This window comes from bacterium (Candidatus Blackallbacteria) CG13_big_fil_rev_8_21_14_2_50_49_14 (assembly GCA_002783405.1).
Classification (GTDB): domain Bacteria; phylum Cyanobacteriota; class Sericytochromatia; order UBA7694; family UBA7694.
In genome coordinates, this window is the sequence record PFGG01000035.1 from 74,183 (window position 1) to 131,568 (window position 57,386).

At 51.0% G+C, this 57,386-nt stretch carries 55 protein-coding genes and 1 tRNA gene (1 of these 56 cut by a window edge); 32 read left to right on the forward strand and 24 right to left on the reverse strand.

Translation table 11 applies throughout. From position 1 onward, the window contains the following. The 3 genes from COW20_07055 to COW20_07065 form a co-directional block, all read left to right on the forward strand. The coding region (locus COW20_07055; GenBank protein PIW48873.1) for an aldehyde dehydrogenase at nucleotides 1–1,412 on the forward strand (1,412 nt) is incomplete at its 5' end. Next, complete coding sequence (locus tag COW20_07060) at nucleotides 1,413–2,795, forward strand: GMC family oxidoreductase (protein ID PIW48874.1); 1,383 nt, start codon at nucleotides 1,413–1,415, stop codon at nucleotides 2,793–2,795. Between the two features lie 2 nt (nucleotides 2,796–2,797). Next, the gene (locus tag COW20_07065; GenBank protein ID PIW48875.1) at nucleotides 2,798–3,196 is read left to right on the forward strand and encodes a hypothetical protein; all 399 of its coding nucleotides are present in this window, start codon (nucleotides 2,798–2,800) and stop codon (nucleotides 3,194–3,196) included. Nucleotides 3,197–3,231: 35 nt separating this feature from the next. Here COW20_07065 and COW20_07070 read toward each other — a convergent pair whose 3' ends face one another. Continuing rightward, complete coding sequence (locus COW20_07070) at nucleotides 3,232–3,771, reverse strand: hypothetical protein (protein ID PIW48876.1); 540 nt, start codon at nucleotides 3,769–3,771, stop codon at nucleotides 3,232–3,234. Nucleotides 3,772–3,886: 115 nt separating this feature from the next. On the opposite strand from COW20_07070, the gene rlmN reads away from it, so the two are divergent. Further along, nucleotides 3,887–4,972: a 23S rRNA (adenine(2503)-C(2))-methyltransferase RlmN gene (rlmN, locus tag COW20_07075; GenBank protein ID PIW48877.1), complete on the forward strand. Its 1,086-nt coding sequence runs from the start codon at nucleotides 3,887–3,889 to the stop codon at nucleotides 4,970–4,972. Continuing rightward, nucleotides 4,969–6,051 (forward strand): ribosome small subunit-dependent GTPase A, encoded by a 1,083-nt coding sequence (gene rsgA, locus COW20_07080; GenBank protein PIW48878.1) that lies wholly within the window; start codon nucleotides 4,969–4,971, stop codon nucleotides 6,049–6,051. Before rlmN ends, rsgA begins: the two co-directional genes overlap by 4 nt. Here rsgA and COW20_07085 read toward each other — a convergent pair. Continuing rightward, nucleotides 6,048–7,106: an undecaprenyl-phosphate alpha-N-acetylglucosaminyl 1-phosphate transferase gene (locus COW20_07085; protein PIW48879.1), complete on the reverse strand. Its 1,059-nt coding sequence runs from the start codon at nucleotides 7,104–7,106 to the stop codon at nucleotides 6,048–6,050. The genes rsgA and COW20_07085 overlap by 4 nt on opposite strands. Before the next feature lie 157 nt (nucleotides 7,107–7,263). Here COW20_07085 and COW20_07090 point away from each other — a divergent pair, with 157 nt between their 5' ends. Genes COW20_07090 through COW20_07100 form a run of 3 tightly spaced genes read left to right on the forward strand, consistent with a single transcriptional unit; the run spans nucleotide 7,264 to nucleotide 10,919 of the window. Further along, nucleotides 7,264–8,088 (forward strand): purine-nucleoside phosphorylase, encoded by an 825-nt coding sequence (locus COW20_07090; protein PIW48880.1) that lies wholly within the window; start codon nucleotides 7,264–7,266, stop codon nucleotides 8,086–8,088. 3 nt (nucleotides 8,089–8,091) lie between these two features. Continuing rightward, nucleotides 8,092–8,973 carry a peptide ABC transporter permease gene (locus tag COW20_07095; protein ID PIW48881.1) on the forward strand — a complete coding sequence of 294 codons (882 nt, stop codon included), beginning with the start codon at nucleotides 8,092–8,094 and terminating at the stop codon, nucleotides 8,971–8,973. Between the two features lie 23 nt (nucleotides 8,974–8,996). Next, nucleotides 8,997–10,919, forward strand: coding sequence for a hypothetical protein (locus tag COW20_07100; GenBank protein PIW48882.1), 1,923 nt, complete (start codon nucleotides 8,997–8,999; stop codon nucleotides 10,917–10,919). 6 nt (nucleotides 10,920–10,925) lie between these two features. On the opposite strand, the gene COW20_07105 is transcribed toward COW20_07100, so the two are convergent. The 7 genes from COW20_07105 to COW20_07135 form a co-directional block, all read right to left on the reverse strand. After that, nucleotides 10,926–11,552, reverse strand: coding sequence for a cupin (locus COW20_07105; protein PIW48883.1), 627 nt, complete (start codon nucleotides 11,550–11,552; stop codon nucleotides 10,926–10,928). 2 nt (nucleotides 11,553–11,554) lie between these two features. Beyond that, nucleotides 11,555–12,394 (reverse strand): 16S rRNA (cytidine(1402)-2'-O)-methyltransferase, encoded by an 840-nt coding sequence (gene rsmI, locus COW20_07110; protein PIW48884.1) that lies wholly within the window; start codon nucleotides 12,392–12,394, stop codon nucleotides 11,555–11,557. Between the two features lie 4 nt (nucleotides 12,395–12,398). Then, complete coding sequence (gene map, locus COW20_07115; GenBank protein ID PIW48885.1) at nucleotides 12,399–13,151, reverse strand: type I methionyl aminopeptidase; 753 nt, start codon at nucleotides 13,149–13,151, stop codon at nucleotides 12,399–12,401. Nucleotides 13,152–13,302: 151 nt separating this feature from the next. Then, nucleotides 13,303–14,337, reverse strand: a complete 1,035-nt coding sequence (locus COW20_07120; protein PIW48886.1) for a hypothetical protein — start codon at nucleotides 14,335–14,337, stop codon at nucleotides 13,303–13,305. 19 nt (nucleotides 14,338–14,356) lie between these two features. Next, nucleotides 14,357–16,384: a hypothetical protein gene (locus tag COW20_07125; GenBank protein ID PIW48887.1), complete on the reverse strand. Its 2,028-nt coding sequence runs from the start codon at nucleotides 16,382–16,384 to the stop codon at nucleotides 14,357–14,359. Continuing rightward, on the reverse strand, nucleotides 16,381–16,824 hold the full coding sequence (locus tag COW20_07130) for an acyl-CoA thioesterase (protein ID PIW48888.1): 444 nt from the start codon (nucleotides 16,822–16,824) through the stop codon (nucleotides 16,381–16,383). The genes COW20_07125 and COW20_07130 overlap by 4 nt, the downstream gene beginning before the upstream one ends. Beyond that, nucleotides 16,817–17,368, reverse strand: a complete 552-nt coding sequence (locus COW20_07135; protein PIW48889.1) for a hypothetical protein — start codon at nucleotides 17,366–17,368, stop codon at nucleotides 16,817–16,819. The genes COW20_07130 and COW20_07135 overlap by 8 nt, the downstream gene beginning before the upstream one ends. A gap of 89 nt (nucleotides 17,369–17,457) precedes the next feature. On the opposite strand from COW20_07135, the gene COW20_07140 reads away from it, so the two are divergent. The 7 genes from COW20_07140 to COW20_07170 all read left to right on the forward strand — a co-directional run bounded on the left by COW20_07140 (nucleotide 17,458) and on the right by COW20_07170 (nucleotide 23,243). Then, nucleotides 17,458–18,024 carry a hypothetical protein gene (locus COW20_07140; protein PIW48890.1) on the forward strand — a complete coding sequence of 189 codons (567 nt, stop codon included), beginning with the start codon at nucleotides 17,458–17,460 and terminating at the stop codon, nucleotides 18,022–18,024. Between the two features lie 11 nt (nucleotides 18,025–18,035). Then, entirely contained in the window at nucleotides 18,036–18,602 is a 567-nt protein-coding gene (locus tag COW20_07145) for a hypothetical protein (GenBank protein PIW48891.1), read from the forward strand. A 141-nt stretch (nucleotides 18,603–18,743) separates the two neighbouring features. Further along, complete coding sequence (locus COW20_07150; GenBank protein PIW48892.1) at nucleotides 18,744–20,183, forward strand: hypothetical protein; 1,440 nt, start codon at nucleotides 18,744–18,746, stop codon at nucleotides 20,181–20,183. 104 nt (nucleotides 20,184–20,287) lie between these two features. Beyond that, nucleotides 20,288–21,196: a hypothetical protein gene (locus COW20_07155; GenBank protein PIW48893.1), complete on the forward strand. Its 909-nt coding sequence runs from the start codon at nucleotides 20,288–20,290 to the stop codon at nucleotides 21,194–21,196. A 12-nt stretch (nucleotides 21,197–21,208) separates the two neighbouring features. After that, entirely contained in the window at nucleotides 21,209–22,027 is an 819-nt protein-coding gene (locus COW20_07160) for a hypothetical protein (GenBank protein ID PIW48894.1), read from the forward strand. A 2-nt stretch (nucleotides 22,028–22,029) separates the two neighbouring features. Beyond that, nucleotides 22,030–22,518: a hypothetical protein gene (locus COW20_07165; GenBank protein ID PIW48895.1), complete on the forward strand. Its 489-nt coding sequence runs from the start codon at nucleotides 22,030–22,032 to the stop codon at nucleotides 22,516–22,518. Next, nucleotides 22,518–23,243, forward strand: a complete 726-nt coding sequence (locus tag COW20_07170) for an alpha/beta hydrolase (GenBank protein ID PIW48896.1) — start codon at nucleotides 22,518–22,520, stop codon at nucleotides 23,241–23,243. Before COW20_07165 ends, COW20_07170 begins: the two co-directional genes overlap by 1 nt. Here COW20_07170 and COW20_07175 read toward each other — a convergent pair. The 3 genes from COW20_07175 to COW20_07185 all read right to left on the reverse strand — a co-directional run bounded on the left by COW20_07175 (nucleotide 23,240) and on the right by COW20_07185 (nucleotide 25,446). Further along, a complete protein-coding gene (locus COW20_07175) occupies nucleotides 23,240–24,607 on the reverse strand; it encodes a hypothetical protein (GenBank protein ID PIW48897.1) in 1,368 nt (455 codons plus the stop codon). The genes COW20_07170 and COW20_07175 overlap by 4 nt on opposite strands. 152 nt (nucleotides 24,608–24,759) lie before the next feature. Continuing rightward, complete coding sequence (locus tag COW20_07180; protein ID PIW48898.1) at nucleotides 24,760–25,347, reverse strand: hypothetical protein; 588 nt, start codon at nucleotides 25,345–25,347, stop codon at nucleotides 24,760–24,762. 25 nt (nucleotides 25,348–25,372) lie between these two features. Beyond that, nucleotides 25,373–25,446 (reverse strand) — tRNA-Met (locus COW20_07185). A gap of 137 nt (nucleotides 25,447–25,583) precedes the next feature. On the opposite strand from COW20_07185, the gene COW20_07190 reads away from it, so the two are divergent. From COW20_07190 to COW20_07200, 3 genes are all read left to right on the forward strand, one after another. Further along, on the forward strand, nucleotides 25,584–26,168 hold the full coding sequence (locus COW20_07190) for a hypothetical protein (GenBank protein ID PIW48899.1): 585 nt from the start codon (nucleotides 25,584–25,586) through the stop codon (nucleotides 26,166–26,168). Between the two features lie 122 nt (nucleotides 26,169–26,290). Further along, complete coding sequence (gene msrA, locus COW20_07195) at nucleotides 26,291–26,854, forward strand: peptide-methionine (S)-S-oxide reductase (protein PIW49096.1); 564 nt, start codon at nucleotides 26,291–26,293, stop codon at nucleotides 26,852–26,854. 64 nt (nucleotides 26,855–26,918) lie between these two features. Beyond that, nucleotides 26,919–27,638, forward strand: coding sequence for a hypothetical protein (locus tag COW20_07200; protein PIW48900.1), 720 nt, complete (start codon nucleotides 26,919–26,921; stop codon nucleotides 27,636–27,638). On the opposite strand, the gene COW20_07205 is transcribed toward COW20_07200, so the two are convergent. The 4 genes from COW20_07205 to COW20_07220 all read right to left on the reverse strand — a co-directional run bounded on the left by COW20_07205 (nucleotide 27,628) and on the right by COW20_07220 (nucleotide 31,218). Continuing rightward, nucleotides 27,628–27,861, reverse strand: a complete 234-nt coding sequence (locus COW20_07205) for a hypothetical protein (protein ID PIW48901.1) — start codon at nucleotides 27,859–27,861, stop codon at nucleotides 27,628–27,630. The genes COW20_07200 and COW20_07205 overlap by 11 nt on opposite strands. Further along, a complete protein-coding gene (locus tag COW20_07210; protein ID PIW48902.1) occupies nucleotides 27,852–28,865 on the reverse strand; it encodes an aspartate-semialdehyde dehydrogenase in 1,014 nt (337 codons plus the stop codon). Before COW20_07210 ends, COW20_07205 begins: the two co-directional genes overlap by 10 nt. A gap of 105 nt (nucleotides 28,866–28,970) precedes the next feature. Then, entirely contained in the window at nucleotides 28,971–29,894 is a 924-nt protein-coding gene (locus tag COW20_07215; GenBank protein ID PIW48903.1) for a hydroxymethylbilane synthase, read from the reverse strand. Then, nucleotides 29,887–31,218, reverse strand: coding sequence for a glutamyl-tRNA reductase (locus tag COW20_07220; GenBank protein PIW48904.1), 1,332 nt, complete (start codon nucleotides 31,216–31,218; stop codon nucleotides 29,887–29,889). Before COW20_07220 ends, COW20_07215 begins: the two co-directional genes overlap by 8 nt. Before the next feature lie 275 nt (nucleotides 31,219–31,493). Between COW20_07220 and COW20_07225 the strand changes: the two genes are divergently transcribed. Continuing rightward, nucleotides 31,494–32,429 carry a hypothetical protein gene (locus tag COW20_07225; protein PIW48905.1) on the forward strand — a complete coding sequence of 312 codons (936 nt, stop codon included), beginning with the start codon at nucleotides 31,494–31,496 and terminating at the stop codon, nucleotides 32,427–32,429. A gap of 193 nt (nucleotides 32,430–32,622) precedes the next feature. Continuing rightward, complete coding sequence (locus COW20_07230) at nucleotides 32,623–33,684, forward strand: fructose-bisphosphate aldolase (GenBank protein PIW48906.1); 1,062 nt, start codon at nucleotides 32,623–32,625, stop codon at nucleotides 33,682–33,684. Between the two features lie 98 nt (nucleotides 33,685–33,782). Here COW20_07230 and COW20_07235 read toward each other — a convergent pair whose 3' ends face one another. Continuing rightward, the gene (locus tag COW20_07235; protein PIW48907.1) at nucleotides 33,783–35,222 is read right to left on the reverse strand and encodes a glutamine synthetase; all 1,440 of its coding nucleotides are present in this window, start codon (nucleotides 35,220–35,222) and stop codon (nucleotides 33,783–33,785) included. A 42-nt stretch (nucleotides 35,223–35,264) separates the two neighbouring features. After that, the gene (locus COW20_07240) at nucleotides 35,265–35,462 is read right to left on the reverse strand and encodes a hypothetical protein (GenBank protein ID PIW48908.1); all 198 of its coding nucleotides are present in this window, start codon (nucleotides 35,460–35,462) and stop codon (nucleotides 35,265–35,267) included. A gap of 9 nt (nucleotides 35,463–35,471) precedes the next feature. Between COW20_07240 and COW20_07245 the strand changes: the two genes are divergently transcribed. The 8 genes from COW20_07245 to COW20_07280 all read left to right on the forward strand — a co-directional run bounded on the left by COW20_07245 (nucleotide 35,472) and on the right by COW20_07280 (nucleotide 44,346). Next, a complete protein-coding gene (locus COW20_07245; GenBank protein ID PIW48909.1) occupies nucleotides 35,472–37,067 on the forward strand; it encodes a hypothetical protein in 1,596 nt (531 codons plus the stop codon). 118 nt (nucleotides 37,068–37,185) lie between these two features. Further along, entirely contained in the window at nucleotides 37,186–37,980 is a 795-nt protein-coding gene (locus COW20_07250; GenBank protein PIW48910.1) for a hypothetical protein, read from the forward strand. Beyond that, nucleotides 37,980–38,717: an ABC transporter ATP-binding protein gene (locus tag COW20_07255; GenBank protein PIW48911.1), complete on the forward strand. Its 738-nt coding sequence runs from the start codon at nucleotides 37,980–37,982 to the stop codon at nucleotides 38,715–38,717. The genes COW20_07250 and COW20_07255 overlap by 1 nt, the downstream gene beginning before the upstream one ends. Beyond that, nucleotides 38,714–40,171, forward strand: a complete 1,458-nt coding sequence (locus COW20_07260) for a hypothetical protein (protein ID PIW48912.1) — start codon at nucleotides 38,714–38,716, stop codon at nucleotides 40,169–40,171. The genes COW20_07255 and COW20_07260 overlap by 4 nt, the downstream gene beginning before the upstream one ends. A gap of 10 nt (nucleotides 40,172–40,181) precedes the next feature. Further along, nucleotides 40,182–40,733: a hypothetical protein gene (locus COW20_07265; protein PIW48913.1), complete on the forward strand. Its 552-nt coding sequence runs from the start codon at nucleotides 40,182–40,184 to the stop codon at nucleotides 40,731–40,733. An 8-nt stretch (nucleotides 40,734–40,741) separates the two neighbouring features. Next, nucleotides 40,742–43,048 (forward strand): carbamoyltransferase HypF, encoded by a 2,307-nt coding sequence (gene hypF / locus COW20_07270; GenBank protein PIW48914.1) that lies wholly within the window; start codon nucleotides 40,742–40,744, stop codon nucleotides 43,046–43,048. Then, complete coding sequence (hypC, locus tag COW20_07275) at nucleotides 43,026–43,277, forward strand: HypC/HybG/HupF family hydrogenase formation chaperone (protein PIW48915.1); 252 nt, start codon at nucleotides 43,026–43,028, stop codon at nucleotides 43,275–43,277. Before hypF ends, hypC begins: the two co-directional genes overlap by 23 nt. Beyond that, nucleotides 43,261–44,346, forward strand: a complete 1,086-nt coding sequence (locus COW20_07280; protein PIW48916.1) for a hydrogenase formation protein HypD — start codon at nucleotides 43,261–43,263, stop codon at nucleotides 44,344–44,346. Before hypC ends, COW20_07280 begins: the two co-directional genes overlap by 17 nt. Here COW20_07280 and COW20_07285 read toward each other — a convergent pair. The 6 genes from COW20_07285 to COW20_07310 are packed head-to-tail and all read right to left on the reverse strand — an operon-like array spanning nucleotide 44,331 to nucleotide 50,769. Beyond that, on the reverse strand, nucleotides 44,331–46,514 hold the full coding sequence (locus COW20_07285) for a hypothetical protein (GenBank protein ID PIW48917.1): 2,184 nt from the start codon (nucleotides 46,512–46,514) through the stop codon (nucleotides 44,331–44,333). The genes COW20_07280 and COW20_07285 overlap by 16 nt on opposite strands. Nucleotides 46,515–46,517: 3 nt before the next feature. Further along, on the reverse strand, nucleotides 46,518–47,810 hold the full coding sequence (locus COW20_07290; protein ID PIW48918.1) for a DegT/DnrJ/EryC1/StrS family aminotransferase: 1,293 nt from the start codon (nucleotides 47,808–47,810) through the stop codon (nucleotides 46,518–46,520). Then, nucleotides 47,807–48,505, reverse strand: coding sequence for a hypothetical protein (locus COW20_07295; GenBank protein PIW48919.1), 699 nt, complete (start codon nucleotides 48,503–48,505; stop codon nucleotides 47,807–47,809). Before COW20_07295 ends, COW20_07290 begins: the two co-directional genes overlap by 4 nt. Then, the gene (locus COW20_07300; GenBank protein PIW48920.1) at nucleotides 48,502–49,494 is read right to left on the reverse strand and encodes a GDP-fucose synthetase; all 993 of its coding nucleotides are present in this window, start codon (nucleotides 49,492–49,494) and stop codon (nucleotides 48,502–48,504) included. The genes COW20_07295 and COW20_07300 overlap by 4 nt, the downstream gene beginning before the upstream one ends. Further along, nucleotides 49,478–50,557: a GDP-mannose 4,6-dehydratase gene (gene gmd, locus COW20_07305; protein PIW48921.1), complete on the reverse strand. Its 1,080-nt coding sequence runs from the start codon at nucleotides 50,555–50,557 to the stop codon at nucleotides 49,478–49,480. Before gmd ends, COW20_07300 begins: the two co-directional genes overlap by 17 nt. Before the next feature lie 11 nt (nucleotides 50,558–50,568). Then, nucleotides 50,569–50,769 (reverse strand): hypothetical protein, encoded by a 201-nt coding sequence (locus tag COW20_07310; protein PIW48922.1) that lies wholly within the window; start codon nucleotides 50,767–50,769, stop codon nucleotides 50,569–50,571. Between COW20_07310 and COW20_07315 the strand changes: the two genes are divergently transcribed. The 4 genes from COW20_07315 to cdd all read left to right on the forward strand — a co-directional run. After that, nucleotides 50,768–52,900 carry a hypothetical protein gene (locus tag COW20_07315; GenBank protein ID PIW48923.1) on the forward strand — a complete coding sequence of 711 codons (2,133 nt, stop codon included), beginning with the start codon at nucleotides 50,768–50,770 and terminating at the stop codon, nucleotides 52,898–52,900. The two genes, COW20_07310 and COW20_07315, sit on opposite strands and share 2 nt — an antisense overlap. Next, entirely contained in the window at nucleotides 52,897–55,122 is a 2,226-nt protein-coding gene (locus COW20_07320; GenBank protein PIW48924.1) for a hypothetical protein, read from the forward strand. The genes COW20_07315 and COW20_07320 overlap by 4 nt, the downstream gene beginning before the upstream one ends. 270 nt (nucleotides 55,123–55,392) lie before the next feature. Further along, nucleotides 55,393–57,018 (forward strand): CTP synthase, encoded by a 1,626-nt coding sequence (locus tag COW20_07325; GenBank protein PIW48925.1) that lies wholly within the window; start codon nucleotides 55,393–55,395, stop codon nucleotides 57,016–57,018. Between the two features lie 5 nt (nucleotides 57,019–57,023). After that, nucleotides 57,024–57,386 carry the 5' portion of a cytidine deaminase gene (gene cdd, locus COW20_07330; protein ID PIW48926.1) on the forward strand. It continues 87 nt past the right edge of the window, so 363 of the gene's 450 nt are visible here — the first part of the coding sequence; the start codon lies at nucleotides 57,024–57,026; its stop codon lies off the right edge, out of view.

Below are 57,386 nucleotides of genomic sequence, written 5' to 3' on the forward strand. Positions count from 1 at the left end.
GTGTCGGCCAGCGGGCGGCAGCAGTCACCCGCCTGCAATACCTGATTCAGGAACAACAGGAAGCCATTCTCGACAGAATTGTCGCCGAGACGGGCAAAAGCCGGTTTGATGCCCTCAGCTCAGAATTCTTTGGCGTACTCGATGCCTGCGAACACCTGGCCCGAATCGCCCCCACGGCTCTCGAAGACCAACAGGCCCATACCCCCCTGGTGCTGATGGGTAAAAAATCGCGGATTTGGTTTGAACCCCTGGGAACCGTCCTGGTGATCGCCCCCTGGAATTATCCTTTTTACCAGTTGTTGGTACCTGCCTTGAGCGCGTTTTTGGCGGGCAATGCCGTCTTGCTCAAACCCTCTGAACTCACTCCCCTGCAGGGCTTGCTGGAAGATCTGTTCAAAGCAGCAGCGTTTCCTGAACACGCCCTGCAAATAGTCTATGGCGACAAAAGCACAGGCCAGGCCCTGGTAGAGGCTCACCCCGATCTGATCTTCTTCACGGGCAGTGTGGCCAGCGGCCGCAAAATTATGGCCAGCGCAGCGCAGAATCTGACTCCCGTGGTTTTGGAACTGGGCGGCAAAGATCCCATGCTGGTCTTTGAAGATGTCAACCTGGAGCGGACCGTCAATGGCGCCCTGTGGGGGGGCCTGACCACGGCAGGCCAATCCTGCACCTCTGTCGAACGTCTCTATGTGCAGAAAAGTATCTATCCCCGCTTTTTGGCTGTGCTTGAGAGCAAAATGAAAAAACTGCGGGCTGTCAGCCAAACCCAGGAACCCGCCGATATTGGCAATATGACAGCCCCATTTCAAATCGAACGGATTGAAAGCCAATTGCAAGAAGCCGTGGCTGAAGGCGCCAAAATTCTCTCGGGAGGCACATGCGAAAAGGATTCCCGCTATTTCCCCCCCACCCTGGTGACAGACGTTCACCACGGCATGAAACTGATGCACGAGGAAACTTTTGGCCCCATACTGGCAATCATGCCCTTTGAAACTGAAGAAGAGGCCATTGCCCTGGCCAATGACTCCCCCTATGGCCTGAGTGCCAGTGTCTGGTCAGCCGATCTCAGCCGGGCCGAGCGTGTGGCCCGCCAATTAAAGGTTGGCAATGTCTCGATCAACAATGTCATGCTCACCGAGGCCAACCCTGCCTTGCCTTTTGGTGGCGTCAAAGCCAGTGGTTTCGGGCGCTACAAAGGGGTGTGGGGGTTGGAAACCTTCTGCAATCTGAAATCGGTGCTAATGGACAGCCAGAACGGCAAGATTGAAGCCAATTGGTATCCCTATACCCAGCCCCGCTACCAACTCTTTACCCAATTGATAGGCGCGCTGTTTTCACGCCAGAAATCTTTGCTCAAAACCGTTTTGACCGGGCTCAAGCTTGAAAGCCTGGCCCAGAAGGAGAAACTCTGAATGTACGATTTCGCGATCATTGGTTCCGGCGCCGGGGGTGGGGTTTTGGCCCATCAGCTGCACACAGCGGGCGCAAAATGTGTTTTACTCGAAGCTGGTAAATTTTTTCGCAAGGAAACCTTTCCCCGCACAGAACTGGAATACAGTCCCCAACTCTTTTGGGGCGGGGGGCTTGAGTTTGACACCAGCAGCAAAATGGCCTTTTTAAGGGGCCGTTGCGTGGGGGGCACCACCAATCTCAACCAATGCCTGCTCGACCGTTTCGACAGCGTGGCCTTTGACGATTGGAAACGCGAATCAGGCGTGGATTTCTTTTCAGAAACAGGCCTGGATCCCCACTACAGCGAAATTGAAAATCAGCTCCATTTAGAAAAAATTGAGGCCCGCCATTTCAACCGCAATACCCAACTCTTTATCAAAGGCTGTGAAAAACATGGCTTTGGTTGGGCCCCCCTGCGTCGGGGCCAATCAGATTGCGCCCTGGATCAGGGCAATGACTGTATCGGTTGCCTGGGGGGCTGTCACCGCGATTCCAAGCAAAGCACCCTGGTGGGCTTTATTCAGAAAGCCGAAGCCACGGGTCTGGAGATTCGTGCCGAATTTGAAGTTGGCAGAATCGACCCTACGGGTGAAGGAGTACGGATTGAAGGACTTGAAAAAGGCCAAAAAACGACTCTGCAAGCCAAGCAGGTTATTCTGGCAGCCGGCGCCTTTGGCTCCAGCAAGATTCTGCTGCAATCCGGCTTTGGCAACCAACTTCCCACTTTGGGCAAAAATTTCAGCTCTCACCCCCAATTTATGTCCTTTGGCCTGTTTAAAGAAGAAATCAACGCGCACAAGGGGGCTTTTCAAGGGGTGAAATCTCAAGATCAGCATTTTCGCAAAAGTGGTTTTAAACTTGAGAATGTCTTTGGGCCCCCCATTTCAATCGCCATGCTCTACCCCCGCTTGGGAGCTGCCCACCAAAAATTCATGAAAAATTACCGTAAAATGGCTTGTATTGAAGTTGCTGTGCGTGATGAAGCCATTGGTGAAATTCGCCTGGGAGCCAAGGGCAAACTCGCCATTCACAAACCCCTGACCCAACAGGATCTGCTGCGCCGGGATCAGGGCCTGGGCGTGGTTAACCAGATCTTTACCAGCTTGGGCGCAGAAGAAGTCATGCCTTCGCCCTATTATTTTGGCCTGCATTTAATGGGCGGTTGCAAAATGGGGGTGGAAGCCCGCGAATCCGTGGTCGCTCCCGATTTTCGTGTGCATGGCCAGCAAAATATCTTTGTCGCAGATTCCAGCCTGTTTCCCAATGCACCGGGTATCAACCCCGCCCTGACGATCATGGCCCTGGCAGAACGGCTGGCCAGCCAGCTCAAGAAGGGAGTTTAAGCATGTCACAATACCTCAACAAAACCCAACTCAAAGGCCTGGTCAGACTGGGCCGCCTGATGCTGCCCCACTCAGGTGAATTTCCCTCTTTTCAAGAACTGGGCTGTATCGAGCATATCGACGAAATTGCCGCCTATATCCCCGAAACGGATCTGGCCGATCTGAAAATGCTGCTGACCCTGCTGGCACTGATGCCCACTCCCGGCTTGAAAGGCTTGATTCGCATGATGCAAAGCCCGGATGCCTGGCCTGAAAGTGTGGCCAGCACCCTGCGTCAGATGGATACCGGTCTGCGTGGCATTATCATGAGCCTCTATTACTCAGGCCGCAAGGGCAGTCGCTATTCAGGGCAAACCCCACTGGAACTGATGGGGGTGGAGATTGTCAGAGTGCCGCTTTAATGGGGTTTAAATCAGGCAAGCGCTTAAAAAACCGTTCAGCGCTGAATCCGCTGCCGATCGTTCTTGCTCAGCCAAAGTCCCCCCACCAGGGTACCCAAGGAAGCTTTTAAAGCCTGAGAGCCTGGCTTGAGCAGGGGATTCCAAAGCAGGGTCTCTTTTTCAAGCATTTGACGAATCGCAGGATAATGGTTCAATTTGGGCACGCTCTCGATCGCGACAAGCGGCAAACAGAGAATCAGCCAAGAGACCAAAGCCCCCAGCAACATGCCCCCCAAACGGTTGGGCAGTTTAAGCGGCCCACTTTCAATCCCCTGCACAATCACATAGACGCCAATACTAAACGCCAAGTAAAGGATCAGCCAGGTAGCCGTCATGCCCAGGGGAATGGCCAGGGCAGGGCGTAATTGAAACATAATCCCAAAGAGAGAAACCAAAAGTTCTTTGAACAGGGGCGTAAAAATAAAGGCGCCCACAAGCGCCCCCAGGCTGCCTGCGCTTTTGGCAAAGCCATAACTGTAACCTGCCGCCAGATGATACACAATCAAGATAATCGCAATTAAATCAATCCAATTCATGCACTTATGCTAGCACAAATCTCAGCCAAAACGCGATAATCCGGAGAATCCTCTCTGATCCAAGCGCCAAACTGCGCTAGAATAGGGGAAAGTATATTGAATTTGGAAATACCCCATGTCTTCATCCCCCGAAAAACTCCCTGTCCTGGTTGGCATGACCAGTGCCGAAATTACCGAATGGGTCACCGCCCAGGGTGAAAAGCCCTTCAGAGGCCGTCAGATTGCCCAATGGCTGTATCAAAAACATGTTACCAACGCTGAAAATATGAGCGATCTGAGCAAAGCGTTTCGCCAGACCCTGCAAGAAAAAGCCCTGGTCAGCCCAGGTAAAATTGTCGAAACCGTCAAATCTGCCGATGGCACCACCAAGTTTCTGATTGAGCTGCAAGATGGCGAAATCGTCGAATGCGTCACGATTGTGCAGAAGCAACACCTGACCGCCTGCGTTTCTTCTCAGGTCGGCTGCAATGTAGGCTGCCCTTTCTGTGCGACAGGTCTGAGCGGCTTTCGTCGCAATCTGACAGCCGGTGAAATCGTGATTCAATACCTGCTGATGCAGCAGGCTGCTGAAGCGGGTCTTTTGGCAGATCATACCCCCCATACCCGCATTGGCAGCATGGTTTTTATGGGCATGGGAGAACCCCTGCTCAATTACGATGCTGTGCTCAGCAGCATGCAGATCTTCAACAAAGAAATTGGCTTGGGCATGCGCCATATGACCATCTCTACCTCGGGTATTATTCCCGGCATTGAGCGCTTGATGAAAGAACCCGTCGATTATAATCTGGCGATCTCGCTGCACAGTGTCAAAACAGAAGTGCGCAACCGCCTGGTACCCATCAACCGCAAATACGGCGTCAATGAACTGCTGCAGGCTGCCAAGCTCTACGCCAACCGTACCGGCCGCAGAATCACCTTTGAATACACCCTGCTGCAAGGCATCAATGACTCCGCTGAAGATGCAAAAGCTTTGATCAAAGCCTTGCGGGGCATTCACTGCCATATCAACCTGATCGCCTATAACCCCGTCAAAAGTGCCTTTCAGGCACCCCCGCGCAAAGAAATTCTGAGCTTTCAGTTTCTCTTGACGGAAGCGGGTTTCCCCGCCACCATTCGCCACAACCACGGGCAGGCCGATATGGCTGCCTGCGGTCAACTGCGGGTACACCAACGTGAAAAAGATCTTCAGGTTCTGAATTGAGTCCGCAGGATTCTCTCTCTGGGCTGGTGATCAAGGTCGAGGCCAATTTTTATTCGGTGGCCTGGGGTGATCAGGTTTTTCTCTGCACCCTGCGCGCCAATTTAAAAAAAGCGGGTGAAACGATCAAAGTCGGAGACCGCGTTCAACTCGAAAATATCCATGAAGAACGCCCTGTGGTGGTCAGTTTTGAACCCCGGCGCAATGAATTACAACGCCCTGCGATTGCCAATATTGACCAGGTGCTGCTGGTTATGTCCTGCCTGCAACCCGATTTTAACGCCAATTTGATCGATCGCCTGATTCTAGCGGTGAGTTGGGAGCGTTTGAACCCTGTGATTTGTGTCAGCAAAGCCGATTTACTCGACGAAGACTTAGAGGCATGGTTGCGTGAAGAATATGCAGCCTTTCCCCTCTATTTTGTTTCTTCCGCCACGGGCCAGGGCTTGGATCCTCTGCGCAAGGCACTGATGGGAAAGATCTCTGTCCTGGCAGGCCCTTCAGGAGCCGGCAAGTCTTCGTTGATCAACCGCATCAACCCCGAATGCCAATTGGTGACAGGCGAAGTCAATCAAAAACTGGGAACCGGCAAACACACCACGCGCCACGTCTCTTTGCATGCCGTGCATTGGCAAAACGAAACAGGCTGGATCGCGGATAGTCCAGGCTTCAGTGCCTGCGATTTGCCCCCCCTGGAACCTGCTGAACTGGCTTCTTTTTACCCTGAATTCAAAGCCTGGCTGGGCAAATGCGGCTTCAGCGACTGTCTGCACCGTGAGGAATTGGACTGTGCGATCAAAGACCATCTGGACACCGATTCAGAGCGCTACTATAACTACCTGCGTCTGCTGCTGGAGGTTGAAGAGCGCTTCAAAGCCCGCATGGCAACCTCTACAAAAAACGAAAAACTCACCAAAAAAGCCGTGGGCAAAAACAATCAGAACCTGGTGCTTAAATTGGGAACTGTTGGCAGGGCCCGCAGTCGGCGCACCCAGAGACAGGCCTTGGAACAGGTCGGCAATTGGGCGGAGCTGGATCCCCAGGCCGTTGAGGATATCAGCCCGGAAGAATGGCGCCTTTAACGGCTTTCACTTGAGCGTTTGGGCCAAAATGAGCGCAGATCAACCACCCCCCAAAGCATCAGCATCAGCGAAACCATGATCAAGACCTTGGCCTGGGAATATTTCACAAGATAAAGCGCAATTCCCCCCAAAAAGGTGCTGAAACCATAAATCAAAAGCACGGCCCGCCGCTGTGAGAGCCCAAAATTGAGCAGGCGATGGTGTAAATGGCCCTTATCGGCCTGAAAGATCGGTTTGCGGGTCAACAAACGGCGCACAATCGCAAAGGTGGTATCAAAAATGGGGATACCCAGAATCAAAATCGGCAAAAAGACAGCCACTGTAGCCGCCACTTTCATGGCCCCTGTCAGCGAAAGACTGCCCAGCATAAAGCCCAAAAAGAGACTGCCACAATCCCCCATAAAAATCTTGGCGGGGTTGAAATTATAACGCAGAAATCCCATGGTACTGCCCACCAGGGCAATCGCAACCAGAGCACTTAAACCCTGATTGCGCTCCAGGGCCAGCATAAACAGGGTAATGCCTGCAATCGTCGAAACCCCTCCGGCCAGGCCATCGAGCCCATCAATCAGATTGATGGTATTGGTAATGCCCACCAACCAGAAAACCGTCAACACAAAGCTCAACCATTCTGGAAAAAGAAAAAGCCCACCCATGGGATTGGATATAAACGAAAGCTTGACCCCAAACCAAAAGGCCACGCTGGCAGCCGCAATCTGCCCCAATAATTTGACCTTGGCCGGCAGATCGTAAAGATCATCGATCAAGCCCACCACAAAGATCAGGGCGCCCCCCAACATCATGCCCTTCCACTCCGAAGGCAGAAGTGAAAAATAACCTGGGTGAAGGTATTCAATCCCCAAAAGGGAAAGGAAAAAACCCACAGCAATCGCAATACCCCCCATCCGGGGGATCGGTGCGGTGTGGATTTTACGTGTACCCGGCTTATCAACCTTGCCCACTTTATAGGCAAAGCTGCGCACCAGCGGTACGAAAAGGTCGGCACTGAGCCAAGCCATTAAGAATGTTACTACGTAGGGCCAATTTTCACGCATAAGGGTTTATTGCCAAGGTTTTCTTCTGCCATTGTAGCATGGGGCCGATCCGAGGGATTCATATCGGGGTCACAATCTCATAAAAGCTGAGAAGAGAATATGTTAAAATGCCTTAGATCATCTCAGAGCGCTAATAGCTTGAAAGGCTCCTTTCTCAATGAACAATCAACAAGAACAGCTGGCAAAAATTGCCGCTCAGATTCTGGAACAAGCTTCCGTAAAACCCGATTACGGTATTATCCTGGGTTCTGGTCTGGGTATTCTGGCAGAGTCTGCCGAAAACGCCACTGTGATCCCCTATTCTGAAATTCCTCATTTCCCCACCTCCACAGCTCCTGGCCATGCCGGTAATTTGGTCGTTGGCAAACTCGGTGGCAAAAATGTCGTGATGATGCAAGGCCGTTTTCATACCTATGAAGGCTATACCCAGCAGGAAGTCACCCTGCCCATCGCCGTGATGAAAGAAATGGGCGTACACAGCCTGATCGTGACCTGCGCAACCGGGGGTCTGAATTATAATTTTGTGCCCGGCGATATCATGCTGATTCGCGATCATATCAACTTTACAGGCAGCAATCCTTTGATTGGCCCCAATGATGAGGAACTCGGCCCCCGTTTTCCCGTCATGTTTGATGCCTATACCCCCGCTCTGCGTGCGATTGCGCATGAAGCAGCCCTGAAACAGGGCATTCGTCTGCATGAAGGTGTGTATTGCGGAATTACAGGCCCAGCCTTCTTTACCGCTGCCGAATTGCGCATGCTGATGCAATGGGGCTGTGATTCGATTGGCATGTCAACCGTGCCCGAGGTAATCATGGCTGTTCACCGTGGTTTAAAAGTCATGGGCCTGGCCTTGATCAGCGATATGGCGATTCCCGATACCGGCCATCATGCCACTGGCGAAGAAGTTCTGCGTGTCGTCAACGAAAGCAGCCCCAAATTCGCAAAACTCCTGGTATCTATTCTTCAGGATCTCGCATAAGGCATGATCACGGCAGATCTGGTCACACCTCTGGGCGAACAGGCCTCCTGGGTCGTTGTCGGCAAACGCCTGCTGCGCAACAAAGCGTTTCTCTTTGGCGGCAGCGTGGTCTTGGTATTTTTGTTGTTGGCTTTTTTCCCACAACTTTTTACCCACTACAATCCGATTGAAAAAGATCTGGCCAGCCGCCTGCTGCCCCCCTCTGCCGCACATTGGTTCGGCACCGATGATCTGGGCCGCGATGTCTGTGCCCGGATTATCTACGGTGCCCAGGTCTCGCTCAGGGTGGGTCTGCTTTCAGTGGGCATTGCCCTGATCGTGGGCTCCTTGATTGGCGTCGTGGCGGGCTATTTTGGGGGCATGGTCGGTGAAATTCTGATGCGCACCATCGATATTATTCTGGCTTTTCCCAGCATTCTGCTCGCGATTTTAATCGTGGCCATTCTGGGGCCGGGCCTGAACAATGCCATGATCGCGATTGGAATCGTCAATATGCCCCTCTATGCCCGCTTGCTGCGTTCTACCACCTTGCAGGTGCGCAACCAGGAATTTATTGAAGCCTCCCATGCCATGGGAGCCAGCCATACGCGCATTATTGCTTTTCATATTTTGCCCAATTGCCTCTCTCCCCTGATCGTTCAGGCCACGCTGGGCATTGGTGCCGCCATTCTCGAAACCGCAGGCTTGAGCTTTTTGGGCTTGGGTGCGCAGCCCCCCACCCCCGAATGGGGAACCATGTTGAGCAATGCCAAAGACTTTATCCGCATGGCCCCCTGGACCCTGACCTTCCCTGGCTTGGCAATCACCGCCGTGGTCGTGGCCTTCAATCTGATGGGCGATGGCCTGCGCGATCTGTTCGACCCCCGTACCGCAAAGAAGATGTAAGTATAAGGTTTTAAGAAATACACTTGGCCTTATATTGGCATGAAAAGCCTGAAGGAGATTGTTTTCTGAAGCAAATTTCTGAATTATTGACAAACCATGCCTTTAGAAAAGGACATTGTCCTGGTAGTATTTTTCAATTGGGTTCAGAAGCCCTCGAACATGAGCAGCTGTTTTGCTGTCTGACTCCCCCGGCCGATGCCAGAGTTTTTCCGCTGATCGAGGCCTACAGTCAGATCTTTATGGGCCATTCAGAAACAGGTCTTTACTTTTTCTTTTTCTCTCAAGAAAATTTGGATCTATTCGCTTCTTTACTTGAAACAAGCGAACTTGACGTATTGAACCAACCTCAGGCCCCCAGCATTTCACTGATCTTTCTTGAGGATCCTCTCTTATTACACGATTATTTTAAACAACCGAATGGACTGTTTCTCTATGCCGAAACACACCCACCCCTTCCCTCAGAAATAGGTCTCATTTCAAATCAGGTAATTGTTTTGCAAGAATCACCCTCCCCCATTCAAAACGGGCAGACAGAGATCATCCAACTGAAAAATGAAAAAGCTATTCTTTCGGAATATTTTTTAAAGCTCACACCCCAACTCCATTCGCTGCAAAATAAAATTACATGCATGCATCGGCTTGAAAACCAAACCAGTACCACCTATCCCTTCCAAGAATTCAAGCAACACGCCATCATTGGTCTTGGAATCAAAGAAACAAATCTGGCTTCAGAGCAGGCCCTCGTTCAGGTCATGCAAGCATTGGCGCAATTACCCGCAACTCATCGTTTCTGTTTAATCGGCCATCAGGGAAGCGCCCAAGAACTTTATCAGAGAATTCAAAACAGTGAGCTTTCAGAAAATCTTTTGGTGTATTTCGACGAATTTCATCCGAATTACAATGAAAAGCAGCGCATTCCAGCATCTTTACTTTATCACCGTTCACACCTATCACAGGAACCTAAACCAGATTGGCTTCTGTTTTACCTACCCAAAGAAGAAGAAACAGACCATATGCGTTTCTATCTTCGCAATCTGGAAGGCCCTTTTCGTTTTATCTTGCCCTTTTTAAATCAAGGCTATTGGCCCCAGGAAACCGTTGAGAATCCCGCCCCTGTTTTACTCTATTTATTCCCTGGCGCAGGTTCCAGCCGACTGGGAAGCCCGATGACCATTCTATTTAAACATTTTGAATGGACCCAACGCACTTTTCACCCCTTAAATTCCAATCTACTTTTTAACCAATCCATCCCCCAAAACCAAGTTATCAGTCTCGAACAAGCAAATCAGTATGTGAACAACCAAATCGACAGCCTCGATTTCTATCAATATATGATTGTTCACGATCCCTTTGAATTGAAAAGTATTTCACATCATCGCTATCTCAGAAAAATTATCTTGATTCGAGATCCCAGAGATGTACTGACCAGCTTCTATTTTCGAGAATTTGTGCCCCAATTTGGAAATAAAAAACTGAATCTAGCAGAAAAAGAGGCCGACTTTTTAGCGCTAATGGAAACAGGCTATCTCAACCGTAAAAAGAATTACTATTTAACCTGGCCGAACCTTCAAACCATGAGTGATATATTTGTTCAAGCCACAGAAGCTCCCCATACCCTGGTGATCAAGTTTGAAGATCTTCACCATCAAGAAGACGAAACCTATCAAAAAATTCTTGATTGGCTAGGTTTTGCCCAACACCCCCTGATTCAGTTGAGCCCAGAGAAACTAAAACAATACCAATATACAGGCAGCATCGCTTTCCAAACCCAGGGGGCTGAAAAAAAACAAAACGAAGATGAGGTCGTTGAGTTTCAGGGATTTCTAACATCCTGCCGCAAAGGCGGAACAGGGGACTGGAGAAACCACTTTACGCCAGCGCTTCAAAAGCGTTGCCTTGAATTGATTGGCCCTCAACTGGACAGATTGGGCTATTCAAGAACTTAACCGTATTCAGCAACGCAAGCAGGCTCCCAAATCAGCACGCCATTTCAACCAGATCCAACTGGCTTCCTGGGCTTGCAGTTCAAAAGGGGTGTGCTGGGGGCTGCGTACCCAGCTCCAGGGGGTTAAAGCTTGAGACCCACACCCCAGGCGGCCGCTTAAGAGCAAGGCCTCAGCACCTGCCAGAGACAGGCTTTCACCCTGCTGAAGTACACGCACTTCAACCCTTTCTGCCGCACTTGCCCACAGTTTTTGCACAGGCGCATCCGTCAAATGCAAAACGGTACGGGGTTCTGGCTCCTGCATCTGCCAAAGTTTGACCAAAATGACACAGCCTTGACGGCTGAAGGGCGCATGGTGTGAACCAATCGGATTGCGCACATAAGTCCCCACGGGATAGTCTCCGGCCTGATCTGAAAAAACACCCTCCAGCACCAGAAACTCTTCGCCTCCGCCATGGGTATGGGCTGGAAATTCAGAACCACTCGGATAACGTACCAGTGAGGTAACAAGCCCCTGCTCAGCCCCCTCACGCTCCAGCCGCCAGCGCAAAACTTCTCCCCCCGGTGAAGGAACCCATTCTGCCTGTTCAGAGGGCAGACAGACCGGTTCTGAAAAATTGAGCCGGATCTGCATTCCTAACCCTTGTTCAAAAGCAAAGCATAGAGTTCATTGCGGGTCAGACCAAAGCGCTCCTGAAGGCTTTCTTGCACACTGCGCTTGTCCAGCCCCAATTCCTGCAATTCACGCCAGGCAGCCTGAACGGTTTCGGCATCTGCCACTTCAAGCATTTCGGTTTGTTCAGGAGCCGGGGCAATCACCAGGGTCAGTTCCCCCCGAGGCGGATGATGGGCAAAATAGGCCCGCAGCTCGGGCAACGCGAAGCGAATGACCTCTTCGTGCAGTTTGGTCAATTCACGGCAGACCGCCACTTCACGCGTGCCCAGAACGGCCTCGAAATCTTCAAGTGAGGATTGCAGCCGATGGGGAGATTCAAAGCAAATCACAGGGTGCTGAAAAGCTGCGTAAGTGCGCAGTAAATCCTGGCGTTGTTTGCTGGTTCGGGGCAAAAATCCAATAAAGCTGAAGCCCTGTCCACTGGACAAACCGGATAGCAAAAGCGCCGTGGTGACCGCCGATGCCCCTGGCAAAACCGTGACAGGATAGCCCTGCTCCCGTGCTGCTTGAATCAAAAGCGCACCGGGATCTGAAACAGCTGGCAGCCCGGCATCACTGACCAAGGCCAGCGAGGCCCCTCCGGCCAATTCGGCCAGCAGTGCAGGAATCTGCTCGTATTCATTGTGCTCATGCAAAGAGCGCAAAGGGGTATTTATTTCAAAATGATTGAGTAACTTGCGGGTATGGCGGGTATCCTCAGCCAGAATCAGATCGACCTGCTTGAGCACCTCAAGCACACGCAGGGTAATATCCTGCAGATTGCCAATCGGTGTTGCGCAGATATAAAGGCCACCCGCCATATTGCTAATGCGAAAGCGTCAGAATTTCACAACCTGAATCGGTGACGGCCAGGGTATGTTCAAACTGAGCTGAAATTTTGCCATCATTGGTCACCGCCGTCCAACCATCAGACAGCACATGCAGATCGGCACGGCCCAGGTTGATCATGGGTTCAATCGTAAAGGTCATGCCTTTGCGCAGCTTGGGGCCTTTGCCGGGCTGACCATAGTGAGGCACAGAAGGAGCTTCATGAAACTGGCGGCCAATGCCATGGCCTGTAAATTCACGTACCACACCATAGCCTGCAGCTTCGGCACGGGTTTGAATCAAATGGCCGATATCGCCAATCCGAATCCCGGGTTTGACAATCCCAATTGCCTCATGCAGTACCTTTTCAGTGAACTCTACCAGTTTGCGCGCTTCTTCTGAGGGTGTGCCCACATAGTAAGTACGGTTGGTATCGCCATGGAACCCATCCAAGAGAGCCGTGACATCGACATTGACGATATCTCCGTCTTTGAGAATATGCTTTTTGTTTGGAATACCATGACAGACCACCTCATTGACCGAGGTGCAGATACTCTTGGGAAAGCCCTTATAGTTCAGAGGAGCTGGGTATGCGCCATGTTTGACAATAAAATCATGGCAGAGGGTATTCAGTTCTTCAGTTGAAACGCCAGGCTTGATATGGGTGCCTATCATATCGAGGGTTTGAGCTGCCAGAATGCAGCTTTTGCGCATAATTTCTATTTCGCGCTCGCTTTTAATCGTGATCATATGCAGATGATTCCTTGTGGATTTCGCTGGTTTCACTATACCACGGGGCAGGGTTCTGCAAGCGTTCTAGAATCTTTCAGCGAGAAGCGGATAGGCAAGCGCTCCCCTCACGTAGACAGCGAGCCCTTGTAAAGGCTCACTGTCAAAGCATTTAGCGCATGCTCATATCTTGCAACTGCAGGGCCTGCTGCAGGTAGAGGGAGGCCGATTCCAATTCCCCCAGATCGCGCAGAAGCGAGCCCAAGTTATAGCAAATATCTGGGTTGTGGGGTTCAATTTCATAGGCTTTTTTAAAGTGGCCAAGCGCCTCCTGCTTATCGCCTTTTTCAAGGGCCAGCAGGGCCAAGGCATTTTCAGCTTCAGACACCTGGGGATTAACTTCCAGCAAGCGCTCAAAAACGCCCTTTGCGTCTTCATGTTGGCCCTGGTATTGATAAATCCGGGCAATATTCAGATGGGCATCCACCAAACCGGGATCACGTTTCAAAGCCTTTTGATAGAGGTCGATGGCCTCAGCGAAAAAGCCCTGCTCACGCTTGAGATGCGCCAGGTTAAACAGGGCAGGCATAAATTCAGGGTTGATCTCAATCGCCTTTTCATAATGCTGAGCCGCCAATTCGCCCTGTCCCTGGTGGTGGTAGAGACTGCCCAGGTTATTGTGGGCCTGAAGCATATTGGGGTTCAGTTCCAAAGCTTTTTTATAATTCTCTGTGGATTTTTCAAAACGGTTCAGGTCAAAAAACAGATTGCCCAAATTGACATAGGTATCCGGCTGACGGGGATCGGCCCGCAGGGCCTTCTGGTAATTGAAAACGGCTTCTTCAAGTTTGCCCTGCGCCCGACAGAGATTGCCCAAATTGTTATAGCTGCCTGAAAAATTGGGATTGATACGAATCGCACCCTGGTACATTTCACGGGCTTTGTCCAATTGCCCCTGGTCACTGAAAACATTGCCAAGATTATTGTAAAAGTGGGGCTGGGGGCTGAGATCAATCGCTTTGCGAATTTTTTCTTCAGCGGCGCTAAAATCCTGGGTCTGATAAGCGAGCAGCCCCAGCAGATGCCAAGCCTCGGCATTGTCGGGATCGTCTTTTAAAACCGTATCGCAGATACGCTGTGTTTCATCTGCTTTGCCCTGATGCAAAGCCTCCAATGCCTGTTTGAGAGGACCTTCCAATTGAGTCATATCCGTATTCCTTGTTTGTTCAGATAGCCAACGCCTGAGCCACGCCGGCAGGATTCCAAAGGGTGTCAAAACGCTGTGAGAGCGCTTCTTTCAGAATAGCACGCCAGGCCCCGGAACTGGCGGTTTCACTGGCCAGCGGCGCCAATTTCTGCAAGTCAGAAACCACAAATTGCGCCAGCCCCAAATGACGATTCCAGGCAGCCGCCCAACGCCCCCGCATCTGGGGGCCTTCCCAAGTCACCACAGGCACTCCCAAAGCCAAGGCCCACGCCACTGAAGCACGGCCCCCACAATAGGGCGTATCCACCACCAGATCCGCCGCATGCAGAATCTGCAAGAGATCTTCGGGGCCGGCACAGGGTAGAAAGCGGATTTTATCTGCCTTCTCACCCACGGTTTCTTGAAAACGTTGTTGCAGATAGGTATGGGTAACACTGTGGGCCGGATGCAGGAAATAAATCACAGCGCGGCGATCACGGGCCAAAATCTCTTTCAGCACGGCGTCAAAATCGGGGTGAACCTTCGCCAAGTGCATCGGGCAAAGGTAAACATGGCCCAATTCTGCCATACGCAATTCACGGCGGGTTTTCCAAGTTTCGGGCAAGGCCGTCGGCAAAGGAAAAAGCGGCAGCTGGTTCAGGCAAACCAATTTTTCAGAATAGTCTGCTTGGGCCAAGTCAGACTCAAGGGCCTGGGCCGAAAAGAAAAGATCAAGAGAGTTCAAACCACTGGTTTCTGGCTGCAAGGCAAAAACAGCCTGGGTGGGCGCAAAACGTTCAAGCGCCAAACTATAGGCCAAGGGGTCACGCAAATCAGCATAAAAAATCTGAGCCGGTTCAAGGTTCTGCAAAGCCCTGGCAAAGAGTTCCCGACGGGGAGGAATCAATTGAACACTGAGACCCGCCTGAAAAAGCTTTTCGGCCTGGACAGGGTCGGGGGTCAGGATTTCGAGCGGCTTGAGCGCAGAAATTTCTTGGGCCAAGGCCAGCAAAGCCCCCTGCCAAAGCGGGCTGATACCGCTCCAAATCAAAGTCTGAGGCCCCTTTGCATCTGCCCCACTTACCGCAGCGGGTAAAAACTGTTGATAAAAATGACCGCAGCGTTCCAGGAGCTCGCGATCGGCCAGCCCTTGATAGGCCAGGGCATAGGGCGTCTGAGCTGAGTTCTGAAGGGGTGAATCCATTTCTGTGGCAGTGGATTCAAGTGTTTCCAAACCGACCAGGAATTGAGCCCGCCAAGTCGCAAGCGCCTCGTGATCCAGATAGATTTCAGGCAATTGCAAAGCCAGCCCGGTACAGGCCCGACCTTCGGGCCAAAGTTTGAGAGCGGCCTGCCAGGCTTCTGCAGCAGGCCCCAATTGCCCCTGTTCTTGCCAGGTCAGCCCCAAAAGGCTCCAAACACGGGCCAACCAGACTGGCCGCGTTTTTTGGCCAATGGCCAGGCTCAAAGTCACTTCAAGGGTCTGACCAGCTTCGCCCCAGCGCTTTTGCTCACAAAAGAGCAATCCCAATTGAAAAGCGGCCTCCAAATGCATCGGTTCCAATAAAAGCGCCTGACGCAAAGCGGCTTCAGCGTCTTCAAAACGGCCATAGAGTTGAAAAGCAGCCCCCAGCAAATAATAGCCTTCAGGCTCCTGATCATTCTGTTGCAAAATCTCACGCACATAGATCATCAGGTCTTCACGCTGTCCCAAAGCCAGATGGGAACGGGCCAGACTGCGGGTATACCCAAAATTTTCTGGAGCAAAGGCACGGGCTGCTTGAAAATGATTCAGAGCCTGGGCCTCTTGCGCTTGGGCCTGAAGTAAAACCCCCAATTGAAAATGACAAGCCGCATGCTCAGGTTGCAACTCCAAAGCCGATTTCCAAGCGGCTTCAGCCTCGGTCAACTGCCCTTGCTGTTCTGCAATCAAGCCCAAGACATACCAACCCTCTATGCTTTCGGGAGCGGCATCCAGATGAGCCAGACAAGCCTGATGGGCCTCTTCCCATTGGCTTTGCGCTATCAGCGCTTGAATTTCATGCAAACTGTCTGAAGCTAAACTCATTCCTCCCCCCTCAAACTGGGAGGAAGAGGCTTGTCCCACTCCACGGCAACGGGTTTGCGCTCAGCATCGATGGCCACAAAGGTAAAACCGCCACTGATCGCTTTTTCGCGAAAATCCCGATCCATGGCTTCTAAAAAAACATCGACTTGAATTTTCATGCTGGTACGCCCCACATCGACGACTTCAGCCACCAATTCAACAAAGTGTCCTGAAGGAATCGCCTTTTTGAAAGTAATCGCATCCAGGGAAATGGTCACGGTCTGCTGACGGGAAAAGCGAATCGCTGCAATTGAGGCAATTTCATCCATCCATTGCAAAGCCGTTCCGCCAAAAAGAGTATCGTAATGGTTGGTATTTTTGGGAAAGACAATCTTCACCATTCGACTGCGAGAATGCTCAACCCGTGCCAGGAAATGGGGATTGCTGAGATGATCAGACATTTTCAACTTCTACAGTCACCCGTTCTTCCAACTGACGTGGGTTCTGAGCGGCACCCAAGGCCATCATCTGCTGAAGATCCCAGACCGGCCCCGCGATAAAAGACAGGGGATCTTCAGTAAAGGCTGGCGCATTTTTTTCATAGAGCGAATGACCGACAATATTCAAAGCCCAGCCCCCAGCAAAGGCGGTAGCTGAAACAAACCAGGGCAAGCGATAGGGCTTGGCAGCCAGCAAGCCAATCGCGCCGCCCACAATCGCGGGAATCCCCATGCGGTGAAGACTGCGATTGGTTTCATCCTGGTGGGTGGCCTCATAAAACTCAATCGCTTTTTCCCAGCGGGCAGATAGGCCCGGCGCAAGCTCAGGATGGGCCTCTCGATAAGCTTCTTCAAGCGCAGCAAAACCATGGCCAAACATCGCCAGCCCTTTGAGTTTATGGCCCAGCGCCAAAAGGCCCATTCCCCCAATCACCTCTGCGGCTCCCATTGCCTTTTTATCCATGATTGCCATGACTGCGCACCTCGTTATCCTGTTTAGCTTCATTTTAGCTGATTCTGGAGCTGGGCTCCAGGCCTGCCGAAGTCAAGCCTTGTTCTGTTATCATAGAGGCATCTGCGCGTGCAGGAGGAACCATGGAACTCGAAAGCAATGAAAATCTGCTCAGGGTACGATTCATTCCGCAGGTTTTCACCCCTGAAGAATGCCGTAAAATCAGCGCCCTTGAAGGCCATAGTGGCCCCTCCCTGATCTCTGGTTTTGGTTTGGCTGAACAGCGAATTCGCAATTCTGAAAGTACAGTCGTCCCCCCTGACGAAACCACCCAGTGGATTGCCGATCGCTTGATCAGTAAACTGCATGAAATCAACAATCAATACTATCATTTCCGACTCAGCATGCTTTCCCCTGTGCAAATTATTACCTACAACGAAAATGGCTTCTATGATTGGCATATCGACATGGGGGGTGATCAGGACCTCTCAAGCCGCAAACTGAGTGTGGTGACCTTTCTCTCCGATCCCTCAGAATATCAGGGGGGAGCCTTGAAAATTATCGGCGGCACCAATGCCCATGCAGTTCCAAGTCAGGAACAGGGCACCACCGTATTTTTCCCCTCTTACCTTTTGCACAAGGTCGAGCCTGTCCGCCGGGGCAAGCGCCAAACCTTGGTGATGTGGGCCCACGGCCCCTGTTTCAGCTAAGGTTTTTCTTTATGAAAGCAGAGTGGCAGAACAATTACCTCTTCAATACCTGTTTTTATCCCCAGGTCTTTCAAGCTGAAGAATGTACCCAAATCATTGAATTGCAAGGTAAAACCAAAAAGTCAGGGCTGTGTGGAAAAGCTGAACCGCTCGACAGTATCCGCAACTCAATTTCGACTTACTTACCGATCGATGAAACCACCCAATGGATTTATAACCGGCTTTATCCCCTGGTTCAGTATCTGAACGACAATTTTTACCATTTTAAAATTGAAGGACTGGCTTCCGGTCAGGTGATTGAATATGGGCAAGGGGGACACTATGACTGGCATGTGGATATGGGTCTGGGAGAAAGTTCAGCTCGCAAACTCAGCATCGTGGTCTTTCTCAGCGATCGCAGCAGCTACCAGGGCGGTACGCTGAAACTGATCACCGGCCTGCGCATGGAGGAAGACGTGCCCCAGGAACAGGGAACCGTGATCTTTTTCCCTTCCTATATGCTGCACCGGGTGGAGCCCGTTACCCAAGGGGTGCGCCATACCCTGGTGATCTGGGCCTATGGGCCCTGCTTCAGCTGAGCTTTCCTCTCTCATCAGTTTAGCGAAAGAGAGACTCACCCGCCACCATTCTGTCAGTTTATAAACAGCAAGAGCAGGGAATATAGGGATAGCAAATCATTACACCGCTAGAAATAAACAACAAAGGGAACCCTCTCTTAAATGTTACAACTTCGCAAAAAAAACAATTTTCGCAAAACGCTCTTATTCGGACTTTGCTGCTTCGTCAGCAGTTTCACACCTTTTACAGATTTTATGCCCGTACAAATGAGCGAGGTCCAGGCCGCTGTTCCCGATCATCCTCAACTGAACATTAACTGGAACGTCAATATTGAAACCGTTTATATCATCGCCCATCTGTCCCATTTTTACCCCGCCCGCGAAGATGCGCATCCTCTGTTCAAAGAAGTAGAAAAGGATTTTTCTGCCTTTGCTCAACATCCAGCCGTTTTACATGCCGCTCAGCTCATGGAAAGTGGGTTGACCTATGATAGATTTGCTATTTTTCCACTTTACTTTTCACCCTTGCCAGAAGGCAGGCAACTCAATACATTCAAAGAATCGCTCCTCAAGATTGCCCCGCAAGCAGAATTTCTACAATGGTGGCATGAGATCAAAGATTTTCACAGAGAAGCAGGCGTTGATACTTGGTTAAAAAGACATCAAGCCTTTTATCAGCGCTCAAATCAAGAATTGCATCAAGCCCTGCCCAAACAGGATATTATCGCCATGCACGAAAGCTATCATCGCAAGAAGTTTAAAGCTTACCAGCTGTATTTTTCGCCCCTGCTGTTGCCCGTCGGAGGAAATTACGGCCCTTCTATTACAAATTCAAAAGGTGAAAGCACAGTCTATCAATTGCTGGGTCCAAGCTTTGATGAAACAAAAAATCAATGGTTCTTTGGTCACTCAGAAGATATTCTGTATTTGATGTTGCATGAATTTGGCCACAGTTTTTGTAATCCTGTTCTCGATTCGAATGAGAGCACTCTTTATCGTTATTACTACCTTTTTTTACCCCTTCAAGCACAAATGCGCAGACAAGGTTATAGCAATTGGGCATCGGTCAATTATGAACTGCTGAATCGTTCAGTACATGCCCGTTTGCTGCTTAAATACTATGGCAAAGAGGCCTATGAAAAACACCTTCAAGAAGAAGAGAACAACGGTTTTGTCTTTATTCGACATTTTGCCAAACGCTTAGCAGAATTTGAAAAGAATACGCAGAAATATCCCCATTTGGAATCTTTTTATCCTGAACTTATTCAAGAATTTAAACATTTTACGGTGGGTATCACAGAAATACCTCAAGCCTCACTGGGATTGTGGGCCAGAGAAGAGAAAGGACACATTAAAATCGATGGTATGGATAAGATCGGGGCCGGTTTTCTCTCAGGTATACAGGACGGAGATATCCTGCTTTCAATTGATGGCCAAGCTATTCAGAAAACAAAACAGCTCGAAGCCCTAATGGAAGCCTGGTCCACTTATCCTGTGGGGAAGCAATTGCGTTTTAAAATCTTGCGCGAAAATCAGGAAAAAGAAATAATGGTCACTAAAGAGTTAGCCAAAGAGATTGCTGTTTTAGAAATAAAGCAATAGCTTATCAAGTGCGCTTCTGAACCCTTATTTTGCCGTTCTTTATGCACTAAGATGACAAAATAAGGGCTCTTGAATTTCTGAGCAGCCCGATTATAATAAAGGATATGCCAGAAACCAGCCAAGCCCCTGCAGCATCCGCTTCGCGTCGTCGCCATGAAGAGAGCCTCGAGCTCTATGCGCGTGGCATGGAATGCCTCTTACAGGCCGAAGAAGAGGGGTTTAAAAACAAACGCCTGATGCAGGAAGCGGCAGATTGTTTAATTGACTCCATCCGTAAAAATCGCCGCTTTGTTGAACCGCATATCGCCATGGGGTATCTGCTCTGGCTCTACAATGACCCAGCCTATGCCATGCAATATCTTGAAGAAGCCCTGCGCCTGGAACCCACCCATGAAGATATTCATGTCATGATCGCCAAGATCAAAGGCCGCCCTCTCAAAACAGAAGAACTGGAACTGATCGCCTTCGCCGATGCGCCCGAACCCGCCACGGTTGCAGAAAATATTGAAGAAGCCCTGGGAGAACTGGCTGAAGAAAAAACCAGCGCAATTGTCCCCTCTATCAATCCCCATCTCGTAGCCCGCCTTGAAGAAAAACAGGTTTACTGGTTTCACCGTTTTGAAGAACTACAGGTTCAGGCCAACCGCAGCCGCGATCTGGCCACCAAAAACCACCTGCGCGAGCAGATTCAACCGCTGCGGGAACGCACCCAACAATACCGGGATGCCCTGCGCGTTTCCCAAGAAATGATCGCCCTCAGTGATCAGATTTTAGAAAACGACAAAACGGTGCAAACCTATCTTGAGGTTTCCAGCAAACCCATGTCTTCGGCTCAGTGGCAGGAAATGCAGGGCTATATCGATATTCTGCTCGATAATTGCGATCAATTCGCCGATACCCTTGATGAAATGGATGGCCGAGGCATTCCCCTTCGCGCCCTCTCGACCCAGTATGAACAGTTGAGCGAACGGATTGAAGATCTGCAAAGCCAACTGGCACGTCAAACCGGATAAAGGAGCACCCGCATGCCATCCATTCAGGGCGGAGGCCCTCAATTCCACAATCTGCGTCCCACACAGTCGCAACAGGCAGTTCCAGCTCAAAAAGTAGCAACTGAAGCCCAAGGCCCCAAAGATACCGTGCGCATGTCGCAAACCCCAACCCAAACCACACAGAATGTGCAACGTCAGCAGAACCTGACCTCTGAAGCCACCCAAAACCGCATTCAGCAATTGCTGCAAAACTCCATGCCCAATGCGGGTTTGGAACGTCCGCAACTGAGTATTCTGCAAAAAGGCTCCATGGCCTCGGCCCTCGCCAATTTACTGGCAGATCAGCACGTGCCCGAACAGGCCCAGCCTCAGAATCTGCAGGCCCAACTGGCAGCCGGCCAGCAACAAACAGTTTCCACCTTTCGCCCCCAAGGCCCCGGTGAAGGCCAGGATACCGCCTGGCAGCGTTCCGCTCAATCCGGTCGCAAACTCAAAAAAGACGAAGATAAAGACAGCGAATTCTCAATGATGGATGATTCCGCTGGCGAAGGCATGTCACAGCAGGACACCAACGACGATCAGCGTTCCGGCGCCCAAAAACAAAAGCTACTGCTCGAAGAAAAACGTCGCCGGGAAAAAGAAGCGGCAGAACATGCCGCCTTTACCAATAAGCCCAAGCTCAAACTGCCCCCTGTGCCCCAAACCCCGCTCGACAGTGGCTATAAACCCATTCCCCCCAAAGCAGAACTTAAAAAGCCCGAAATCAAAAAGCCGGAGATCAAGCGCATGAACACCTTGCAAGCCAAACCAACTCCGTCGAAAAAAGCCAAAGCAGATGAATGGGATTTTTAAACATGGAACGCCCGCATCTGCGCCCCCGCTTTAAACAAGAATTTCCCTGCCCACCTGAAACCGTGATTGGCCGTCTGCGTAAAAAACTTGAAGAGTCTGATCAGGTAGGTCTCTGGAGTGCACTTCACCCCCATCTGGTACTCTGTATCGCAGAAAAGGATCGCCATTATTGGTCCCCGATTCTGGATCTGCATGTGGATGAAACCCCCGATGCTGGCACTTTGATTTGGGGACATTATGGCCCGCACCCCAATGTCTGGACCATGTTTACCGCCATTTACGCTTCGATTGGATTTTTGGGTTTTTTGGGCTTGATGTATGGGCTTTCGCAATTGATGGTCAAAGAGCCCCCCTATGGTTTGCTGGCGGTTCCCCTCTCAATCGCCCTGATGGGAGGCGTTTATCTTGTCGCTTTCATTGGACAGCGCATGGCCCACGCGCAAATGCACGAACTCAAGCAGTTTTTTGACGAAACCCTGTGTGATATGTAATGACGAGCTTTGTCCTCGTTCCTGGCGCGTGGCACGGGGGTTGGTGCTGGCAAAGAGTCCTGCCCCATTTACACAATGCTGGCCATAAAGCTTTCGCCCTGACCCTGACAGGAACCGGTGAGCGAGCGCATTTGCTTTCTGCACAAATTGATCTCAGCACCCATATTGAAGATCTCTGTGCTTTGATTGAAAACGAAGAATTGCAGGATCTGATCCTGGTCGGTCACAGCTATGCCGGCATGGTGATTACCGGCGCGGCTGCCCGTCTGCAGAAAAAGAAACCGGGATTGCTCAAAGCACTGATTTATCTGGATGCCGTGGTGCCCTATCCAGGCGAAAGCTGGAGCAGTCAACAAAGTCCTGAAGTGATTCAAAAACGGCTTGAAAAAGCACAAACCGAGGGATTGGGATTGGCTATTCCCCCTCCAGATGCCGCAGTATTTGGATTAAAAGGTGCGGATTATGACTGGGCTGAACGCAGACTGACCCCTCAGCCCTTGAACAGCTATTTAGAACCCCTTGTTTTTGACCCCGAATTACTGAAAGAGTTGCCTCGACGTTATATTCTCTGCAAAGCCCCAATTCTGCATACCCTGCACTCCATGCATGAGCGGGTCAGACAGGAGCCTGATTGGGAAATCGAGGAACTGGCCAGTGGTCATGATCCCATGATCAGCGCGCCAGAAGCTTTAACAGCCTTGCTCTTGAAAGGTTTTACAAGCTAAAACCGAAAACCCACCGTCAGATTTTGAGCCTGATAATTGCTTGACCATTCCTGGCCCAGTTCAACTGTCCAGTTTTGATACTGAACCCCCAGCCCAGCTTTGACACCTACACCTGCCGAAAAGCCCCCGTGAAGATAGCCAGCATTGGCCGTGCCTGCCCCACTGAGATAGACGCCCTTATTATAATCGCCATAAACCGCATGTTTATAGCCTACTGAAGTCTGCAAACCCACATCCCAATTATCGCCTGTGCCTGCGGAAACCCCCAGACTCGCGAAAACTGCGCCTTTGCCTTTTTCACCCATCAAACGCTCAGCCTGAACGCCTGCGGTAGCAGCAATGCTATCGCCTTTACCTGTCACCACACGGCGAAACCCTGCCTGATAGCCCACATTGGCAGAGGGGTAAAAATCTTTCCAGCCCAGTTCCTGGTGGTTAAAATTATTCAGATCGCGATAAAAATCCAAGCTTTCAGCGGCATAGCCAAAGAAACCCTTGCCCTCATCCAGGGTCACACGTTTCACATCAAGTTTGCCATCGCTCACGTGAATATCCAGAAACTCTTTGTCAATGCCTGGTTTGGGGCTTAAGCCCCCCGAAGAAGCCACCGTCAGATAACGCACCCCATCTTCCACCACCTCATCGGGATAGTGGGTATGTCCCGCTAAAACAGCAGCGACATCATAGTGATCCATCAGGCGATGAAAACGTTCGACCTGGGCTTTATCACGCATGACTGGCGAAGCGAAATTCAAAGGCAAAACCTTGCCAAGCTTCACCGTCAAAGGCTCTTTGCTCAATTTGGCGGGCACATGCATTGAAATGATTGTCGTCTGGCCCTGGTGGGCTTTGAGATCGGCTTCCAGCTTTTCAAACTGAGCATCGCTTAAGCTTTCATTTTCGTTGTCTAAAAGAACAAAGTGCACGCCTTTGGCATCAAAACTTTGAAAATCGGGGATCTGAGGCGGCGCCTCTTTGAAAGGCCCCCGCAAATGGGCATCGTGATTGCCCGTGACGATATGCACAGGCACAGCAAAGGCTTCACGAGTCTTCAGCGCACGTTGAATTTCTGGCTCGGTGCCATCATGCACCCAATCGCCCCCATCAATCACAAGATCGGGCCGCTGCATCTGGGTTTTCCAACGCAAATCATCAAGCAAATCAGGGCGGGAATGGTTGTCTGAGAAAAAGAAAAAATGCAAATCCTGGGCAGGCACTTCTCCCTTGCGCAATTGGGTCAGGTTCTGATCCTGAGGAGGGACCGCAACAGGGGAAAGAGGAGGGGGTACGAGAACAGAACTGCGTGTCGGAACAGGCTGAACAGGAGGCAGCGTCTGCTGAGAAGCGGTTATTTTAATACCCATTCAAAATCCTCCTGCACCAGATTAAAGTTATTATCTGGTAAAGGTTTAGTAAACTTTCGTGGATTTTGAAATTTTAGTGAAGAATCGTTCCCGCTCACCCTGAAAAGAGCAAAATGGGGCAGGGTTCATCCGCTTAAGGTCTGGCCGCTGTCTCAGGCCTGGAAAGGGTTCCCTTTATAATAGGCAGCCAGGGCTTCGGCTTTTTCTGGGGATAAAACGCCACAGCGCTGCGCCATTCGGGTTGCGAATTCAATCTGGGCCTGGGGTTGTGCCGTCAGGAAAGGCCCATCTTCTACCCAAGGCGCATCCTGCCAGAAGCCGTCGGCAAACCAGGCCCGGATCAAATCGGGTTCAGGAGTGGCATAGCCATGGGTAAAACGGCGTCCCTTCAGCAAGCCCTGCCGCGCCAATAAAAGCGGCCCGGCGCAAATCGCCCCCCACTGTATTTCACTGCGCTCAGCCAAGGCCTGAATCGCCTGCTGTAGGGGAGCATGTTCAATCACCGAGCCAGGATCTCCTCCGGGGATTAAAACCACAGCGATTTCTTGGGGATCAATCTGCTGATAACTGAGTTGGCTTTGAAAAATTAAACCCGTACTGCCAGCGTGGGCATGCCCGCCGGGGGTGGCCACACGCACTGGAAAAACAGGGTGCAGCAATTGAGCTGCCAAAAGCACTTCATATTCAATACAACCAGGGTAAAGGAGAAGAAGGGTATGTTGAGAAGGGGGACGGGTCATCAAAAGAACCCCAAAAAAGAAAAAGTTGCGGAGGCCGGATTTGAACCGACGACCTTCGGGTTATGAGCCCGACGAGCTACCAGGCTGCTCCACTCCGCGGCGAACGTGTTAACGAGTGCTTCGTCTAACGTACCTTCTTTATAACAGACTCCTTAAAACACTGACAAGTAGATAGCCCAAGTTGCTGCACAAAAACAAACAGGGTGGTACAATCATGGCAGAAATGCGAGGCCCCCGTGAACAAGCACTCTTCACCCGAATTCAAAGCCCTGATTCTGCTGCTGCAAAGAGCCCATGCCGGTGAACTGGCAGCAGCCCATGCTTACCGTGGCCATGCAGCTTCCTGGTGGGCCCGCAAAGAAAAGGCCCCGATTCAAGCCATCGAAGCCGACGAATGGAAACACCGGGCCTGTGTGGCCCAGATGCTGCAGAATCTGGGGGCCGAACCCCAAGCCCTGCGGGAAGGGGTGATGTTTCTCATCGGCACAACGATCGGTTCTTTGTGCCATATCGGGGGCTGGCTGATTCCCATGTATGGCGCAGGTCACTTGGAAGCCACCAATGTGGGTGAATACGAACAGGCCGCACGCCTGGCTTTTTTAGCGGGACACACCGAACTGATCTCCGCACTGCTTGAAATGGCAGAAGTTGAGTGGGATCACGAGCAAACTTTCAGGCACTATGTCAAAAGCCATGCCTTGGGACAAAAACTCCCACTTTGGCCCGCCCCTGTGCCCCGCGCCATGATCCGTGAGAATTTTGAATTGTTTAAGCAAACAGCTGCCCCCCTGCGGGCAAATCAATCGGTTTTAAAGACCTGAAAGAGGAATCTATGCCTGATTGGACACGTTCTTCACTTCTGCGTGGTGGGCTTCTGCTGGCCACCCTGCTCTTGTTCCTGTTGGGCTGGGGCTGGATCAAGGGGGAGTCGGCACGCCAACCCATGCCGCCAGTCGAAGCTGCTGTCCCTCCCGGCTTGCAGGCCGCCACTTTTGCAGGCGGCTGTTTCTGGTGTATGGAACCGCCCTTTGATCATCTTGAGGGGGTTATTTCCACCACCTCAGGCTATACCGGAGGAAAAACCAAAAACCCCAGCTACGAAGAGGTGTCTCGGGGTTGGACAGGCCATGCTGAAGCGGTACAAGTGCTCTTTGACCCGAAAAAAGTAAGCTACGAAAAACTACTCTTTGTTTTCTGGCGCCAAATCGACCCCACGGCCATCAATCGTCAGTTTGTCGACAATGGCAGCCAATACCGCACCGCCATTTTTTATCACAGCGAAGCCCAAAAAAAAGCAGCTCTCAAATCCAAGGCTGAGTTAGAAAAGCTGGGAAAATTCAAACAGCCGATCGTGACCGAAATCGTACCCGCAGGAGAATTTTATCCTGCCGAAGACTACCATCAAAATTACTATCAAAAGCACCCCTACAAATACAAATACTACCGCTTCAATTCAGGCCGGGATCAGTTTCTTGAAAATATCTGGGGCAAAGATCGGCCCCATTGAAGCAGACTCAGTTCAAAGGCTAAAATGATTGCTGATTGATTCGCATATTAAAAAGGAAAAAAGCATGTTGAACCCTCTGAGTTCTCCCCTCTGCGTTTTGGATCTTCTCGATCAGGGCACGATCTCCTTTGCTGAGCGCTTTCAAAGCTTTCTCGATGCTGAAGATCTGCAGATTGAATATGAGGTCATCGATGGCATCCGGCACCAGCATGAATTGCCAGAACTGCTCAATCGCCCCTGGTCAGGACTGCTGATCTCCGGGTCTGTCCATGGGGCCTATGAAGCCAGTGATTGGATTCAGGCTGTTGAAGCCTTGATTCGCCAAGCCCATGCCCGAAATTTTCCTGTTTTTGGCATCTGTTTTGGGCACCAGTTGATCGCCACGGCCTTGGGGGGAAAGGTTGAAAAAGCGCCGCGTTGGGAGTTTGGCACCCATCCGGTTTATTTCACAGGGCAACACCCTTTTTTAGCAGGGGTGGAAAGCGGGATTTGGACCTCTCAAACCCACCAGGATCAAGTCACAGAACTGCCTCCTGACGCGCAATGGCTTGGTTTTTCTTACCAGACCGCACATCAGATCATGGCCTGTGGCAGTTGTTTTGGCGTTCAGTTTCATCCTGAATATACACCCGATACCCTGCGTTATCTGGGTGAACAACGGGTTCAACGCTTTCTCGAGGCCCGGGCTTTTCACAGTGCCGAGCATCTTCAGCAGTTTCTGCAGGTGCTGAAACCAATCGCTTCCTCACGCAAGATTTTGCGTAATTTTTTGCTCAGTCTTTAGGTTTTGCTTGTGATTCAGGCCGCCGGGGTTTTTCCAGCCAGGGTTTGAGGCAGTCTAAAAGACGCGGGTATTTATGGGGGGGAATCTTCTGACCCCCCTCCAATTTTTGCACTTCATAGACAAAGAGATGGGCTTGGGCCGCCAGTTCAACGCGGCTCCAACCTGCGGCCTCACGTGCACGCCGGAACTGCGCCCCTGTCCAGGGATAACGGCTCAGACCAATTCCATTTCGATCATTTTTTCAGCAATCTGCACAGCATTCAAGGCCGCACCCTTACGCAGATTATCTGCCACAATCCAAAGATTCAGACCATTGGGATGTGAAACATCGCAGCGAATCCGACCCACATAGACAGGATCGGTTCCTGCGACATCCAACGGATAGGGAAAATGGCGCAATTGGCAATCATCACGTACGGTCACCAGGGGAGCCTCCTGAAGCACCAGACGGGCCTCCTGGGGGGTCACCGGGCGTGCAAACTCCAGATTGACCGACTCACTGTGGCCATTCGCCACTGGCACCCGGATACAGGTCGCGGTGGTGGGAATCGGTGAGCCCATGATTTTCGCAACCTCCTGGGTCATTTTCATCTCTTCATTGGTATAGCCATTGGCCTCAAAATCGCCAATAAAGGGAATCACGTTAAAAGCAATCGGATAAGGCAAAACCTGGGGAACAGCGGGTTGCCCGATCAGAACCTGTTCAGACTGGGTATACAATTCTTCAACGGCCTTATTCCCAGCGCCAGAAACCGCCTGGTAGGTCGAACAGACAATCCGTTTGATCGTAAAGGCGTCGTGCAGTGGCTTCAGCACCACCACCAACTGAGCAGTGGAACAATTGGGATTGGCAATCAGCCCTTTGTGATCGCGTAAAGCTTCAGGATTGACCTCAGGCACCACCAGGGGCACATGGTCCTGCATGCGAAAGGCGCTGGTATTATCAATCACGATACAACCCGCCTCAACAGCCGCTGGCACCAGGGCTTTGCTGACACTGCCACCGGCAGAAGAAAAGAGAAAGTCAATGCCCTTAAAAATCTCAGGCTCGGCAATTTGAACAGGCAAATGCTGAGAGCCCACACTGATCACGGTTCCTGCGGAACGGGCAGAAGCCAAAGGAACCCATTCACCCACTGGGAAATTGCGCTCCAGCAAGGTTTTGATCATTTCACGGCCCACCAGGCCCGTGGCCCCCAAAATGCCAACAGTGTATTGTTTTTTCATGCTTCAAAAACTTTCTCTTTTATCAGACTGTCTTTGTATTGTACAAAATTCAGGGGAAGAGCGGTCATTTTTCAATCCACTTCGCAAAGTGCGCAATGCTCAAGGTCAGTCCAATAAATCTCCGGCAGTAGTCAACATCTTTTCTGCCAACTGCTGTCCCAATTGCTCAGCCTGATCTACTGGGCCCTGCAATTTGTCGCGCCAGAAACTTTGGCCATCTTCACGGGAGACATAGCCATAGATCGTGAGTTGATCGGGCCGCTCAGGCAGCAGATTCGCATAGGCACCCAAAGGGGTCTGGCACCCCCCCCCCAAAGCCCGCAGGAAAGCCCGTTCGGCACCACAACAGCGCCCTGTTTCGGGGTCGTGCAAAGCGGCCAAAACCGCTTGAAGATCCTGACGTTCAGCCGAAATTTCAATGCCAATCGCACCCTGGCCTACCGCTGGCAACATGATTGCCATGGGCAAAACCTGAGAAATGCGATGATGAAGCTGCATGCGATCAAGCGCCGCCTGGGCCATCACAATTGCGGCATAATCCCCCCGATCCAGTTTGCTCAAGCGGGTTTGAATATTGCCACGTAAATCCTGAAAAACCAAATCCGGACGGGCCTGCATCAATTGCGTACGACGCCGCTGACTGCCCGTTCCCACCACAGCTCCAGTGGGCAAATCCTGAAGGGTTATATTTTGGGATGAAACCAACACATCATGGGGATCATGGCGTTCTAGAATAGCTCCCAGGGCCAAACCCTCCGGCAATTCCGTGGGAAGATCCTTGAGACTGTGAACTGCGAGATCAATTTCCCGGTTCAAAAGCGCCTGTTCCAGTTCTTTGGTAAAGAGCCCCTTGTCCCCGATTTGTGCCAGGGGCAGATCGAGAATCTTGTCGCCCTGGGTTTTAATAATGCAGATTTCAGGCTCACAACCAGGCAGTTGAGCACGCAATCTGGCAGCAACCTGTTCAGTTTGCCAAAGTGCGAGCGGGCTACCACGGGTGCCCAATTTCAGACGCAGCGTCTCAGTCATGCGCAAGGCGTGCTTTTTGGGCCTGGGGCTCATTGTGAACGAAACGATCAATCCCATCCTGCGCATCGAGCTTGAAGAGTGCTGTCAGGGCGTCCATATACTGCTGCTTCAACTCTGGGTTGCGCTCCATTTTAAGTTGCACCACGGGGTAGTGCAGAATCTTTTGGGTAATCGCACGGGTGACCCGCTCAAGTAAATCCTGAACTTCATCGGAAACTTCACCCTGGTACTTTTTCAGACCCCGTTCAATTTCATGTTCACGAATCTCATGAAACACCTCATAGAGTGATTGAATCGTGGGCAGAACTTCACGGGTATTGAACCATTCCAAAAAGCGCGACATTTCATCGGCCAGGATGGTTTCTGCAGTGTCCTGCCAAAGCTTGCGGTTTTCATGGGATTGCTCCACTACTTGCTCAAGGCGATCCATATCGTAATAGGTCACTCCCTGCAATTCAGCCAGACGGGGGTTCATATTGCGGGGAACCGAGAGGTCAATCAGCAGAACAGGGCGTTCACGCCCTTCCAAATAGGAAGCATGTTCAAAATCCACAAGAAAATTTTCAGCGGCCGTACAGGTAATAATCACGTCCGATTGGGCAAGAGAGGCCTGCATTTCAGTCAATTCAATCACGCTTCCACGGCCAAACTCAGCGGCCAAAACCTCGGCCTTGGCGCGCGAGCGGTTGGCAAGCAGCAAAGGATAGTTGGTATTTTCAAGATTTTTAAGCGTCACGGCACCAATTTTACCTGTGCCAATCAAAAGAATCTGGGGAATCACCGCCTGTTGCTCGGCATATTCCCGAATCAGACGGGCAGCCAAGGAGCCAACCGAAGCCACGCCTTGATTGATCGCCGTTTCAGAGCGAACCCGTTTACCCGCACGGATTGCGGAAGTAAACAATTGGTTCAGAACAGCCCCAGAGGCCTCATGGACCTGGGCCTCAAACAGCGCTTCTTTAACCTGTTTGAGAATTTCATTTTCACCAAAGACCATTGAATCGAGACCTGCAGCCACGCGAAAGAGATGCTGGGCTGCAAATTTATTATAGGCCGTATAGGCCACCTCTTCGAAATGCTCGCTGTCGAGATCAGCCTGCTGGCAAAAATAATCTTTGAGCAGTTCTCGGGCCGCCTTTAAATCGGCGGTCAGGGCATAGACCTCTGTGCGGTTGCAGGTTGAGAGCAAAACCAGTTCGCTCACCAGTGGAGAAGCAGAAAGTTCGCTTAAAGCCAGAGACAGGGAATCTCCCGCAAAAGAAAAGCGCTCTCTGATATCCAGAGCCGCAGTGCGGTGATTAATGCCTAATAAAATGAATTGCACGCTTGTGTCCTTTAATCAATCGTGCTGAAAAATCATATCAGCAGCTAATTCTAAATCTTAATCTATCATATTTTATACGTTAAAACAGCCCGATACATCTTTGATCCATATCAAATATGAAAAAGGATCTTGATCAAGTTTTAGCAAAAACTGCGCCAGAAGTAGATTTTTTTGAGGTCTTGATCTTAATTTAATAATTTTTTAAGCAAGTTTTATTCACGTGATAACGATAAAGATCAAGACAGACCCATACTGTTATGAAAAGGTAACGCACCATGAGTTTAACAATTAACGGAGTGAACATCGCTGTTCAGGGTGTTCGCGCTCTGAAACCCGGCATCACCATTGAGCAGGCCAGCCAAAAGACCAAGAACAATGGCCTGGATGAAGTCTTTTTTACTTCCAATGGCAAAGCCTATGTCGCCTATGGCGACTCCCTCAATCTCAGCGGTCTTAAAAAGAACAGTATTCCCACCGTTACCTTTGAAGGTCAAAAAGCAGACGTGATCGTCTATGAAGACGAAGCCAACAGCATGTTGGAAGGCGCAAAATTGGGTTCTGTCAAAGCACTGAAAGACACCAGCGACGCTGTTTTCGGCGCTGTTAAAAATATTATCACCACCATTGGCCCCACCGCAGGGATCGCCGGTGGCGTCGGCATTGCCGGATACGGCATTTATCAAATGTTGAAAACCACAGGCCAAGGCGCTGCCACCGGCGCTGTGGGTGCCACACTTGCCGGTGCTACGGCAGGAGGTTTGCCCCCTGGCATGGCTGGTGGCATCTGGGACGCACTGAAATCAGGTGTTGTCGGTGGCTTGAAGCTGATTGCTGTAGCAGGTGCAGTCGGAGCAGGTATTTCAATGGGTTATGGCGCCATCAAGGGAGCCATGGAAGCCAAGAGTACCGTTAAAGACATTTCTTCGATCGCCAGCATCACCGAAGACGGCAGCTCCCCCACCAATGGTGGGCCTGCCATCGCCAATCATACCTTGGGTCTGCCCCTTCCCGGTCAAACCGTCAATGGCCAACCCAGCTATGGAACCAACCAACCCGGCTATGGTATCAATATCCAAATCAATCCCCAAGGTGCCTATGGCTATACGCCCCAGGTCAACTATAACCCAGCCTATGCTGCTCCTCCCGCTCCCATGGGCAGTGTCAGTGGCATGATGAGCCCCCAACAGTTGATGGGCATGCAACGCCACTAAGGCTTTATTTAAGTAAAAATTCATAACAGTTTTTCAGGGCCCCCCGGCCCTGTTTTTGTTTTTTGCAGCGAAAATCGCAAGGTCTTGCTCCGTGGTATAATGCCTGCGCACGCTCCGGCCTGCCTTTTCCTGATCTGCCCCTTCCTGATTCAGGCCGGCGTCGATTATTTTATCTACAGAGGTAAACCTAGCTATGAGCAGTTTTGGCAAAATCCAGGAACTCCTGGGTAAAGACGCCGTATATCTCCTGGACCACGAATGCCGGACCATCTCCAAAGATGTTCTGCACCTGCCCGGCCCCGATTTCGTGGATCGGGTCATGACCCCCACCGACCGCTCCAATTCGGTTCTGCGTAATCTGCAAACCATTTACAATACCGGCCGTTTGGCTGGCAGCGGCTATCTCTCGATTTTGCCTGTAGACCAAGGCATCGAGCATACCGCTGGCGCATCTTTCGCTCCCAACCCGATTTATTTTGATCCCGCCAATATTGTTGAACTGGCGATTGAAGGCGGCTGTAACGCCGTGGCCTCTACCCTGGGGGTTTTGGGCTCTGTTTCACGCAAATACGCCCACCGGATTCCCTTTATCGTCAAACTGAACCACAATGAACTGCTAACCTACCCCAATATCTTTGATCAAACCCTCTTCGCAGACGTCGATCAAGCCTTCAATATGGGTGCCGTCGCCGTAGGCGCTACCATTTACTTCGGTTCAGACGAATCCCGCCGTCAGATCTGGGAAATCAGCCAGGCCTTCAAATATGCACATGAGCTGGGCCTGGTCACCATTCTCTGGTGCTATCTGCGTAACCCGGCCTTCAGCCAGGGCGATACCGATTATCACGTGGCAGCCGATCTCAGCAGTCAGGCCAACCACCTGGGTGTCACCATCGAAGCGGATATTATCAAACAAAAAATGCCTGAAAACAACGGCGGCTTTACCGCTCTGAAATTTGCCAAGACCCATAAAAAAGTCTATGAGCAACTGACCACCGATCATCCCATCGATCTGACCCGCTATCAGGTCGCCAACTGCTATATGGGACGTGCTGGCCTGATCAATTCCGGCGGGGCATCCTCGGGTGAATCCGATCTGGCAGAAGCCGTGCGTACAGCTGTCATCAACAAGCGTGCCGGTGGCATGGGCTTGATTTCTGGCCGCAAAGCTTTCCAACGCGATATGCAGACGGGTGCTGCCCTGCTGCATGCAATTCAGGACGTTTACCTCTGTGATGAAGTAACCATCGCCTAATACAGCCAAGCATTAAAGCCACCTGAGAATAACTCAGGTGGCTTTTTTCATAAGAAAAAGCCCCCCGAAGGGGGCCGACTGGAGGTTTCAAACGCAGTCTAGAATTTGCTCCAGAGGTACTGATTGGTAACCTCATGGTGGAAGATAATCTCAGGCTGTTTGATCAAAGAACCCAAAAGTTTGGGGCAGCGATCCGCTGCAGATTGCTTCAGTTCCAAAAATTTCTGGTGATTCTGTTCGCCCAACATGCTGCGAACAAACTCACTGCCCTTAAAATGCCGCATGGCATCATAGATATTGTCGGGCAGGAAACGGGTACGGGTACGGCGGGTTTCGCTATCGAGCGCTTCGCTCATGGGCCCTTCCAACCCTGTTTTGAGCAAGCTATAGAGCAGGAGATAGGGGCTGGCATCAGGCCCGACGCTGCGCACCTCAATCCGGGCAGAGCGCTCATTGGCCAAGGGAATCCGAATCATCGAGGTGCGATCAATCGCTGAAGATTTGATCTGGTTGGGAGCTTCATAAGCAGGATCCAAACGGCGGTATGAATTCACGCTGGGGTTCAGTACCAAACAGATATCATTGGCATTGTTGAGAATTCGATCCACGAAATTCCAACCGATCTGAGACAGTCCATCCTGGCCTTGGGCATCGTAGAAAACATTCTTGCCCTTTTCAGAGATCGACATATTGGTATGCATGCCATTGCCGTTGATATCCGCTATGGGTTTGGGCAGGAAAGAAGCCGTCATGCCCATGCTATTGGCAATCTGGCGGGCCATCAGCTTATAGAGTTGAATCTGGTCTGCGGCAATCACAGCATCGCTATAGGAAAAATTCAATTCAAACTGAGAAGGCGCCACTTCAGGGTGATCCTTCTCGTTTTCAAAACCCATGGCGCGCTGAGCGCCTGCAAAACGGTCAATGAACTGACGCAGAGGATCTTGTGGCAGAGAGTGGTAATAACCACCCCCAGACACAAATTCAAAACCACGGGAAGCATCAAAATGTTGCTCTGCATCTCTGCCATGGAAAAGAAAACCTTCAAGTTCAACAGCCACATTGGCTACGCCCTGGTTCTTGGCCCAAAGATCTTCGCGCAATTGCAGCAAATGTCCCCGCAGGTCTGAATCATACATACTGCCGTCATTGGCTTTGATCAAACCAAAGACCAACATTTTGCCTGGGCCAAATACATCGACCGGCAACCAGCGGAAAGAACCCCAATCAATATGCAAGCGCAGATCAGATTCACGTACCGCGCTGAAACCCCGTACAGAAGAGCCATCAAAGGTCAGATTTTCATAGGACTTCAGCAAAAACTTCTTGTCATAATCAATCATATGGAAACGGCCTTCGAGATCGGTAAAGGCCACGGTCACCGCTTTGATATCACGACGTTCGCTGAGATAACGCAGATAGTGTTCCTGAAGCTGGTCTTCCTTCACGCGGTTAAGAACTTTTTCTTTGGCTTCGAGATTCAGTTCTTCAAGTTCAGCATAGGAGTATTCAGAGAGATTTTTAAAACTGTCGGACATGGGTCACCTTCAAATTATGAGTGAATTATTAAAGCAAAATATTTATTTATTTAAAATAAAAATTAAAACATTTAGCTTAATTTTTATTATAGCAAATATAATTTTATAAACAAATAATATAAATATCAAAAGAATTATATTTATAAAGAAATAAGCAAGATAAAAACCCTTTAAACAAATCGCCCCTAAAAATCCAGCAGCCCCCCCTTCAAGGCATGTTAAAATAGCTAGAAAAATCAAGAGTTAAATATGCTCAAGCCTCTGTTTCTCCTCCTGTTTAGCTTCTTTCTGTTTATTTTCCCCGCCCATGCAGAAATTAAAACCTTCGTGGTTTCTGCCACCTCCTGGATTGGGGATAATCAAAGCAAAAATGACGCCCGCAATCTGGCAACGCTTGAAGCCAAACGCATGGCTCTTGAGCAGGCAGGCACCTATATTGAATCGGTCACCCTCGTCAAAAACAGCGTGCTGGCAAAGGACGAAATTCTCGCACTCACAGGAGGCATCACCCAAACTCAAATTGTTTCAGAAAAAACCACTTCCAATGGTGAAAGTTTTGGTCTGATCATCACGGCAAAAATTACGCTGGACACTCAAAATGTTGAAGATTCCATTCGCAAAATGCTCAACAACAAAGCTGCTCTAGAAAGAGAAAAAGAGCTGCTCAAACGCAACCAGCAATTGGAAAAAGAACTGATCCGCTATAAAAAAGAGCTGGAAAGTGTCAAGGCACGCCAAGCCATCGAAACCCTTCAAAAAACGGAAGGCAAACGGCTGGCCGACCAACTCAGTGCAAATCAATGGTTTGAAAAAGGGGCTGAGCATTACAGACTCAAAAACTATGCGGAAACGATCCGGGCCTATACCCAGGTACTCAAACTTTCTCCTCACGACGCCAATGCCTATAATAACCGGGGCGTGGCCTATTACGACTTAAAACAGTATCAAAACGCGCTTCAGGATTATAACAAAGCGATCCAGCTGGCTCCCGGTTTTGCGCTGGCCTATATCAACCGGGGCGTGGTCTATTTTGATTTAAACCAATACCAGAAATCGCTTGAGAACTATGCACAAGCCATCAGCCTCGATCCCAAGACCCCCATTGCCTATAACAACCGGGGCAATACCTATCGCCAACTCAAGCAATACTCCCAGGCACAGGCAGACTATAATGCCGCCCTGCGCATCGATCCCTTTTACGCACTGGCCTATAATAACCGGGGACTGAATCATTACTTTTTAAAACAGTATTCCCAGGCACTTCAGGACTATCACCAAGCTCTCACACTCAATCCTGCCTATGCTGAAGCCTATATCAACCGGGGCGTGATCTATTTTGATTTGAATCAATACCAAAACTCTCTCGAAGACTATAACAAGGCTCTCAATCTCGATCCCAATTCCGCCCTGGCCTATAATAACCGCAGCAATACCTACCGCCTGCTGCAAGCCTATCCTCAAGCGCTTAATGATATTCAACAGGCCATTCGTCTCAATCCCCTCAATGCCTTTGCTTATATCAGCCGCGGCATTCTCTATTACGATACCCATGAATTTCAGAATGCCCTCAAAGACTATAACAAGGCGATCAGTCTCGACCCAAACTCTGCCCTGGCCTATAATAACCGGGGCAATACCTATCACAAGCTCAAGCAATACCCCCAAGCAATCGAAGACTATAATACGGCCCTGCGCATCGATCCGAATTATGCACAGGCCTATCTGAACCGAGGCGTGGTCTATTCAGATTTAAACCTGCGCCCGCAAGCGATCGACGACTGGAAAAAGGCCTGTCAGCTGGGTTCAAGATCCACCTGCGACTGGTTGAAAAACAATGGTTATTGAGCGTTGCAGGGCAATCCCTTACTGAGTCACGAAAATTCAGCAACGAAGAGACGCGGCACACAGGCGTACTTCCGGCTTTCGTGGTAAAATCCAGTAATTCTTTCCCCTGGGCAAAGGCATGATTCTCAACCATATCCAACGCGACCCGGTTTTGGCCCGTTTAACCCGCGCGATTGAATCGACCGGCGAATACACCCTGTTTGTGCGCGATGCGCTGGTCTTTCTTTTACGTGGCCGGATTCACTGGGCCAATACCCTTCAACAGATGGCCTTTATTGGAACCGACTCACTGCCGATTGTGCTGATTACCGGACTGGCCGTGGGTATGGTCTTTTGCCTGCAGATTTCAGGGGTCATGATCAAATACGGCAGCTCCGGGGTGATTGGGGGAGTGACAGCCATGTCGTTGGCCCGCGAACTCTCCCCTTCGTTTACCTCTGTCGTCGTGGCTGGGCGTGTGGGTGCGGCAATTGCCGCTGAAATTGGCTCCATGAAGGTCACCGAACAACTCGATGCTCTGACCGCCATGGGCGTACCGCCCATGTATTATTTGCTTTTGCCCCGCATGATCTCAGCAGTGGTCATGCTGCCTCTGCTCACGGTTCTGGCCCTGGGGATTGGTCTGATCGGTGGAACGGTAGTGGGTGTCATGGCCAAGGGCCTGATTCTGACCTCGTATATCGACTCGATCAAAAGCCTGCTGTATATCGATGATGTTGCCAAATCACTGGTAAAATCTGGCTTTTTCGGCATGTTAATCGCCACCATCGCTTCGTTTCAAGGCATTAAAACCGGTCAAGGCGCTCAAGGCGTAGGCGAAGCAACCACCAAAGCCGTGGTCTATTCACTGATTGCCATTTTTATCAGCAATTATTTTCTGACCTTTATTCTCTTTACCGTCATGGCCCGCTGATGATTGAAGTCAAAAACCTGCACAAAAGCTTTGGCCGCAAACAGGTTTTGCGTGGGATTGATTTTGTTTTCAAAGACAACCAGACCACCGTTGTGATTGGCCCCTCGGGCTGTGGCAAAAGCACAATCCTGCGCCTGATTCTGCACCTGCTCAGCCCAGACCAGGGCGAAATCTGGGTCGATGGCACCAATGTCTCTACCCTGCGCCGCCAGGACGACCTCGACCGCTACCGTTCGAAAATCGGCATGGTTTTTCAATCCGCAGCCCTGTTTGACTCTCTCAAGGTCTGGGAAAATGTCGGCTTTATGTTTTTAGAAAATACGCGCATGCCCCGTGACAAGGTCAAAGCCATTGCCGAAGAAAAACTGCGTCTGGTCGGCCTGGAAGGCAGTGGGGATCTCTACCCCGCTGAGCTCAGCGGCGGCATGCAAAAACGGGCTGGGATTGCCCGTGCGATGGCCCAAGATCCCAAGATTATTCTCTATGATGAACCTACCACAGGCTTAGACCCTGTGACCTCAACCGTGATTGAAGACCTGATCTCCGATCTACAGGAGCGCACCCAGGGCATTTCAATTGTGGTCACCCACCAATTGAGCACAATTTTTCGCACAGCAGACCTGATCACCATGTTTTATGAGGGTAAAATACTGGATACCGGCACCGTAGATGAAATGAAAAACTCAGAAAATGAGATCGTAAGAAACTTTTTGGAAGGCAAAGTGGTTGCGCCATGAATTCAGCATTTAAAGTTGGGCTGATTACCATCTTGACAGTGGTCACCCTTTTGGTTGGCGTGATTTATATCTGGCAAATCAACCCCTATGCCTATTACCAAATTACCGGTTACTTTCCCCATGTGGGCGGAATCAAAGTCGGCTCCAAAGTCACGCTGATGGGCGTAGAAATTGGCGAAACCTTTGCAATTGAAGCAGAACCAGCCCAACGACGCGTAAAAATCAGCATGAATATCAAACGGGACATCAAACTCCCGGTCAATTCCAAATTTACAATTATCACCACCGGTCTGGTCGGAGATAAAAATATTGAAGTCTTTCCGCCCGAAAAAGTGAGCAAAAACTATCTGGAAGCAGGCGCAGAAATCACGGGCAACCCGCCGGCCAGCCTGGATACCATTTTTACCGAAGCCCAAGCCATGATGAAATCCGCACGGCAATTGGTAGACAATCCCGAACTGCGTGAAAATATTCTGCAAACTGCCGGCACCATCAACAAAACAGCCTCGCAGCTTTCTGGCCTTTTCAAGGATATCAAAGGGGTGACCTCAGGCTTTGGCAAACTCACCACCCAAACCGAAATTTTACTCAAGCAGATCAACGGAGCCACAACTGCCACTATTCCTGAAGTACAGGCCATTATCGCCAGTACCCGTCGGATTGCAGGCAATGTCGAAGCCCTCAGTGGTCAAGTCAATGAACTCGCCAATGACCCCCAAATGCTGAACAATACCCGCCAGAGCATCAGCAATATCAACGGGCTGACCCGCCAATGGCAGGATTTTACCAAAGACCTGCAAGGCCTGACCCGTAAATTTGAAGGCATTACCGACGATGTCAAAACCATCACAGGCGATGTGCTGGAGATCAGTCATGATCCTGAGATCAAAAAGAATATCCGCACCGTAGCCAAAAATGCGACCCGCCTGACCAATGCCATCTTTGATCTGACCGACCCCCAAACACAAACCAACCAACTGGATCTGAATTTCAGGGCCGAAGCCCTGGGCGCCATGCGTTTAACCCAAGATTTTAAAGCCGTCCCCGGAGCTGTCGGCAACTTCAATGTCTTTGGGGATCTGGGACTGGGGGGACCGGTTTCATACTTCCGTGTCGGTCTGGATGAAATTGGTGATGGCAACCTGATCAACCTGCAGGCCGGGAGCAAAATCGATGACAAAAGCCTGGTCCGCTTTGGTCTGGTGCGTGGCAAAATTGGTGCAGGCGCAGATTTTAATATGAAGCTCCTCGACCAACCCTTAACCCTGAGTGGTGAATTGTATGATATCAACTCACCGCGAATGCGCTTGGGCCTTTTACAGAATATCTGGCAGGATTATGGTCTTTCGCTCTATTGGGATAACCAATTCGTGCGTGGCATCAATGAATTCAATCTGGGCTTCCGCTGGCAACCCCGCACCACCAAACAAGAACCTGCTCATCCCCCCCGTTAGAGGTAAGGCCATGCCCAAGAAAAAGAAAACACATACCCCCTTGGAGGCCCTGCAAGCCCCCTTGAATTTGGTGGGCTTTGAAACTTTTCTTTTGCCCAAAAGCTCTGAAACCCCCTATAGTCAGTTGCTGGTGGCCCTGACCCCTGAACCCAGTGAAACTGAGTCTTCTGCTTGCTCTATTCTGCAAATTTTTTATACCAAAGATGTGATTGAAAGCCAGGAATCTCAAGTTGAAAGCGGGCTTTCGGTTTTGCAGTTCCTCTGTACCCTGCCCGACCCGCTCAGTGAGGCCTTGCTGCCTGAGGCATGGCGACTCTGCACCTTTTTCTCACAGCTGATGCCCATGGGCGGATTTCAGATCACCCCAGAGAACAGAATCTACTATCGCTATTGCCATATGCACACCGATCCTCAACTCAAGCCCGAACTTCTGGTCGAAATTGTTGAGCTGATCAGTCTCTTCCTTACCTGTTTTGAGCACACGCAGCAGCAACTGGGCAAAATCCCTCTTTCGGAGCTTCAGCTGAAGGCCCAGACCGAACTGCTTTCCAGTGCGGTTTAGCCTCGCAAATGCCGCTACAAAGACAGCGGATCGAACTCCGGGGTCTGGTCCAGGGCTTGGGCTTTCGCCCTTTTGTTTACCGTTTGGCGCAAGAGCATGGATTGGCAGGCTGGGTGCTCAACCGCAGCGAAGGCGTTTTGATTGAAGCCGAAGGCCCAAGTTCTGTTTTGGCGAGTTTTATTGAGGCCTTAAACAGCCAGCGCCCTCCGCTGTCTGTCTTGACAGAAATCAGCACAGAGCTTCTGCCCTGTCTGGGCGAAACACATTTTCAGATTTTGCCTAGCCCCACGAACAGCACAGAAACAGAAGCCTGGATTTTGCCTGATCTTGCCACTTGTGCAGCCTGCGTGCAAGATCTCTTTGAAGCTGGCAACCGGCGTTTTCGCTACCCTTTTACCAACTGTACCTATTGTGGCCCACGTTATACGATTATTCAGAGTTTGCCCTATGACCGCCCACGCACCAGCATGCAAAGCTTTGCCATGTGCCCGGACTGCGAAGCCGAATACCGCGATCCCGGCGACCGCCGTTTTCACGCCCAACCCATTGCCTGCCCCAGTTGTGGCCCCCAATTATCCCTCTGGAACCCCCTGGGAGAGGTTATAGCCGAACGGGAAGCTGCTCTGCAGGCCAGTGAAAAAGCTCTGCAGGCAGGACAAATTTTAGCCTTAAAAGGCCTGGGAGGGTTTCAACTGCTGGTAGATGCCCGCAATGCTGAAGCCGTGGCCCGATTGCGTACCGCCAAACAGCGCGAAGCCAAGCCCCTGGCCCTGATGATGCAAGACCTGATTCAGGTCAAAGCCTATTGCCAGGTTTCAGCTGAAGAAGCCGCACTGCTCACCGGCCCCCAAGCCCCAATCGTGCTCCTGGAGCGTCTGAAGAAACAAAACCTGGCCCCCAATCTGACCCAAACCCTCAATCCCCGCTTGGGCATTATGTTGCCCACCACGCCCCTTCACCATTTGCTTTTAAAGGATTTAGGCTTTCCCTTGGTCGCCACCAGTGGCAATCTCAGCGATGAACCCCTGTGCACAGAGGAGCAGGAGGCCCTGGTGCGTTTACAGGCTATTGCCGATCTGTTTCTGGTGCACAACCGCCCGATTTTACGCCCTGTCGATGATTCTGTGGTACACGTGATTGCGGGCCAACCCACCCAATTGCGCCGGGCACGGGGCTATGCTCCCCTGCCCTTGGCTGTTCCCGCCATTCAAGCTCCCCTGCTGGCCCTGGGAGGTCATTTAAAAAATACCCTGGCCCTGAGCCGCAAGGGCCAGGTTTTTCTCAGCCAGCACCTGGGAGATCTCGACAGCCCCTCAAGCCAAAACCAATACAGGCACCACCTGCACACCCTGCCCAAGCTGCTGGGTATTGAGCCTGAAGCCTTGGCCTGTGACACCCATCCTGATTATTTCTCCAGCCAGCAGGCAGAGCGGATCGCTCTGCCCCGAATTCAAGTACAACACCATTTGGCACATGTTCAAGCCGTGATGGCCGAACACGGCTTAAACGCCCCTTTGCTGGGCATGGCTTGGGACGGTTTGGGCCTGGGAACCGATCAGACCCTCTGGGGAGGCGAAGCGCTTGAACTTTTGCCCACGGGCTGGCAACGCAAGGCCTGGTTGCGCCCCTTTGATTTCGCAGGGGGGGAAAAAGCCCTGCGCAAACCCGCTTATATCGCCCTGGGGCTTTTGCACAGCCTGTGGGGAGAAGAGATCTGGGAGAGATCAGAACTGGCCCCGCTTCAGGCCCTGAAGACCTCTGAACGCAAGCTGCTGAAACAGGCCCTGGCCTCGCCAGAGCTCTGCCAAACCACCTCCAGTATCGGACGTCTCTTCGATGCGCTGGCCAGCCTGCTCGATCTCCGCCAAAGCTGTTCTTTTGAGGGAGAGGCTGCGATTGAACTCGAGTTTTTAGCCCAAAGCTGGTCAGGTTCCGCAGAGCCCTGGCCCATCCCCCTACAGTTCAGTAAAGACGGTTGGATCGCAAATCCTGAGCCCCTGCTCATTGCCCTGCTTGCAGATTTGCAGTTAAACCTGCCCAAACCCCTTTTGGCAGCGCGCTTTCACGCCTCTTTGGTTCAGCTTCTGCTCAACCTCGCTCAAAATAGCGGCTTGGAAACGGTCGTACTCAGCGGCGGTTGTTTTCAAAACCGGCTTTTGCTGACCCAAGCGATTCAAATACTTCAAAGAGCAGGATTCAAGGTATACTGGCCCCAACAGGTTCCGGCCAATGATGGCAGTCTGGCGCTGGGACAAATCCTGGCGCTCCATACTAAAAGGAAGGAAACAGCCCATGTGTCTGGCCATTCCCGGTGAGATTCTTGAAATTCTCGATCCAGAGGATCTTTTACGCCCCGCCCGCGTAGCCTTTGGCAGCATGCGCAAACAGGTTTCACTGGCCTATGTGCCCGAAGCCCAAATCGGAGATTTTGTGCTGGTACACGTGGGCTTTGCCCTGACCGTACTCGACGCCGCTGAAGCAGAACGCACCCTGACAGCCCTGACAGAATTGGGCGCGCTGGAGGAAAATGAAATACCAGACTGAATACCGCCAGCCCGAAGCGATCCAAGCGCTGGCAGAAGAGATTCACAAAACAGTGACCCGCCCCTGGACCCTGATGGAAGTCTGTGGAGGACAAACCCATGCCATCGTCAAATATGGGCTGGATCAACTGCTTCCATCGGGCGTTGAACTGCTGCATGGCCCTGGTTGCCCGGTTTGCGTGACCCCCCTGACCATTCTCGATCAAGCCCAGGCCCTGGCACGAAACCCAAAAGTCGTCCTCTGTTCCTATGGGGATATGCTACGCGTTCCTGGCAGCCAGACCGATCTGCTCAGCGTAAGAGCCCAAGGCGGAGACGTGCGCAACGTGTATTCTCCGCTTGAAGCGGTTGAGCTGGCCCAGGCCCACCCTGAACGTGAGGTGGTTTTTTTAGCGGTGGGCTTTGAAACCACCGTGCCGGGCCACGCCCTGGCCCTGGCGCGAGCCGAACAACTGGGTTTGAAGAACTTTTCGCTGCTGGTTTCTCATGTTTGCGTCCCTCCTGCCCTGGAGGCCATTCTTTCTGCCGAGGGCAACCGTGTGCAGGGATTTCTCGCCGCAGGCCATGTCTGCACTATCATGGGCACAGCAGAATATCTGCCGATTGTTGAAAAATACAAGGTTCCGATTGTGATTACAGGTTTTGAACCCGTGGATATTCTCGCAGGTATCCTGGCCTGTCTGCAAGCCTTAGAAAGCGCCCGTCCCCAATTGCTCAATAGCTACAGCCGGGTGGTGCGTGCAGAAGGCAATCCCGTTGCCCAAAAACAGGTAGATCAGTTCTTTGAACGGGTCGATCGGGCCTGGCGGGGCATTGGCGTCTTGCCTGCCAGTGGCCTGGGGCTACGTGAGATCTGGCAGGGTTTCGACGCGCGCCAGCGCTTTGGTTTGGGGCCGGACACCGCCGAAACCCCCGGCGAATGCCGCAGTGGCGAGGTCTTACAAGGGCGGCTCAAGCCCCCGGAATGCCCGGCATTTGGTAAAGCCTGCACACCAGAACGGCCCTTGGGGGCTCCGATGGTCTCCTCAGAAGGAGCATGTGCAGCCTGGTACCGTTACCGAGGCACCTGAAAAACCGTTTCAAACGCGGGTTTTAACTGGCTCCAAAGCGGAAAAGACTTTTGATCCAGCCCCTTTGAAGTCCAAGTGACAAGTAAGGGCACACGCAGTTTTTGCAACTGTGAAGGGTAAAACACCACAGGCTCATCCAAGATAAAGCCATAACAATCGACTTTGGCTTGCCCCTGAGAAAGTGTCAGATCAGCAGGACGCGAGCCTGGATCTGCACCCAATTTCAATAAATCAGGTTTACACAAGATTAAAGCTGTGGGTTGATGAAAGGCTGGCAAAAGGGTATAAGCTCCGCCCGGAGCAAAAATATCAGCAAAATAAGGATTTTGCGGCATGCTGTTTGCCGTGATCTGTTGCCCCTGAACAGCGGGCGTCTGGCGCGCCAAATCAAAACTTAAGGCCTTTTCTAAAACAGGATGAACAGGTGAAAGAACACGCCACCACCCTTGCTTGTTCTGGCTGACGCGCAATCCTGGAACCAATACCCCCAAAGAAAGAACAGACAAGTTTTGATTCAAAAGACTTAAATCGGCTTTTGTTTTTAGATTTGTTATTTCCCGGGCCTGGCTTAAAACCTGTCTGAATTGCTCTTTCCCTGCCGGATAGGCCCCCTGCATTATTTCTCGATAAGGATTATCTGATGCCTGGTGCAAATAAACCGTGTGATACCAAAAATAGTCATAAGGTGCGCCATCAAATCCATAGGCCGAATTATTAAGATAAGAAGCATCCAACGCTCGCCCCTGCTGAGAAATACTGTTCCAAGCTAAAATAAAGGCAAAGACATATCCCAAGACTCTAAATTTTGCGAATTCAAACTTTTCAAGTGCAGAAAATACATAACCCAAACAGGCCATCGCAACCCAAATTCCCCAGAATTCATACCAAACCGTATCTCTTAAAAGAGCGCGATTGCCAAATAAAAGCAAAGGAAAAAGACAAAAGAGCGAAACTCCCATCATGGCAAGAGGAAAATAATCCATCTGCTCACGCTGCTTACTCCACAGCTCCCAGCCCAAGAAAGCAAAGCCAACGCCACAAATTACAAGATAATCTGCACGGGTACTAAAAATAAAGCGCAGCGTATCTACGATACTGCCCGTTCCCGCTGAGCTGATATCCATCCAGATGCTGGCACGCAAAAGCCCCTGTAAGTAATGCCATCCCAGATTAAAATCAGGAAAGAAACAAAACAAGGGAAAAACAAAAGCAAGACTCAATCCCAATAAAAATCCAGGATACGCAGCGACGATGTTTTGCCAGCGATGACTCAAGCGCTGAAAAAGAAAGAGAAAAGGAAGCGGCAAAAACACCAAGCCCAGCCAGATCACTGGCAGTTTTAAACTGCCCGGCTGAGAGAAATTTGCAACCGGCATGGTTCGTCCGGGCAGAGCAGTGCTGAACCAAGCTGGCCAGGCCAAGATAAAAAACAAGAGCAAACCTGGCAGCAGTTGCAAACCAATCGTTTGAGGCTTAGGACTTTTCTCAGGTGTTTCTACTTCCAGCATTTGCCATATTTGAAAAGCCAAAACCACAGGCATTGCAATGATCGCCTGAACTTTGGTCATCACCGCCAAACTGCTAAAAACCCCGCACAAGAGCAGAGCAGAAAGACGAAACCGAGGGGCTTGGCGAATCATCAAGGCCGAAAGTAGAGCCAGGGCCAGCAAAAAAAGGCTGAAGATTTCCGAACGCAGCGTCATAGCCATATGCAAAACGCCACCTTCTAGGCCCAAGGCAAGACTCGCACTCAACCACAGCCAGGGCATATGTGGAAACAAAACAACCAGCAAAACCACAGCCGTTAAAACAAATAGCCAGACAAGCACCGCTTGAATTTTACGCAAAAACAAAGTCAGTTCAGCCAATCCCAGCGCAGGATCTGCTGCATTCTTCAAGTCTTCCAGGCTGGCCACTGAAATCAGTTGATGGGCACGGGCCATGCGGGTCGCCGAGGCCAAAATAGCCACCATCGCAAATTTAGGGTGGTCCAAATGCGCTGGGGTTTTATGACTGTTCAGTAAAAGCGTATCCTGTGCAGTTGAAGCATCCATATCCCAATAATAATCAAAGGGAAAAACCTGTGAAAGATGCAAATAGAAAGGAAGCAAACCAGAGCAGACTAAAAGAGTTAAAATCAGCAAAACATGCCGACTGTTTTTACGCATGTTTTAAAATTTCCCCAAAAATTGATCAAGTGTATCCTGAAAATAAGCAAGCGCTGAATCGGTAAGATCATGGTGAATGCCCACCATAAAGCCCCGATCATGCACATAATCAGCACCCGGCATCGCTGATTGGCCCTGACGAAATGCGAATTTATGCACCACTGGCTGGCGCAAAAAATTACCTGTAATCAAAGGACGGGTAAAAATTTGGGCAGATTGTAAAGCCCTTTGCAAGTCTTTGCGCTCAAAGGGAGCCCCTGGTTTCACCAGAATGGCCAGACCAAAAGCGGAAGAGGCATGCCCTGGCAAGGCCTGCTGAACCGCCAGCCAATCTCCCCAACGGTTTAAGATATGCGCCTGCAAAATTGCTAAAATATTCTGACGCCGAAGAATAAACGCATCCAGCCTTCCCAACTGACTCAAACCTATCGCAGCGTGCATTTCAGTAGGCCGCAGATTATAGCCAGTTTCAACGAAAAGCCAGCCCCCTGTAAGTTCAGGAAAGCGCTCAATCCAGTCCTGCTGATCACTGCGGCCACGAATCCAACCATGTGCCCGCTGACTGATCAACAGATCCTGCCAATCTTGGGGTTTGCGCATACACACCATTCCCCCCTCAATCGTGGTCATATGGTGGGAGAGAAAAAAGCTGAAGCTGGAAAGGTCTCCAAAATTCCCGACCTTCACACCTTCAATCGTGGCACCATGGGCTTCACAGCAATCTTCAAGCACCCATAAATCATGCTTGCGGGCCAAAGCCATCAACTCAGGCATGGGGCAAGGGTTTCCCAAAACATGTACAGCCACCAGGGCACGGGTTTGGGGAGTAATCGCTGCTTCGACCTGCTCAAGACTCAGGTTCAGAGTCACGGGATCACAGTCCACAAAAACGGGAATGGCCCCCATCTGAACCACTGGAAAAACAGATGTTGACCAGCACACAGCGGGAACAATCACTTCATCACCCGGCTTCAAGGCGGGCTGAGTCTGTTGTGAAGCAAAAGCAGACAAAGCCAGAAGATTGGCTGAGGAGCCTGAATTGACCATCAAAGAGCCAGCCGATTGATTCCAATGGCTCCAGGCCTGCTCAAATTCTGCCACACGTTGCCCCATGCTGACCTGACCGCTAAGTAAAACAGCCACAGCGGCCTGCAAGTCTTCTGGCTCAAAAAGGGTACGCATCAGTTCAAAGGGCTGCTGGGGAGGGGCCTGCATCAATTGGCGCTGGTAGTTGCCTACCCACTCCAGAATCTGATCGTGCTGGGTTTCCAGATCACGCATGGGAAGCTCACTCATTGCGGGCCGGCAGGCAGTTTGAGTTCACGAAAATACAACTTCAGAAAGGCAATCCCCGTTTGAATACTGGGAGACCCCTTTTCAGGTCCAATCCGGTTGCCTTCACGGGTTGGAAACTCAGCAATTTTCAAACCGTATTTAAGCGCCCGAATCGTGCTCTGATACTCTATCGTATATCCCGGCCCATCAGGCGCAAGGCGTTCCCAGGCCCGACGCGTAATCGCACGATAGCCATTGATACTGTCTGTCACAAAGGGATGTTGATGACGGTTAAAACTCATATTCGCCATTAAATTAAAGGCGTTATTTGCCCATTTCCGCCATTTGAAAAATTGGTCGTCTTCTTCATTGCGTGCCCCTTCGACCATGCGCGTGCCAATCACAATATCATGACCGGCTTCCAGCAAAGGTCTGAACTTCGTCAAATCTCGCGGGTCTTCGTTGCCATCGGGGCTAAAAAAAATCAAAGCATCGGCATCTGTCGAGTCAAAGGCTATCCGAAAAGCTTCGCCCCGTCCTTTTGAAACCTGCTCACGTACAGGAAAAGCGTGTTGACGATAGAATTCAAGCGTTCCATCTTTGGAACCCCCATCCACGGCAAAATACTCATCGACACTGCCCAAAGGCAAATCCTTGAAAATAGCCTCCAAACCCGGCAATTCATCAAGGGTCAATAAAACCAAAGCCAATTTCATATGCTTTTTCCTTTGTGCTCTCGGTACCACTGTAAGGTTTTCAAGAGCCCCTCGCGCAAAGGAGTTTCTGTCTGAAAACCTAATTTTTCAAGGGCTTTGCGGTTATCACAATGCCGACGGGGTTGCCCATTGGGCTTGCTGGTATCAAAGATCAACTCCAAAGAGCGGCCTGAAAGCTCCACCAAAAGAGAGGCCAGATCACGAATGGTAATTTCTTCGTCTGCTCCCAAATTAAAGGCCTCAGGCCCCTGGGCTTTTTCAGCCACCGTCAAAAGCCCATTGGCAAAATCTTCAACATAGAGAAAAGAACGGGAAGCACTGCCATCTCCCCAGACCACCAGGGGGTTAATTCCCTGCTCAATTTTATGAACCAAACCCGCAATCACATGGCTGCTTTGCGGATCAAAATCATCGCGCGGCCCATAGGCATTGAAGGGGCGGGCCACGACAATATCCATGCCAAACTCTTCGACATAGGCCTGGGCCATATATTCCTGCATACGCTTAGACCACCCATAACCCGCATTGGTGGGTTCAGGTGTTTCTTTAAAGCCTTCCTCTTCTGGGGTGGGGATACTGCTGTTTCGTGGATACACACAAGCTGAACTGGTCACAAGAAAACGTCTGACTTCTTCTTGACGTGCGGCCTCCAGCGTACTGAGAAAAGCACGCATATTGTCGCGAAAAAGCGAGCCAGGATGAAGACGATTGAATTCAATGCCCCCAACGCGGGCTGCCAAATGCAAAACCAGCTCCTGGCCCTGGCAACAGGCACGCGCAAAAGTTTCATCTTCAAGATTGCCCACCCGGGTATCAATCTCGTTTTTCACATTTTCCAGAAAACGGAAGCGATTCTCTTCAAGACTCGAGGTCGTCGTGACATGGGCCCCGGCAGCGACAAGCTTTTCAACTGTAAAGCTGCCAATAAAGCCATTTCCGCCGGTTACCAAGACCTTGCGGTTGTGCCAGAAATCAACGCCGATTGGCATAATCAAAATCCTGATCACGGTAACCCGAAGGAAGAGAGCGAAACGCCTTGTCTTGACTGGGTTCTAAATTATAATCCAAAGGGTTCAGACCTACCGACTCAAGATCGGCCGCCAACATCAGACGCGCCAATTCTTTCATACGGGTTTTGGCCTCCCAGCCCAATTTGGCTTTGGCTTTTGAAGCATCGCCAATCAAGAGGTCAACCTCTTTGGGACGAAAATAACGGGGATCGATACTGATAATTTCTTCCTGATTGAGGTTTACCTGTTCGCAGCAATAGTCCAAAAACTCTTTGACGGAGTGGGTTTCTCCGGTGGCCAAGACAAAATCCTCAGGTTGCTCCTGTTGCATCATCAACCACATGCCTTCTACGTATTCCCGCGCATAGCCCCAATCGCGTTTGGCTTCTAAATTGCCCAAATATATTTTGCTTTGGTGCCCTGCCAGGATAGCCGCCAGACCCATGGTGATTTTTCGCGTCACAAAGGTTTCACCCCGGCGTGGCGATTCATGATTAAACAAAATGCCATTCACCGCAAACAACTGGTGGGATTCACGCGCATTCATGGTCAACCAATAGGCCATCACTTTGGCACAGGCATAAGGTGAGCAGGGATAAAAAGGGGTCGTTTCACTCTGAGGAATAGCCCGCACATGCCCGTACATTTCACTGGAAGAAGCCTGGTAAAAACGGGCATCTGGTTTTTCTGTCAAAACAGCATCCAAAAGACGCTGAGTGCCCTGCCCAACCACATCAACGGTATAAGAAGGCGCATCAAATGAAACCCGCACATGGGATTGGGCTCCCAAATTATAGACTTCATCGGGCTGAATCTGGCGAATAAGCTGGTTTAAACGACTGGCATCACATAAATCGCCATAATGTAAAAAAAGATTATTCTTCTGTTGGTGAGGGTCTGAAAAAATACGCAAGATACGCTGGGTACTGAAGGTGCTTGACCAACGGATCATGCCATGCACAATATATCCCTTGGCCAATAATAATTCAGCGAGATAAGAACCATCTTGACCGGTTATGCCGGTAATAAAAGCCGTTTTCAAGTCTTTTAACCTTATAAAGAAAAATACGGGTTAAGGCCGCATTTTTTCTTTTTACTTTTGATCACAAATAAGCTCTGGTCAGTATAAGCTCCCTCGCAAGTACAGTCAATGAGGGTGGGTCTGGGTTCTGACGATTCAAAACTACAGCCAAAACCCAGACCAGGGGCTGCTGTATAATACAGAAAAAGCAATTTTCTGGCAGGAATATCCATGCGCATCGCCTTTCTTTCCCGCATTTCACGTGCCTTTAATGGGGAGACCGTCTATCATGAGCCCCTCGGAGGCACCCAAAGCGCAATTGTCTATCTGGCGCGGGAACTTCAAGCCCTGGGCCATGAAGTGCATGTTTTTTGCCAATGCAAAGAAAAAGCGGGTGTTTTTGAGGGCGTAACCTATCACAACGTACCCGACTTGGCCCGATTTGCCCGCCAGAACCCGCTTGATTTTTTTATTTCCTGTGCCGATGAAAGCGCCCTGAAACTGGGCATTCCCGCCCGCCACAACCTGTGGTGGTCCCACAATGACTATTGCTTTTTTTGGCATGAAATGCCCGACCTGCGTGCCAAAACAGCTGAAATTCTCGCCACAAAAGCAGATAAACTGGTCGCCGTCAGTGAATGGCATGCCCAGAAATTATCAGAGGTTCTTCAACTCCCACGCGAACATTTTTGGATCGCCCGCAATGCGGTGCATGCCCCCTGGTTTGAGCCGACACCCCAACCGGCCAGCCCTCCCCGCCTGATTTATTCCAGTGTTCCCGACCGGGGCTTGGATCTTCTGCTTGAGTTTTTTCCTGAAATTCAGGCCCAGGTGCCCGAGGTGGAGCTTCACCTTTATTCCAGTTTCACGGTCTGGGGCAAAAGTGTTGAATGGAATCAGGCCAAAGCAGGGGCCCTGTATGCCGAAGCCCAAGCCCTGCCAGGTGTATTTTTGCATGACCCACTGCCCCACCCGCAATTGGCAGCAGCCCTGCTGGAAGGCTCTTTGATGGTCTATCCCAACCATGCTGCCGACCCCATCGACGAAAGTGGTTTTTGGGCTGAAACTTCCTGCATTGCCGCCCTCGAAGCCCAAGCTGCGGGCTTGCCTGTAATCACCAGCGCACGGGGGGCTTTGCTAGAAACGATTCAGGATCAACAGACGGGATTTGTTTTGCCTGGTGACCCCCACAGTGCAGCCTACCGTCAGAGCTTTATTGAAAAAACCGTCGCCTTGTTGCGCGACCCTGAAGCCCGGCAGAAATTGAGTACAGCCGCCCGTGCCCGCATTCAGGCTGAATATACCTGGCAATTGCGGGCCCGTGAATGGGATCAGTTTTTTCAAAGCTTCAGTTCAAGCCGCATGCAAAGCTCTCCCCTGCTCAGCCCTTTTCCTGCGCCTGAAATTTCAGTGATTATTCCGACCTATAACCGGGCCCGCAATCTCAAAAACTGTCTTGAATCTCTCACCTGGCAAACCTTTAAAGCCTTTGAAGTGATCATCTGCGATGATGGTTCCAGTGATAGCACCCGCGAAGTGGCCGAAAGTTTTCAGGAACGTCTCAATCTGGCCTATCGCTGGCAGGAAGATTTGGGTTTTCGTGCGGCTGAAGCCCGCAATCTGGGATTGAAACGTGCCCGCGCCAAACTGCTCGTTTTTCTGGACAGTGATCTGGTCGTGCCCGAAACCTTTCTTGCTGCACATTGGCAAGCCCACCAAAACTATCGCAATGTGGCTGTCAACAGCTACGTCACCCGCATGCTGGAAGCCGTGGATCAAGATCTGGGCCTTCCTCCTCAGGACTATATCCCCAAGCACCAGGAAATTCTCAAACCCGACAGCCGTGATCGCTACGAACTCTTCGAGCGGACAGGGCCCGTCGAAGAAACCTATTTCCTTGACAGCAATGCCCTCTCCATCTGGCGCGAAGATCTGGAAAGAGTCGGCAATTTTGATGGAAATTTTATCGGCTGGGGACACGAAGACACGGAACTGGGTTACCGCATTGCCCAGTACGGGATGAAGCTGCTGCTGATCAAAGAAGGTGCCACCGCCTACCACCAATACCACAGTGTTTCCGAAAGCAAAGACGAAGAACGAGCCGTCAATTGGAAACTACTCACCAGCAAACATGGGATCAACCGCTGGTATCACCCCCTCTGGGAACTGCCGGTTGAAGGGGGGGTGCAACTGGTCATAGAAGGTGAAATTACCGCCCAAGACAAAATTTTTTCAGTTTGGTCAGATGCCGCCTGGACACTCAAAACAGGCCACCCGATTCCCTTGGCTGGCCTGCACTATCTTGTCAAAATTGAAAACGGAATTCTCAAAGCGATCGAACCCTTCAATGGCAGCCCCGCATGAACACTCCCCCCTCTCTTTTGCGCCGGGGACTGAACGCGCTGGCCCACCATGTGCTGAACCATCCCAAGCGCTGGCTGCTGAGTTGGGTTTTGCTCCTGCTGGTGGCTTTGCCCGGATTTTTAACCGTCAACCGTTTTTTGGTGGGAGGCAATGGCGGTGTCACAAGCTCACAGGCCCTGCACACCAAAGATTTGCTCGAAGCGCGTTTTGATTTTCCCTATACCAGCAATTATCTGCTCGTGATTGAGCATCCCCATCTGACCCTGGAAGCGCCGGCCTACCGTCAGGCCGTTGAAAAAATTGAAAAGGTGCTGCGCAGCCAGGAAGATACACGTGCAATTCAAAGCTGGTACCAAAGCCAGGATGAAATGATGCGCAGTGCCGACGGAAAACGCACCTATCTGCTCATCGGGCAGACCGTAGCTGCCAGCCAGAAACTGGAGCTGCGCACCGGCGAAATCCGGGCAGCCCTTGCTCCCCTGCTCAAAGAACTGCATCAAGAGGCTGGTTTTTCAGCCTATATGACCGGCATGAACGCCGTGATCTACGATATCAACAAGGTCACTAGCGCCAGCACTGCTACGGCCGAGAAACAGGTTTTTGGCCTGACCCTCGTGATTCTGCTCTTGGCCTTTGGTTCGCTGACAGGCGCACTTTTGCCACTTTTGATGGCTGTCGTGGCCATGGTGCTGACCCTGGCAATTGTGGCTGTGATTGCCCAACTCACCATGGTGTCCAACTATGCCCAGAGTATCTCCTCAATGATCGGTCTGGCCGTCGGCATTGATTACGCTCTTTTGCTGGTCTGGCGTCTGCGTCAGGAACGGGAAAAGGGTCTGGAACTGAAAGAAGCCCTGCATCAAACCCTGCTGACGGCCGGAAAATCGGTGATCTTTGCAGGGGGCACCTTTCTGATCGGCTTGGGTGGACTCTTTTTCAGCGGCATTACTGCCCTGTTTTCAATTGGCTTGGGCGGTATTCTGATTGTTGTGGTCAGCGTCGCTGCCAGTTTAACCCTTTTGCCTGCACTGCTACTCTTACTCGGCCCTTGGCTCGATTTTCCCAAAACCTGGGCCACACGCCTGCAAAACCTGCGTCCTTCGCGCCTCTGGAAACCTCTGGCCTATCACGTCATGCGCCACCCCTGGGTCTATGGCAGCGCTTCACTGGCAATCGTTCTGGCGATCAGCAGTCCGGCCCTGATGCTACAAATTCGCCAGTTTGACATGCCCAACCTGCCTGATCGGCTGGAATCCAAACAGGGCTTTGACCGTATGATCCAAATGCAGGTTTCAGGCCAAATGATTCCCCTCTTTCTCGTGCTGGAGACACAAAAGCCAAGCCTTCTCAATGCCGAAGACCTGCACCAGCTCAAACGCGTGCATGCCCAGCTCCAGGCCAACCCCTTGATCGAGCGCGTGATCAGCCTGGCCACCCCCCTGCAGGAACACCCCGATCTAGCCAATCAACTGCCTTTGATCCGTCTGCTGACCCCCAATCTTTTCAATCTTTTGCTCAGTCACGATGAAAAATTGACTTTGATTCAGGTGATTCCTAAAAAGCTGGGGGATTTTGACGAAATTGTCAATCTCTGTCGTGATCTGCGCCTGCAACTGGGCCCCGAACTGCTGAAACAGGGCCTGACCCTGCACACGGGAGGCCCCCCCGCTCTGACCCTCGATTATAACGAAGCCACTTTCAGCCACAGCCCCCAAATTCTGATTGGCGTGGTCATCGCCACCTGGCTGGTCTTGCTCTTTTCTCTGCGCTCCTGGCTGATTGCCTTCAAGGCCATTCTGCTCAATCTCTGCTCTGTGGCCGTCAGCTATGGTGTGATCACCCTGATCTTTCAGGAAGGTTTGATTCCAGGGATTCAAACCCAAGCGATTATGGCCTATGTACCCTTGCTGCTATTTTGCCTGATTTTTGGCCTCTCGATCGATTACGAGGTTTTTCTCATGACCCGTATCCGCGAAGCCTATGAAAGCGGTGAAAGCAATGAAGAAGCCACTGCCACCGGCATTCGCGCCACCGGAGATGTGATCACCTATGCAGCCCTGGTCATGGGTCTGGTCTTTGGGGCCTTTACCCAAGTTGAAATCAGCATTATCAAACAATTGGGCTTTGGTCTGGCCACCGCGATTCTGGTCGATGCCACCCTGATTCGCATGGTACTCGTGCCTGCCTTTATGAAAATTGGCGGGCGCTGGAACTGGCGTTAAAAAAAATCCCGCCAGGGCAGGCGGGAGAGCAAGACTCGGGGCATCGAGCACGACTTCATCATCTATGAAGGAAACACCTTTAGTATGTCTGTTTTGATTGAAAAGCCACTGAGCAGCACATGAAGAAAGTCTGAGACTTTCCTGAGAAATTCCTGAGAGCGCTGAAAAATTCAGGCCACAAAGGGCAGCCCCTGCCGACTGACATGCCAAGGGCCAGAAATGGTAAACTGATACCTGAATTTCCAGATTTTTTGCTGAAGGCAGTATTGCATGACCAAATACGTATTTATTACCGGTGGCGTAGTTTCAGGCATTGGCAAAGGCATTGTTGCCTCTTCACTTGGCCGTCTGCTGAAAAGCCATGGCTTTCAAATCAGCCTGCTCAAACTCGACCCGTATATCAACCTCGACCCCGGCACCATGAGCCCCTATCAGCATGGTGAAGTTTTTGTGACTGAAGACGGAGCTGAAACCGACCTCGATCTGGGCCACTATGAGCGTTTTACAGATATCAACCTCAGCCGACGCAGCAATTTGACCACCGGCGCAATTTACCTGCGTGTGATTCAGAAAGAACGCCGGGGTGACTACCTCAGCGGCACCGTTCAGGTCGTGCCGCATATTACCAACGCCATTAAAGAACATATTCTCAGCGCAGCGGCCCCAGATACCGATGTGGTAATCACTGAAATTGGCGGTACGGTCGGCGATATCGAGAGCCTGCCCTTTATTGAAGCCATTCGCCAGGTGCGCAAGGATCTCGGACGCGACAATGTGCTCTATCTGCATGTAACCTGGATTCCATATATCAAGGCCGTGGGCGAACTCAAAACCAAACCCAGCCAACACAGCGTGATGGAATTACGCCGCCACGGGATTCATCCAGACATGCTGGTCTGCCGCACAGAGCGCCAGCTCGATGCCGGGATCCGGGAAAAACTCTCTCAATTCTGCGATATCGACCTCGAAGCCGTGATTCAGTGCAAAGATGTTAAATCAATTTACGAAGTGCCTTTTCTGCTCGAAAAAGATGGGCTCGCCCGCCAGGTGCTGCAACGCCTGAAACTCACCCCTCCCCGCCCAGAACTGGATTGGGAAGGCTGGGATGCCTGGGTCGCCCACCTGAAAAAACCCCGCCATACGCTCAAAATTGGTCTGGTGGGCAAATATGTTCAATTGCCTGACGCCTATCTGAGCGTCACCGAATCGCTGCGCCATGCCGCCGCCCGGCGCGATGCCGAAGTTGAAATCCAATGGATTCACGCCGACGAAGAAATGGAAGGCCCTGAAGTAGAAGCACATCTGGCCGAACTCGATGGCATTCTGGTGCCTGGCGGATTTGGCGTGCGTGGTGTAGAAGGTAAAATCGCAGCCATTCGCTATGCACGGATCCAAAAAGTGCCTTTCTTGGGGCTTTGTCTGGGTCTGCAATGCGTGGTAATCGAATACGCCCGCAATGTCTGTGGCTTAGAGGGCGCGCACAGTGCTGAATTTGCCCCCGAAGCCCCGCATCTGGTGGTGGATATTATGCCCGCCCAACGGGATCTTGAAAACCTGGGGGGAACCATGCGTTTGGGCTCTTATCCCTGCAAACTTCACGAAAACTCAAAGCTGTATCAGCTCTATGGCTCCGAAATGATCCAAGAACGCCACCGCCACCGCTATGAAGTCAACAATGATTACCGTGAAAGCCTTGAGCGGCACGGCCTGATGATTTCAGGCACCTCTCCCGATGGCTATCTGGTTGAAACCGTCGAATTGCCCGAACACCCCTATTTCGTGGCCACCCAGTTTCACCCAGAGTTTAAATCCCGCCCCAACCGCCCCAGCCCCTGTTTTCAGGGCTTTATTGACGCCGCCCTGGCCCATCTCCAAAACACCTCACAGGAAACCTAAAATTCATGACAACGCCCCCCCTTTCCAACGAAACACAGCAAAAACTGATCGAAGCGGCCCGACAGGCCTTTCGCCACTCCTATACCCCCTATTCTCTCTTTCCCGTAGGCGCCAGCCTCTTGGCGGTGAACGAAGATGGCAGCGAAAGCCTGATCAGTGGCTGCAATGTTGAGAACGCCTCCTTTGGTCTGGCAATCTGTGCAGAACGGGTGGCGCTGACCAAAGCCGTATCCGAAGGCCACCGCCATTTCAAAGCCATTGCCATTTCTGCCCAGAAAATGCAGCCCTGCTTCCCCTGCGGCACCTGCCTGCAGTTTATCCGTGAATTTGGCGCAGATATTCAAGTTATTTTGGAACAAGCCGATGGC

What these genes read in the sequence shown, in the direction of transcription:
- COW20_07060 (PIW48874.1), top strand. Translation starts at nt 1,413, where the DNA reads ATGTACGATTTCGCGATCATTGGTTCCGGCGCCGGGGGTGGGGTTTTG.
- COW20_07065 (PIW48875.1), top strand. Translation starts at nt 2,798, where the DNA reads ATGTCACAATACCTCAACAAAACCCAACTCAAAGGCCTGGTCAGACTG.
- COW20_07070 (PIW48876.1), bottom strand. Translation starts at nt 3,771, where the DNA reads ATGAATTGGATTGATTTAATTGCGATTATCTTGATTGTGTATCATCTG.
- rlmN (PIW48877.1), top strand. Translation starts at nt 3,887, where the DNA reads ATGTCTTCATCCCCCGAAAAACTCCCTGTCCTGGTTGGCATGACCAGT.
- COW20_07085 (PIW48879.1), bottom strand. Translation starts at nt 7,106, where the DNA reads ATGCGTGAAAATTGGCCCTACGTAGTAACATTCTTAATGGCTTGGCTC.
- COW20_07090 (PIW48880.1), top strand. Translation starts at nt 7,264, where the DNA reads ATGAACAATCAACAAGAACAGCTGGCAAAAATTGCCGCTCAGATTCTG.
- COW20_07095 (PIW48881.1), top strand. Translation starts at nt 8,092, where the DNA reads ATGATCACGGCAGATCTGGTCACACCTCTGGGCGAACAGGCCTCCTGG.
- COW20_07105 (PIW48883.1), bottom strand. Translation starts at nt 11,552, where the DNA reads ATGCAGATCCGGCTCAATTTTTCAGAACCGGTCTGTCTGCCCTCTGAA.
- rsmI (PIW48884.1), bottom strand. Translation starts at nt 12,394, where the DNA reads ATGGCGGGTGGCCTTTATATCTGCGCAACACCGATTGGCAATCTGCAG.
- map (PIW48885.1), bottom strand. Translation starts at nt 13,151, where the DNA reads ATGATCACGATTAAAAGCGAGCGCGAAATAGAAATTATGCGCAAAAGC.
- COW20_07120 (PIW48886.1), bottom strand. Translation starts at nt 14,337, where the DNA reads ATGACTCAATTGGAAGGTCCTCTCAAACAGGCATTGGAGGCTTTGCAT.
- COW20_07125 (PIW48887.1), bottom strand. Translation starts at nt 16,384, where the DNA reads ATGAGTTTAGCTTCAGACAGTTTGCATGAAATTCAAGCGCTGATAGCG.
- COW20_07130 (PIW48888.1), bottom strand. Translation starts at nt 16,824, where the DNA reads ATGTCTGATCATCTCAGCAATCCCCATTTCCTGGCACGGGTTGAGCAT.
- COW20_07135 (PIW48889.1), bottom strand. Translation starts at nt 17,368, where the DNA reads ATGAAGCTAAACAGGATAACGAGGTGCGCAGTCATGGCAATCATGGAT.
- COW20_07140 (PIW48890.1), top strand. Translation starts at nt 17,458, where the DNA reads ATGGAACTCGAAAGCAATGAAAATCTGCTCAGGGTACGATTCATTCCG.
- COW20_07145 (PIW48891.1), top strand. Translation starts at nt 18,036, where the DNA reads ATGAAAGCAGAGTGGCAGAACAATTACCTCTTCAATACCTGTTTTTAT.
- COW20_07150 (PIW48892.1), top strand. Translation starts at nt 18,744, where the DNA reads ATGTTACAACTTCGCAAAAAAAACAATTTTCGCAAAACGCTCTTATTC.
- COW20_07155 (PIW48893.1), top strand. Translation starts at nt 20,288, where the DNA reads ATGCCAGAAACCAGCCAAGCCCCTGCAGCATCCGCTTCGCGTCGTCGC.
- COW20_07160 (PIW48894.1), top strand. Translation starts at nt 21,209, where the DNA reads ATGCCATCCATTCAGGGCGGAGGCCCTCAATTCCACAATCTGCGTCCC.
- COW20_07165 (PIW48895.1), top strand. Translation starts at nt 22,030, where the DNA reads ATGGAACGCCCGCATCTGCGCCCCCGCTTTAAACAAGAATTTCCCTGC.
- COW20_07170 (PIW48896.1), top strand. Translation starts at nt 22,518, where the DNA reads ATGACGAGCTTTGTCCTCGTTCCTGGCGCGTGGCACGGGGGTTGGTGC.
- COW20_07175 (PIW48897.1), bottom strand. Translation starts at nt 24,607, where the DNA reads ATGGGTATTAAAATAACCGCTTCTCAGCAGACGCTGCCTCCTGTTCAG.
- COW20_07180 (PIW48898.1), bottom strand. Translation starts at nt 25,347, where the DNA reads ATGACCCGTCCCCCTTCTCAACATACCCTTCTTCTCCTTTACCCTGGT.
- msrA (PIW49096.1), top strand. Translation starts at nt 26,291, where the DNA reads ATGCCGCCAGTCGAAGCTGCTGTCCCTCCCGGCTTGCAGGCCGCCACT.
- COW20_07200 (PIW48900.1), top strand. Translation starts at nt 26,919, where the DNA reads ATGTTGAACCCTCTGAGTTCTCCCCTCTGCGTTTTGGATCTTCTCGAT.
- COW20_07210 (PIW48902.1), bottom strand. Translation starts at nt 28,865, where the DNA reads ATGAAAAAACAATACACTGTTGGCATTTTGGGGGCCACGGGCCTGGTG.
- COW20_07215 (PIW48903.1), bottom strand. Translation starts at nt 29,894, where the DNA reads ATGACTGAGACGCTGCGTCTGAAATTGGGCACCCGTGGTAGCCCGCTC.
- COW20_07225 (PIW48905.1), top strand. Translation starts at nt 31,494, where the DNA reads ATGAGTTTAACAATTAACGGAGTGAACATCGCTGTTCAGGGTGTTCGC.
- COW20_07230 (PIW48906.1), top strand. Translation starts at nt 32,623, where the DNA reads ATGAGCAGTTTTGGCAAAATCCAGGAACTCCTGGGTAAAGACGCCGTA.
- COW20_07235 (PIW48907.1), bottom strand. Translation starts at nt 35,222, where the DNA reads ATGTCCGACAGTTTTAAAAATCTCTCTGAATACTCCTATGCTGAACTT.
- COW20_07245 (PIW48909.1), top strand. Translation starts at nt 35,472, where the DNA reads ATGCTCAAGCCTCTGTTTCTCCTCCTGTTTAGCTTCTTTCTGTTTATT.
- COW20_07250 (PIW48910.1), top strand. Translation starts at nt 37,186, where the DNA reads ATGATTCTCAACCATATCCAACGCGACCCGGTTTTGGCCCGTTTAACC.
- COW20_07255 (PIW48911.1), top strand. Translation starts at nt 37,980, where the DNA reads ATGATTGAAGTCAAAAACCTGCACAAAAGCTTTGGCCGCAAACAGGTT.
- COW20_07260 (PIW48912.1), top strand. Translation starts at nt 38,714, where the DNA reads ATGAATTCAGCATTTAAAGTTGGGCTGATTACCATCTTGACAGTGGTC.
- COW20_07265 (PIW48913.1), top strand. Translation starts at nt 40,182, where the DNA reads ATGCCCAAGAAAAAGAAAACACATACCCCCTTGGAGGCCCTGCAAGCC.
- hypF (PIW48914.1), top strand. Translation starts at nt 40,742, where the DNA reads ATGCCGCTACAAAGACAGCGGATCGAACTCCGGGGTCTGGTCCAGGGC.
- hypC (PIW48915.1), top strand. Translation starts at nt 43,026, where the DNA reads ATGTGTCTGGCCATTCCCGGTGAGATTCTTGAAATTCTCGATCCAGAG.
- COW20_07280 (PIW48916.1), top strand. Translation starts at nt 43,261, where the DNA reads ATGAAATACCAGACTGAATACCGCCAGCCCGAAGCGATCCAAGCGCTG.
- COW20_07285 (PIW48917.1), bottom strand. Translation starts at nt 46,514, where the DNA reads ATGCGTAAAAACAGTCGGCATGTTTTGCTGATTTTAACTCTTTTAGTC.
- COW20_07290 (PIW48918.1), bottom strand. Translation starts at nt 47,810, where the DNA reads ATGAGTGAGCTTCCCATGCGTGATCTGGAAACCCAGCACGATCAGATT.
- COW20_07295 (PIW48919.1), bottom strand. Translation starts at nt 48,505, where the DNA reads ATGAAATTGGCTTTGGTTTTATTGACCCTTGATGAATTGCCGGGTTTG.
- COW20_07300 (PIW48920.1), bottom strand. Translation starts at nt 49,494, where the DNA reads ATGCCAATCGGCGTTGATTTCTGGCACAACCGCAAGGTCTTGGTAACC.
- COW20_07315 (PIW48923.1), top strand. Translation starts at nt 50,768, where the DNA reads ATGCGCATCGCCTTTCTTTCCCGCATTTCACGTGCCTTTAATGGGGAG.
- COW20_07310 (PIW48922.1), bottom strand. Translation starts at nt 50,769, where the DNA reads ATGGATATTCCTGCCAGAAAATTGCTTTTTCTGTATTATACAGCAGCC.
- COW20_07320 (PIW48924.1), top strand. Translation starts at nt 52,897, where the DNA reads ATGAACACTCCCCCCTCTCTTTTGCGCCGGGGACTGAACGCGCTGGCC.
- COW20_07325 (PIW48925.1), top strand. Translation starts at nt 55,393, where the DNA reads ATGACCAAATACGTATTTATTACCGGTGGCGTAGTTTCAGGCATTGGC.